Here is a 57,671-nt window from a genome sequence, read left to right as displayed (position 1 = left end):
GGCATTGGACTGATGTTATTCTTCTGGTTCCTGGGTGCCGAACCATTGGTTGGCATTGGCGGATTGGTAGCTTGCCTTGGTGCCGGACAGATGTTTATGGTGCGATATAATTACAACAACAAGTTTGGATGCCGTAAGTTTGACGATGACGAATTGAACAAATTGTAGTAGGTAAGGCTTGTAAACAAATAAAAAAACTGCAAAATTCTACCTGCACAGCTGTAGCAAAACAGTTTGTTGCTGCGTCTTTATAATAAAACGAACAAAAGATTAATGATGAAGGAAACTGACGATCTCTCTCTTGTCTCTGAGGTGACTGTATCTCACAACCGTGCGGCATTCGACCGCCTTGTTGTGAGATACCAGTCGCCTATAAGACGTTTCTTCCTGCATCAGACATTAGGAGACGAGCAGCTTAGCGACGATCTTGCACAGGATACCTTCATCAAAGCATACGTCAATATAAGTAAGTATCGTGCTCAGGCGGCATTCTCAACATGGCTTTATCGCATAGCTTACAATGTGTTGTACGATTATCACCGACGGCAAAAGCCTACCGACGACATAGATACATCAGAAGCCGCACGACGCAATGCCGATCATACCGACGCTAATGTAAAGCTTGATGTATACGATGCCTTGCGTAGATTGGGCGATAAGGAGCGAACATGCGTAACGTTGCAGTTGGTCGACGGCTATCCAATAGATAAGATTTCCGAGATAACCGGAATGGCGGTGGGTACCGTAAAGTCGCATCTGTTTCGTGGAAAAGAAAAGCTTACAACCTTTCTTCGTAGCAACGGCTATGGCAAGTAAATGTGTGGCTGTCTATCAAATACGTTCTTAAAAAACAAACTTATGAACAACGATAAGAATTTAAATAGTAATAATGGTACTGTCGACGAGGAACTGTTGCGTGGTTTCTTCGCCGACAGTGTGCGTATGCATATAGCCGATGGCGGTTTCACTAATAAGGTTATGCAGAGATTGCCAGATGAGATGCCAGCTCGTCAGATACTTATCTATCACATATGGTCGGCTGCATGTGCTGTCGTGTGTGTTGTGGCATTCTTTCTTGTGGGTGGTGTAGATATTATAAAAGGTTATCTTAGTGGCTTAGGCTCAAATATTGCTAGTCTGTTTTCTCGTGCCGATATCGATTATATAGCTTCTCACCTAAACCATTCTGCCTCTCTCTTCAGCTCCCACTTAAGTATCGACGCCATAATATCAGGCATACAGGCATCAGGCACCAACCTGATAATGGCTGTAATAACAGTTGTAGTGTTGTGCAGCTTGGCTGTATGGGATGTGGTACAGAGCGATTCCTTGTCGTAATATTATTCCAGTAGTTTGTCTTATTTAGGCACTACTGGAATCTCTGGTATTATGCAGTCTTCAGCCATAACAGCCTTATTCTCCATAAACATGACATAATAGATAGGCATATACATAATGCCACGTTCTTCGTACACATTCTGTTCGTTGCTCAATACTATGGCACGGCTTATATGATAGTCGGGTGTGGCTATGAAACGGTCAAGTGCACTATGTACCTTGTAGTCTTTACCCGATTTTACTTCTATAGGTAGCACTGTAAGGTTATCGTAGTCGTCGATAAGGAAATCTACCTCACCACGTTGTTTATTGTCGTAATAGTGTAGTTGGAATCCGTGGGCATGTAGTTCTTGAGCAACTACCGTCTCGTACACAGAACCTAAATTTATGCTAAGCATATCGCCAAGTACGGCATTGATATTTGTACCGTATAGAAGATTTGTCAACAGACCAACATCGCTTAGATACAATTTCAACAGATTCTTGCTTTCCGATTCCAGCAAAGGAAACTTAGGGTTACTAATGGCACGCACTTGCAATGCCACACCCGAATTGGTGAGATACTCAAACTCCTCAACGTAGTCGCTAAACTGCTTGTGTCCGTTTTTACCCTCAATGTTCTTTATAATTATACGCTTCTTCTTGTTCTCCATATTCGAAGGTATCAAGTCGTAGATGTTGCGTATAACCAATTTCTTCTCTTCATCATATTGCGATGCGTCAATTCTATATAGTGAATGTATGTTGCGCTGAATGTTGCGTACCTGAGTTATGTTTCGGTTTTCCAGAAACTTGTTTATTGCATCAGGCATACCGCCTACCAACAAGTACAACTTGAACTGTTGAAGCATATAGTTATGCATTGAGTCGTTCAGAGGCTCGCGTTTCTTATAACAATCTCTAACACCGTCAATAGTCTTCTGTCCACATCCCATAGCAAGCAGATACTCTTCAAAGTCTAATGGATACATCTGTTCGATTGTTATGCTTCCGATAGGTACCGATGGAGTTTGGGCAAGTGCCACCCCAAGTTCAGAGCCACTTGCTATATAGCGATATTTGCCGTCCTCGTTTAGGAATTTAAGCATAGTCATCAAATGTGGATAACTCTGTATCTCGTCAAGAAAAACAAGAGTGTCGTCCTTGCTTCCGAGTTTGTTGCCAGCTATAGCACCTAGTTGAAGGTAGAAGTCTTCCTTGCTTCTTACCGACTGAAAAATGCCTTGTCCTTCTTTATCTGCCTTCAAGTTTATCTCCACAAAGTTATTAAACAATTGGGTACCAACATACCTTATTATATATGACTTTCCTATCTGTCTTGCTCCATTGACAAGCAGAATCTTGCGAGGCTCATTCTTAAGAAATTCCTCTAAACGATTTGCAAACTTTCTATATAACATAAGCCAAAACTCTTTCTGTTTGATTATCTGTTTGTTACGAATGCAAATGTAGTAAAAAAAGAGGGAAATTGCAAGCTCTTCAGGAATTATTCCGTGTTTTTAGGTACTGTTTTCAGGAATTATTCCGTGCTTTTAGGTGGTGTTTTCAGGAATTATTCCGTGTTTTTGGGTGTTGTTATTAAGGAATAATAAAGATTGTCTTGGCTATGTCTTCAAGTAATATATAATACTTTTGATATAGCATAAACATATATTGTGGAAGCTAAAATCCAAGAGTCTTTTGCCTCCCAATAATTATTCCACGTAAAAGTCGAAGTCTTCGTTCTTCTTGCCATTTTCGTTAGAGGATGAAGACTTTTTTGTAGTCTCGTTATTCGACTTCTTCAAGTTGCCGTCCTTGTCAAACATGCCGTATGTAGTGCGTAGAACGATGAATTCAGTACGGCGGTTTAGCTGGTTGCATATATCTTGCTTGTCCTTGTCAAGCTTCTTGATAAATTCTTCGGTCAGCACATCGTTCTCCTTTAGCCAGTTATACTTCTCTGTAAGTTTCTTGCGTATGGTCTTAGGTTTCTCCTTGCCATAGCCAACGGGCGAAAGTCTATCGCGTGATATGCCCTTATTAGAAAGGTATTCAACAACCGACTCGGCACGGCGTTGCGACAGAAGCTTATTGTATTCAGCCGAGCCCTTATAGTCGCAATGCGACGACAATTCGATGGTTACGTTAGGATTTTCGTTCAGAAGCTTTACCAGTTCGTCGAGCGAAGCCTGCGATTCTGGGCGCAATGTAGCCTTGTCGAAGTCGTAGAATATATTGTCTATCAGCACAGGGGCTGTAATCGAAGCCAATGGGAATTGCAGAACGTGCTCGTTAGAGTCGTCGGGATGACCTATGCTAAGTTCTTCCTTATGGTTAAGGAATCCCTTGCAAGTGGCGAGGAATATATAGTCGGTGCCCGGTTTCAGTACCTTCTCGAATGAGCCATCGCCTTTTACGCTCAGTTTCTCGTTAGTTCCGTCTGAGCCTACAAGGTAGACAAGAGCCGATGGGAGCTCGTATCCATCTTGCTCGTACACCCAACCCTTTACGCTCTGTATAATCTCCGGATTCTCAAAACTGTATATATGGTCCCATCCTCGACCGTCATTTCGGCTCGATGAAAAAAAGCCACGGTTGTGCACACCCTCGAATGTCATGCCAAAGTCGTCGCCTTGCGAGTTGAGTGGATAACCAGGATGTTCGAGATGATACTTGCCATCCTTGCCAACAGAGGCAATAAATATGTCAAGTCCACCCATGCCAGGATGTCCATCGCTTGAGAAATAAAGGTCGCCGTTAGGTCTAAATGTAGGGAACATCTCGTTGCCAGGAGTATTGATAGGAGCACCAAGATTCTCCACACCTCCTAATCCGGCAGGTGTTATGCGAGCTCGCCATATGTCCATACCGCCCATACCGCCAGGCATATCGCTAACAAAGTATAGCCACATTCCATCTGGCGACACGGCAGGATGTGCATAACTCGACAGCGTATCTCCTGTAATCTTAAGCTCTGAAGGCTTTCCCCATGCCGCGTTAGCACGGGCTGATGTAACAATTTGTGCATAACGTGGATACGAAGGATCGCTGGTGCACTGGGTAAGATACATAGTATGCTGGTCGGGCGACAATGCGCATGCACCCTCATCATAATCAGTATTCAGTCCGCCAGTAACCGCCTCTGGTTTTGACCAATTGCCTTTATCATCCTTCTCCGACATAAATATATCGGCAGGTTTAGCACCGGTTATTCCACTAAGTTCATTGCCTTGTGCGTCGTTGCGTGTTGATGTAAAGTATAGTGTCTCATATTGGTCGCCGGCAAGAACAGGCGAGTAGTCATCGCGTCGAGAGTTGAATACATCCATACGCTTAACCTTATATCTTGAGCCCTGCTTTTTCCATTCAGGAGCCTTTTGTGCGGCAATAAGTCCGTTTTGAGCCAAGGTCTTTGCAGTGTTGGCATCAAGTGTATTGGTATTGCCTTTCTTTGTAGGGGTGGGGTAGTCACCGGCATTAATGGAGTCGAGCACAATAGCAAACTGTTCGCCAGCCTGCTTGTACGATCCATTTCTAAGCAATTGGCGGGCATAGCTCAGGCGGTCGGCAGCCGTTGCTCTGCCATATCTAATGGCATTGGCATAAGCAGCCTGGGCCTTCTGTGTGGAATTGATGCGCTCGTTGCAGTAGGCTATCTTCAAGGCAATGTCGCCTCGTTTAGCCTTCTCCTTAGTTGATGTCTTGGTGTATGCCTGCTTAAACTGCGTTGCTGCGTCGTAGTATTCGCCTATTGCAAGATACTTCTCGCCCTTCTTCAGGTTCTTGTCGGCACCACAGCCCAGCAGTGTTGCCATTGTAATGAGGAGCAACAACAGAGATATCGATGTATGCGTAAAATGCTTCATTCTATAGTGTATGTTTTTATTGAATAACGCAATAAAGCCCAGTTTATTTGATATTATTGCTTGTTTTGATTAAAAAATGCCCCTTTTTAAATGATAATAGTCAATTCGTTCGTATACTATTATATAATTTTGCAACAGAAATAAAAACCTAAAAACAATTGAATATAATAATGTATAAGAAATTCTTAAGAACACTATTGGTAGCTGCTACCATGTTCTCGGCAGTTGCAACGACAAACGCACGCAACAAATACCTTTTTGTTTATTTCACAGGCAATGCTCCTCAACAAGAGCAGATATCGTATGCCGTAAGTGATGACGGATTCAACTATACTCCGCTTAACGAAGGCAAGCCTGTAGTGTCGTCCGACTCAATTGCTCTTACTGGTTGTGTTCGCGACCCTCATATCCTACGCACAAAGACAGGCGAATATCTTATGGTTGTAACCGACATGCGTTCGTCGCTTGGATGGTCGAGCAATCGTGGTATTGTGCTGCTTAAGTCGCGCGACTTGATACATTGGCAGCATCATACCGTAAACTTTCCCGATAAGTATGCCGGTAAGAACTTTGCCAACGTGACACGTGTATGGGCACCGCAGACTATATACGACGAGAAGGCTGGCAAGTATATGGTATATTTCTCGCTGCTTACCAACGATGGTACTATTCCTTACGACCGTGTGTATTGGGCATATGCCAATGCAGATTTCTCTGATCTTGAGGGAGAACCGCAGGTGTTGTTCGATTTCCATGCTCCGGCTATCGATACAGATATTGTTCAGGACAAGAATGGCGAGTATCATCTATTCTTCAAGACCGAACAAGAGGGAGCGCATAAAGGTATACGCCAATATGTATTCCGCGACCTTCACGACACAGCATCATGGACATTGCTCGACGGATTCTGTGAGCAGACAAAAGACAATGTTGAGGGGGCAGGCGTATTTCCGCTTATTGGTGGAGGATGGTGTCTTATGTACGACTGCTATATGTCAGGCCATTATCAGTTCACACGTTCCGAGGATTTGCGCACATTTCATTGGGTGGCAGATACCAAGACCTCGGGTGCCTTCACTCCGCGTCATGGCACTGTGATACAGATTACACCAAAGGAATACAAGAGATTGATTAAGCACTTCTAAATATTAGCTATGGCGTTATCGCCATAGCTTTTTTTGTTTTAACAAATCACTAACTTAGTTTAAGTAAATAGTAAATTTATTTCTGAAAAAAAAATTTTTTTCTTAACTTTGTCATAGCTAAGCCTAAGAACAAGTTATGATTAAGAACCGAAGATATTTTATTGTATTCATTATGATGGTTGTGGCGGTATTGTTTGCTACAGCCAATAACCGTATATTCAACTATGACATAAAGCAGGGACTGCCCGACAATACCGTAAATTGTATTGCACAGGACAAACGCGGGTTTATATGGACCGGAACATCCAAAGGTCTGGCACAGTTTTACGGAATGTTCTTCACGATGTTTCGCCACAGCAACAACGACACAACAAGCATATCAAACAACAATGTGCACAGCCTTTTGGCTGCTGAGCATGGACTGTATATAGCCACCGACTATGGTGTAAACTATTACAGCTATATGGACAGCAAGTTTCATCGCTGCAAGATAAAGGCAAAGCATAAGACGGGCAACTCGTTTATATCCTTGGTAGAGACATCAGGGGGCGTTTTCGTATTCGATGATTTGGGCAGACTGTACCGTTCGGCTGATAATAAAACACAGTTTAACAGCATACCCACAAGTGCTCCAGTGCTTGCCATCGCCACAAGTGGCAATCGTCTGTTTGTGGTTATGAACGGATGCGTGGCTATGTATACAGCCGATGGCAGCAAGATGTTGTCAAGCATAGCCTTATCAACCAATACGTCTACCTCGTATAACGCAAGCTACAGCCACAATATTAATAGGCTGTATGTAGGTAGAGGTGTGGGCGGACCTGCTCATGTATTTGCATTGAATGGTAATAAATTACAATTGGTAGACGAATATGTGCCAATGTCGCTGAAGGCTGTATGCGACTATGGCGAAGGTGTAGCGTTTGCTACTGACGGATATGGTGTGGTTGTGCGTCGCAATGGTGTTGACCAACATATAAACGAGAAGAATGACCATATATGTGGCGATGCCGTATACTCGCTGTTTGTAGACCGTGGTGGCAATATGTGGATAGGTACATACCGCAATGGGTTGACATTGTATGGAGCAAGAAGAGCCTTGTTTGCCACGCTTAGCGAAAAGGCAAAAACCTTGCCTTACGACCTTGTAACGGCAGTGGCATCGCAAGGCGACAATATATATATAGGTATGGATGGAGGTGGAATGGGTGTATATTCGATAAGTAAAAAAAGCTTGACCGCCTATACATCAGCCAACAGTAGCATGTGGGGCGACAACATTGTGTCGATGACATCCGATCAGCATACGGTGTGGATGGCTGTGTACAATCATGGACTTACGGCATACGATATCGCCACACGCAAGTTCAGCAACTATACCTTGCCATTGATTAGCAAGCGTGGCGACGTGATATGGACTATTGCAGACGATGGCAACGGCAATCTGTGGATTGGCGGACGCGACCTATTTGTATTCAACAAGCTTACGCACCAGTTTCGTGCTGTGCCCCAGTTTACAGGGGCATTATGCCAGACACTATGTCATCGTGATGGTTATATATGGTTGGGCAACGACAATGGCGTATACAAGATAGACATACGCACGCTGCGCACGGTTAAGCACTACAGTACATCCAGTACAGACATTACTTTGCCAAGCAATATGGTGCGCTATATATATGCCGACAGCAAAGGTAAAGTGTGGGTTTCGTTCAGATACGAGGCTCCATGCTGTATAGACGAAAACAAGGGTAAGGTATATACCGACCTTATCGAGCATGGGTTGAGCAGCATAATGATTACGGGCATCGTGGAGTCGCGTCATGGCTATATGGTGTTCTCTACAAATAATGGTCTTTACTACTACTTCCATGAGAACAACGCATTTATGCGTTGCGACCTCGACAACTCAGTGCCAATGGCATACAATTATGGCGCATGCTGTGCCGACGCACAACATTATTATTTTGGCTCGATAGAGGGATTGGTAATGGCTGATGATATACCTCTTATTACAAATTCGCTTTATAGGGATGTGAGTCTGGGTAGGCTGAATGTAACTGATGGACGCACTATAAACCTTGGAAGCAAAAGTGAGGGCGAGGTTAAGCTTGAATGTAATGAGAATTATTTCACCATAAACTTTTCTGTTCCCGAATATAATGCCCCGCGTGCAATACACTTCTCCTATTATCTTAAAGGAATGGAGAATACCTGGAACGAGATAACCGACCGCCGTATGGCAAGCTACACCAATGTGCCTCCAGGTAGTTATGAGTTTCTTGTACGTGCAACCGACCTTTCAGGTAGTTGGACCAATATATCAACGCTTAAGATAACGGTGCTTCCGCCATGGTATCTAACGTGGTGGGCCAAGACGTTGTGGCTACTTATTATAATAGGTGTGGTATATGCAGGCTTCCGCCTGTACATGCGAGTTATAAATATGCGTCACCGTATGGAGATTGCCGAGGTGGAGAAGGAGAGTCTGCGCAAGCTCGACGATGCCAAGATGACATTCTTTACCAGCATAACACACGAGCTTCGCACACCTGTCTTCCTTATTGCCGCACAGCTTGAGGAGTTTATAGGCCGCAAGCAGTCGATAGTGAACATACCTTCGGCTTATCTAATTGCTATGCATCGTAGTGCAATGAAAATAAACAAACTTATAAGTCAGGCTATCGACTTCCGCAAGATAGATAAAGGCAAGCTTAATGTTAAGCTCCAGAAAATAGACGTGGTTAAGTTTGTTGGCGAGCTTGCCGACGACTATGACGACCTGCTCGACCAAAAGCATATCGACTTTACTACGGTAATGCCCAAGCATACCGTAATGTTGTCTATGGACGGCGAGAAGATAGAGATGTGCCTAAACAACCTTATATCCAACGCTTTTAAGTATACCAATAACGGTGGACATGTAGTGCTGACTGTTACCGATATGGCAGACCGTGTGGTTTTCTCGGTTAAGGACGACGGTATAGGCATTGTGCCTGAAGCTCGCAAGGAGATATTCCAAAACTTCTTCCGTACAAGTCGTGGTCAGGCAAAAAGCAAGGGCGATGGCATTGGACTGGCTTTTGTGCAGTATCTTGTTGAGTTACATGGTGGCGAGATGCAGCTGGAGAGCGAGGTGAACAAGGGTTCAAACTTCTCTTTCTATATACCTAAGGCTACTGCCGACAAAACTACTGTAGAAGACAAGCCTTTGGTTAAAACAGAGGCTGATAATGTAGTGTATGATTCGGAGGCAGAAAAGCAGTCAAATGATATAAAAATATTGGAAGAGGCAGGACAAGAACCAGAGCCAATACCAGGAACAGCTCCGTTGAAAGCAAATCCTACAGCAACACATAGCATATTGCTTATCGACGACGAGCGTGAGACAGTGGCTCTGCTTGAACGCAACCTTATAAGCGACTATCGTGTGCTTAAGGCTTACGACGGAGCTGAGGGACTGCGTGTGGCTGCAAACTCGTTGCCCGATATCATTGTGTGCGATATGATGATGCCGCACCTTGACGGCTTGGAGTTCTTGCGTGCCTTGCGTAATGACAAGAAGCTTAAGCATATAAAGGTAATAATATTCACTGGACAAACATCAGAGGAGGAGCGAATAGCTGCATACGATGCTGGAGCCGATGCCTTTATTACCAAACCTGTTTCGCTTAAACTCCTGCGTGTGCGTATTGAACGGCTTATAGCCGAGAGCGATAATGCATCGTTAACTGCCGATATATCCAACAGCAAGCGCACATACACCAAGGAGGAGCAGATATTCTTGCTGCGTTGCCGCGAGATAATAGACGACAACTTGTCTAATCCCAACTTCAATATCGACTTTCTTGCCGAGAAACTTGCCATGAGTCATTCTACGTTATACAAGAAGTTGAAGCAGATGACGGGCATGTCGCTCATCGAATTTGTAAACGACTATAAGATATATAAGGCAGTACAAGCCTTTAAGGAAGGACAGACCAATGTGGTTAAAGTGGCAGAGATGTGCGGCTTTGGCGATATAAAGAACTTCCGCAATGTGTTTAAGCGTAAGATGCAGATGTCGCCTAAGCAGTTTGTGCAGAACTTGTAGGCTTTCTGCTTATAGGTTCTCTGCTTGCTGTATCTCTGTTTGCGGTTCGGATTGCTTGCGGTGTAGTTCCCACAGAACTCACGGAAAAACACAGAAGCCTAACGGGCTTAAGCTTTTCGAATCCACAGAATGGCCTACGCTTCGCGAGGCAAGAATCCACAGAAATGAAGGGTATATTTAGAATGATAAAAGGTATTTATAGTAAGAGGTACAGTTCGGAGACGAGGGCACTGAAAAAGTCCCTTGCGATATATTTATCAATTATAATCTGCACATAATTTGGCTATGTGCAGATTTTTTTGTACCTTTAAGGAATAAAATCCAAGGTACTTATGCTGTCACAACAACAACTTCCACTCAGTGAATATAGCTCACTTTATGATATAGTCGTCCCCCAGGACAACCTTCTCCGCCGTATTAATAACCTGATAGACTTCAGCTTTGTCTATCAGGAACTGGTCAATAAATATTGTCCTGATAACGGCCGTACAGCTGAATCGCCCATTCGTATGTTCAAATATCTTCTATTGAAGACAATATACGATATATCTGACGTGGATGTTGTAGAGCGTTCCCGTTATGACATGTCGTTTAAGTATTTTCTTGATATGACTCCTGAGGAAGGCGTTATCAATCCAAGCAGTCTTTGTAAGTTTCGCAGATTACGCCTGAAAGACACGGATCTTATGAACCTGCTTATCAAAAAAACTGTAGAGATAGCAATAGAGAAAGGAATCATCACATCAAAGACTATTATTGTAGATTCGACTCATACAAAAGCCAGGTCAAATCCGTATTCACCAGTTGAGATACTGAAACTCCGTTCGAAGCAACTCCGCAAGGCGCTTTATGCCATGGATGATAATATAAAGGAAACACTTCCGGCTAAGAATGAAGACGATGACCTTGTTCATGAGTTGGATTATACCAAGGACCTTCTAAATCATATCACCTCGGATTCCTGCCTTTCGGAAGTGCCCGCAGTAAAACAGCGACTAAATATGCTAAAGGAGACGCTTGCGGACATAGAAGACCACTATACAACCTCAAAGGATACAGACGCACGTGTTGGGCATAAGACAGAAGACACGTCGTTCTTCGGTTACAAGACTCACATCGCAATGAGTGATGAGCGTATCATAACTGCTGCCACAGTCACATCTGGCGAGAAGGGTGACGGGCCTCAGTTGGAAGAGCTTGTTGAGCAAAGCAGAAAGAACGGAATGGAGGTTGACACGGTTGTTGGTGATACCGCATATTCTGGCTGCAAGAACCTCAAACTGGCAGAAGATGAAGAGAGGGGATTTCGTTTGGTGTCCAAATTACATCCGTCTATTAGTAGTGGATTTAGAAAGAGTGAAGACAATTTTGATTACAACAAGGATGCAGGCATGTTTGTTTGTCCTGCTGGCCATATGGCAATCAGAAAAGTAATAATGGGAAAGAATAGGAACTGGAATCAATCCATGACTTATTTCTTTGATGTGGATAAATGCAAGACTTGCTCACGAAGAAACGGATGCTACAAGGATGGAGCTAAAAGCAAGACCTATAGTGTACCTATCAAGAAAGGAGAACATAAAAGACAACTGGAGTTTCAGAAGACACAAGAATTTAAAGAAATAGCCCGCCAGAGATACAAGATAGAGGCAAAAAATTCGGAGTTAAAACAGGTATACGGCTATGATAAGGCATTGTCGTATGGGCTAGATTGTATGCAAATGCAAGGTGCAATGACAATATTTGCCGTAAATATCAAAAGAATATTGAGACTAAGCTAAGAATAATTAGAAGAATTATACACTTGTGACATAAGTGCCCTACATCCTCTATAAGGCTGTATATTAGACCATATCAAAGCAAATTAAAAGCAGATTGCAAAACCGACATAATGTTTAATGCAATCTGCTTTTTTATTTAAAAGAGTGGAATAAAGTCTTAAAGGGCTAACTTTTTCAGTGCCCTCTTCGGAGACCGTACCTCCTACTATATGTAATCTTTAATCTCTATATGCAGCAATACATAGTTATATATTGCAAGCAATCATATCTGCTTTCTATGTTAAAATCCAAATGTTTTGACCATTATTTTCATTTTAAGCTGAGATTTTATATTCTGGGGTATAAAGCTGGCGGTTTCTGGCCATGGCAGTGACCAAATGCACGAGTTTGTTCTTCACATTGTTCAGTGCAACCTGCTTCTTCTTTCCACGTTCCACGAGACGCATATAGTACCTTGCAATAACAGGATTGAAGTTCACGGCAGCCAGTGCAGCCTGCGTCAGCATGGACTTTATCTGACGGTTCGCCATATAGTGCACACGAGGATCTGAATGCACGCTGGTGCCCGAATCCTTGCCGAATGGGGCTATGCCGTAGTAGCAGGCAATCTTCCTTGAATCGTAGTTGAAACGACGGAAGTTGTCGGTGTATACCATCAGACAGACAGCATTCTGCGTTCCTATACCAGGCACCGAGGTCACGATGGTGAACACCTCGGTGAGTTCCTCGTCTGACTTGATGAGCTCGGCGATTCGCTTGTCTATTTTCTCTACTTCCTTGTTGAGTTCAGACACGATATGCCTTCCGCTCTGCGAGATCATTGTCTTGACAGGAGACTTCTCCATTGTGAGTTTCTTCTCGCCTCTGCGCACTTGAAAGCTGCATCTGTGTCTTATAACCATCTGACGATACAGAAACAGTTCGCGCAGTTGTGCAAGTGACTCGCTAAGTGGCTCGTACATAATGGCTCTGTCGTAATTCCTCATTGCGTATTCGGCAATCATCGAGGCGTCGGCGCGGTCCGACTTCAATCGTCTGAGACCTGATGCATCCTTGATGCTCTTGGCATTCTCAAGCCACATGTCGTAGCCTTTACCATAGAGAAAGTTGCACAGTCCCTTGCTGTAGTCGCCCGTATTCTCTCCACAGAAGAGCCACAGGGAAGAGTCGATGCCGTAGGAATTCTGCTCCACCCACTTGACCAGTTGCTTGTAGCCAGACACAGTTGTCTTGAACTCGTTAAACATTCGTGCAGCTGTTTCTGTCAGTCCATCTGCAAAAATGATAGCCACATCAACTTTTTCTTTCGAAAAATCAACTCCAATAAATAAATTCTTCATATCTTTGTACGATTTTAGTTATGTAGAATTGGTCAATAGTTGTATGGACTAACACTCTAACAAGGCTCAGAGCCGATAACTTTCTATCTGGTCTTTGCAACTATGTCGATGAGGTCCGAAACAGAACATAGTCTTCAGACTTGTGCGATCTTTGGTTTACCTCTTCGACAGACCGATTCTACCTTTTTACAACAAAGGTACGAAACTGTCTTTAGCAATCATAGTTTTACCTTGATTATTTAGCCTAATTGCTTTCTTCTGCAAACTTAGAGTGCCTTCTGTCGTATGACGCGCAGCGTCTATACGCTCTGTGGATTCGAAAAAAATAGTCCGTTAGGCTTCTGTGTTTTTCCGTGAGTTCTGTGGGAACTATAAGTTAAGGAGCCATAAGTTGAGGAACTATAAGTTAAGGGCTGAGAGTTGCTATAAGTTGAGAAACTATTAGTAAAGAAACTATAATTAGGTATAAGCCATACGATATTAAGGGTGTTTTTCGTTTTTCTTCATTTTTTCACATAAAACGAGAAACACCCCTTTTATTAATAAAAAACACCCCTATTCTCCTTTCTCCTTATTGTAATTTTGCATCAGAAACCGAAACAAAGGCCTAAAGCAAGAATTAAAATAACAATAACTTAAAACCAAACATTATGACAATTAAATTAAACTTTATCCGTACAGCCATGCTTGTGGCTGTAGCTCCCGTGATAGGTTTTGCATTACAGTCGTGTAGCGATGACGATGATTTTCCTACAGTGGACGGTCAGGCGCCGACAATTACTATGGCTACAAACCATATCCAGGCTGAGCCTGGACGTTCGTTCAACATTGAAGGCAAGGCAAAAGATGCCGATGGTATCAAGTCTATACGCCTTAAGAGCGAAGGTATGTTGTTAGACAAGACTATAGATTTGCTTAAAATCTATGGCGACTCGTTGATACACGATTACGACCTATCTTATGTTTACACGCCAGCTGCCGACTGGACAGACGATTCAAACTTCCCGTTGGAAGTAACGGTAGAGGATGTAGGTGGACGCACAACAACAGCTACAGTTCAGGTATCAGGCGATGGCGACTTTACTTATCCTTCGTTTACAGCAGCTCCTTCGCAGGAACTAACAGTATTGGTACAGAATCCTAAACTCTCGCTCAATGTAACTGTAGCCGACAACAAGAAACTCCAAAGCTTGGTGGTAGACATTCCGGGATTGAACATAAAGGACTCTGTTCTTATAAGCGGAACCGAATACCAATTTAAGAAGGCATACGACATGCCGGCAACCAAGGCTTCTTATATGATGTCTATGCGATTGTATGATGCTTTTGGCAACGTGAGCTCTGCAAACAGCGTTATCAACGTAAGCGAGCTGCCCGACTTCCAGAAGATGTATCTTGCCGATGTAGAGACAGCTGCCGAACTGACAAGCGACTTATATGGTGTGCCAATGCTTATAGAGCATACCGGCGAGTATCAGTATAAGGCCAAATACTATAACAAGAAAGCAAGCACCGGCGTGCGCTTTGTTCCGCAGACCACCGATTTTGAACCTATATGCTTTGGTATTGACGAGAATACAGGTCTGCTTACAAGCAACCCAAGCGAGGCAAAGCCTATAGTTCTTGACAAGGTAGGCTACTACGAGATAACATTCAACACCGTAACGGGTGACTATGATGTTAAGGAGTATACGCCAACAACTGCCAAGATGGTAGTAGATGGATCGCAGACAAAGGATTATAATGACGGAGCTGGTCCACAACCGTACACAGTATGTCTTGCAGGAGAAGGTCTGCCTGACACACCTAACTGGACCACAAATCCTAATAACAAGGCGTTCATTCTTAAACAAGATAAGCAGAACCCATACCGACTCTATCGCGAGATGAAGCTTAATGCAGGCGACAAGGTTAGCTATACTATCAGCATAACCCATATTTGGGGTTGGTGGCCAGAGCCATATTGGCGTTTCGATGGTTCGGAAGGCAATGAGAAGAACGTATATAACGGTGGCGACAATATGAAGAGCGTTGAGGTTAAGAAATCGGGTACATACCTCATGGAGTTTGACTATAGCCTCTTGCGTTCGCGCATCGTCTTTGTGAAATAAACTGATTAATGAACAATTAAGATATTATCCAAATGAATAAGAAATATATATTAGCATCCTTGGCTGCTACTGTTGCTCTTACTGCCAATGCGCAGAACATTAAGGTGAAAGGCACTGTAGTAGACAGCAACAACGAGCCTATAATTGGCGCATACGTTAAGATTAAGGGTTCGACAAAAGGTGTTGTCACCGATATTGACGGCAACTATACTATCGATGCCGACAAGAATGCCACACTTGTTGTGAGCTACGTTGGTATGGCAAACCAGGACGTGAATGTAGGAAACCGCAACCAGATAAATATTGTATTGAAAGAAAACGCCAACGACCTTAACGAGGTTGTGGTTATCGGTTACGGCCAGGTTAAGAAGAGCGACCTCACCAGCTCAATATCTGCCATTAAGGGTGATAAACTGGAGAAGCTTTCTACCGGTAACGTTATGAATGCCCTTCAGGGTCAGGTTAATGGTGTTCAGGTAAGTGGTGCCGGTGGCCCTGGTTCTTCGCCACGAGTTATCATACGTGGTGTAACAACTGTCAACGGCTCTGATCCTCTATATGTTGTAGATGGAATGCCGGTTGGTAACAACATCAACTTCCTTAACCAGAACGACATTGAAAGCATGCAGGTGCTTAAGGACGCGTCGGCTTCGGCTATTTATGGTACACGAGCATCTAATGGTGTTGTGCTCATCACCACAAAGAAGGGCAAGAAGGGTGAGGCTAAGTTTAATGCTTCGGCAACTGTAGGTTTGCAGACTCTTGCCAAGCAGAAGATGGCAGGCTCGAAGGAATATAAGCAGGTGTTTGATGCACGTTATGCTAACGACGGAAATGTTTCGCCGTTTAAGGGCACTGACGAGGTATATACTGATTGGTGGAAGGAATGTCTTAACGATGTAGCTGTACAGCAGAATTACGACCTCTCGTTCTCTGGCGGTACCGACAAGCTTATCTATTCGGGTAGCATTGGCTATTACAAGCAAGACTCTCAGTACAAGGTGGGTCAGTGGCAGAAGCTCTCTGCACGATTCTCTACAGAGTACAACTTCAATAAGATTGTAAAGGCAGGTATCGACTTTACACCTCGTTACGAGCAGTGGAATGATACACCTGATCTTATGGGAGCCATCATGGCTATGGACCCTACAACACCAGTTATGCTCGACAAGAGCGAGTGGACAAGTAATCCATACAACAATTATGCCCGTTCGCACAACAACGAGGAGCATAACCCAGTGGCTAACATGAACCGTATGGATTCAGGTGCAAGCGAATATGGATTGCTCGCCACACCGTTTATCAGTCTTACACCTATCAAGGGTCTTACCATTCGCTCACAGTTTGGTATGAACGCCCGCTTCCGTCGTACAGATAAGTTCAACGTAAACTTCTTCATCGACAACCTCGAGAAGAACGACAACAACAACGCTACACGTAAGATGGAGAATTGGGTGGATTGGAACTGGACCAACACCGTGAACTATATGAACACCTTCGCCAAGAAGCACAATGTAAATCTCATGGGTGGTTACACTATGGAGCGTTTCCAGGACTACTGGGCTGAGGCTTATTCGGAGAACATTCCTAATAACGACCCAACATTGCGCTATCCAAGTTCGGGCACAAAGAACCCTAAAGCCACTGGTACCGACACCTTTACATCGCTTATATCTTACCTTGGTCGTGTGATGTACAACTATGACGAGAAGTATTACCTCACAGCTACAGTACGTGTCGATGGTTCGTCTAAATTCTCTAAGGATAATAAGTGGGCTACATTCCCATCTGTTTCGGCTGCTTATCGCTTGACAGGCGAGGAGTTTATGAAGAACCAGAAGATTTTCGATGATATCAAGATACGTGCAGGTTGGGGTAAGGTAGGTAATCAGAACATTGACAATTCGGCTTATCTCAGTTCTATCGGTACAACAGACTACGTATTTGGATCAACACCTATACGTGATATCGGTTCTACAGTTTCGGGTATCGGTAACTCCAACCTTAAGTGGGAGACCGTAGAAGACTGGAACGTAGGTCTTGACCTTGCTCTGCTTAATAGTCGCTTGAAGATTACTGCCGACTACTTCCACAAGACATCTCACGACATGCTTATGAAGAAAGACAACCTCCTTATACTTGGTTATCCGATGTGGAACGGACAGATGTGGGAGAATGTAGGTGAGATGAAGGCTACAGGATGGGAGCTCGGTATCAACTGGAACGACCATATATCCGACTTTACTTATGGTGTAGGTCTTAACCTTTCGCAGGTAAAGAACAAGGCAATCAAGCTTAACGGCGACTATATATGGACTGGTGGATTCTCTGGTGATTGGATTGTACGCAATGCAGCAGGTGAGTCGCTCAGCCAGTTCTGGGGTTATCAGACAGACGGAATATTCCAAAACGAGACAGAAGTTAAGTCGTATACTAACGAGCACGGTACACCTCTTCAGCCCAATGCACAGCCTGGCGACCTTCGATTTGTTGACCGCAACAACGATGGCGTGATTGATTCGAATGATAAGAAGTGCATCGGCAATCCGTTCCCTGATTTGATGATGGGTGTCAACCTAAATGCCGCATACAAAGGATTTGACCTCGTGGCCAACTTCTACGGCACAATTGGCAACGACATCTACAACCTAAACAAGGGACGCTACTCAGGTGCAGGCGGTCAGAATGTATATGCAGGAACATACAATAAGACATGGCGTGAGGACAATAAGGGAGCAGAATTCCCACGTCTTTCTGCCAACGACTCTAACATGAACTACAAGCGCGTAAGCGACTTCTTCGTAGAGGATGGTTCTTACTTCCGTTGCAAACTGCTACAGATTGGCTATACATTGCCTAAGCAGTGGTTCAACAACAAGCTCAACCTGCGTTTGTCGTTCTCAGCACAGAATCTCTTCACCATTACTGGCTACTCAGGTGCCGACCCAGAGACTGCCTCTATGGGTAAGAGTGTTACAGAGGCTGGTATCGACTACAGTGGATATCCTAACCCACGCACATTCCTCTTTGGTGTGAACATGAGCTTCTAAGTAATATATATATAATGTGTAACAATAAAACAAGCATATAAATTATGAAAAAATATATTATTGGTTTGACAATGATGTCGGCTCTATCTATGGGCTTGACCTCATGCTCGGATTTTCTTGACGAACCAATCCGTGGTCAGCAAGATATGAGCAACTATTTCACTACTGAAGAGGAGTGCGCCAAGCAGATAACTGGCTGTTACAATCTCCTTGACTGTCGTGGATGGTGGCAGATTTACAAGTTCTACAACCTATGTAACATTACTACCGACGACTGCTGGATGGGCAACACCACTCAGGATCCAGGCGAGTATCGTGTGGCTTGTATGTTCACTGGCAATACTCTCGAACTTGGTACTGCTTGCCAGAACTTCTGGCAGTACCGTTATAAGGGTATCACACAGTGTAACATCGCCATCGACAAGATTCAGCAGATACAGTTCAAGGATGAAAAATATAAGAAGCGTCTTATTGCTGAGGCTAAGTTCTTGCGTGGTTTCTATTATCTTGACCTTGTTAAGAACTTCGGTGGTGTGCCAATCATGCTGTCGTTGAAGATGCCGTCAGAGGTACAGGGCATAGAGCGTGCTTCAAAAGAAGAGACATATGCTCAGATAGAACAAGACTTGAAGGAGGCTATTCCAGACCTTCCTACACGTGCTGAGCAGGAAGCCAGCCAGGTAGGTCATGCTACAAGTGGTGCAGCCAAGGGTTTCCTTGCCAAGGCTTATCTCTATGAAGGCAAGTATGAGGAAGCAGAGAAGATTCTGCAGGAACTCTGCTGTCGTGGCTCTTATGCAGGTCAGACTCCAGAGTATAAGCTGATGGACGACTTTGGCAAAGTGTGGAACATCGACTATAACAATAATGAAGAGAGCCTCTTTGAGATTCAGACACTTGACGATACACAGTATGATCTTGGCGAACACTATTCGGTAGTGGTTGGCTCACGTGATGACTCAGGTTGGGCTTGGGGTTTGCCTACAAGCGACCTTGAGAACGCATTCAAGAATGCTGGCGATAATATTCGCCTTAAGTATACCATCCTTCACGATGGTCAGACCGATGTACCTGGCGATCCGACATGGAATGAGGACAATCCTTATGTTATTTCGGCAAGCAAGCACAAGTCTGGACGTTGTAATATGAAGCTCTTCATCCCAGTTGGAAAGCGTCCAAGTCCATACGACGCCGTTCACAACCCGCTTAACATCCGCTTGTTGCGTTATGCAGAGGTGCTACTTATGTATGCTGAGGTAGAGAACCAGCTTGGTCATGACAGCGAGGCACAGTGGGCATTAAACGAAGTTCGCGGCCGTGTACATCTATCACCTATAACATCTACTGGTAAGGACCTTCGCGATGCTATCCGTACAGAGCGTCGTTTGGAACTTGCTCTTGAAGGCACTCGTCTTGACGACCTTCGCCGTTGGAAGATGGATGATGGCAAGACTATGATGGAGCATGTGTTTGGTCCTAACGGAACATTCGTTAAGTATAATATGGAGACATCTACCGACCCATATGAGACAACAAACCAGTTGGAGAACAGCAATGAGGGCATTAACTTCCAGGCTCCACGCGACCTGCTCTTTGCTATCCCTAACTCGGAGATAACAATGTCGAATGGATCGATAAAGCAGAACCCTGGATATAATTAATTGTGAAAGTTGGTTTTAGTTGAGAATTGAGAGTTGAAAGTTGAGAGTTGAAAGTTGAGAATTGAGAGTTGAGAGTTATGATTACCGTCCATGCTATATTATTATATATATTATTAGCAGCAATTACATATCATGACTCTCAACTTTCAACTCTCAACTTTCAACTAAAACCAACTCTCAACTCTCAATTTTCAACTAAACCAACTCTAACTTACAATAAATTTACGATGGCCAAATCTCTTCTACTCTCAATAACATCTCTATTGGCACTGGCTGCCAACACCTCAGCACAATCTACTTACCAGGTAACTATATCACCCAACACCACATACCAAACCATCGAGGACTTCGGCGCAAGCGATTGTTGGACAGCCGACTTTGTGGGCAAATACTTCAGTGATGCCGAGAAGGAGAAATCGGCACGTTGGCTCTTTAGTCGCGAGTTCGACATCAATGGCAATCCCAAAGGCATAGGTCTGTCTATGTGGCGCATCAACCTTGGAGCTGGAAGTGCAGAACAAAGCAACGGCAGCGGAATAGATGATATCACACGCCGTGGCTATTGTTATCTTGATGCAAAAGGCACGTACGACTGGACCAAATCCTCAGGTCAGCAATACTTTATGCAGCAGGCAAAGAAGTATGGTGTTGACCATTATCTGCTCTTCAGCAACTCTGCTCCAGTGCAGTTTACCAAGAACGGCAAGGCTTTTGCCAATGCCGGAGAACAAGGTTGCAACCTTAGCGACAACCATTATGGCGACTTTGCCACTTTTCTTACGACAACAACCAAGCACTTCATTGACGAAGGCTACAACATAACACTCATATCACCAGTCAACGAACCACAGTATGACTGGACAAATGGTCAGGAGGGTTCGCCATGGACCAACGAATGCATAAGCCGATTGGCGCGCGAACTTGACGCTTCAATAGCCAAGCAAGGTATCGGCTCAAAAATACTTTTACCTGAGGCTTGCCAATGGAAAGCTCTATATATGGATGCTACGGAGAAACGAGCCAATAACCAAATTGAGGCATTCTTCAATCCTGCCAATACAAATAGCTACATTGGTGACCTTAAGAGTGTGCAGCGTGCGGTGGCAGGACACAGCTATTGGACATTCGGAACAAATGACGACTTACAGAATATACGAAAGGCAGTAGCTGACAAAGCAGCAAAGTATGACCTCGATGTATATCAAACCGAATGGAGTATGCTCGACAAGGAGCCGTCAACATCGGCAGGTTTCCCTGCAAGCTACGACGCTGCATCGTATATGGACATAGCCCTTTATATGGGCAAACTGATACATTGTGATCTTACATATGGCAATATGGCTGCATGGAGCTATTGGACAACCTTTGCACAGGAGAAATGGGGACAGAAGAATAGATTCTATCTGCTTAGGCTTAATGCAAAGGGCGATACAGGCAACGAGAGCTACGGCGAAATAGTAAACGGAGGTACCGTTACCGACAATGTTAATCTTTGGGTTCTTGGTAATTACAGTCGTTTTATCCGTCCTGGATATCGTCGTATAGGTCATACCACCAATCAGTCGGAGAGCCTTAACAAGCTTATGGGTTCGGCATATATATCGCCAGACGGCAAGCGAATTGTGGTGGTATATGTCAATATGGGTGCGGCTACTGGCGTAAACCTAAATGTCGACGGACATATTGCTGCCAAGGAGATTAACCTCTACCGCACATCAGAGACCGAAAATCTCAAGCACATTGCCGAGACATATACTTTGGGACAGCGCATATTGATTCCGAAGAAGAGTGTTAGCACTTTTGTCATCGACTTTGATGATGCAGAAACGGGCATTGAAGGCATACATGCAGACAAGGCGGATGATGCTAATAATAATGTATACACACTTGACGGACAATTGGTACGTACAGAAGTGCAGTCGATTGAAGGTTTAAACAGCGGCGTGTATATAAGGAATGGTAATAAAATATTAATTAAACGATAATATATATGTTAAAAATAGGTTTTCACGGCATTTCGCTTGCATTGATGCTTTCTGCATCGGTGCAAGCTTCTGCCCAAACACGTTACACAGTACTTCCTTCATCTCCAGAACAGCATATACAGCATTTCGGTGCAAGTGATGCATGGAGCATGCAGTTTATAGGTCTTTGGCCAGAGAAACAGCAACAGCAGGTGGCCGACTGGCTCTTTTCTTCAGAGAATGATGCTCAAGGAAAGCCAAAAGGTATAGGATTGTCTATATGGCGATTTAACCTTGGAGCAGGAAGTGCCGAGCAAGGCGATAAGGCACAGATTAATTATGGTACCCGAACAGAGTGTTTTCTCAATGCCGACGGTACATACGACTGGTCAAAGCAAGCAGGACAGCGCCGCTTTCTTAAGCTTGCCAAGGAACGTGGCGTTCCTTATATCTTGGCTTTCTGCAATTCAGCACCAGTCTATTTTACCAAGAATGGACTGGCAACCAATACCGGACGCGGTGGCACAATAAATCTTCGTGACGATTGTTACGATGATTTTGCCCGCTTTATGGCTACATCCATTAAGGGTATCGAGCAGCACGACGGTGTGCATATCGACTATATCAGTCCGTGTAATGAGCCTGATGGACATTGGAACTGGCTTGGTCCTAAGCAGGAAGGCTCTCCCGCTACTAATCGTGAGGTGGCTCATGTAGCACGTGAGTTGGGTAAGGCTCTTTCTAAGCAGAAGTTGAAGACGGAGATTCTTGTCAACGAATCGAGCGATTATCGCTGTATGCTTGGCACACATGAAGCCGACTGGCAGCGTGGATATGAGATAAAGGCATTGTTCTCTAAGGATAGCACCGATACCTATGTAGGCAATGTAAAGAATCTGCCCAGACTCATTGGTGGCCACAGCTATTGGACAACTACGCCACTCGACTATATGCGCCAGTGTCGTATGCAGATACGTGAGGCATGCAAAGAACAAGGCATAAAGTTTTGGCAAACAGAGATCTGTATTATGGGCAATGACGAAGAGATTGGTGGAGGTGGTGGTTACGACTTTTCTATGAAGACTGCCCTCTATGTAGCTCGTGTTATTCACCACGACCTTTGTTTTGCTAATGCCGAGAGTTGGAGTTGGTGGCGTGCCGCAGGTGGCGATTATCGCGACGGCTTGTTGCGTGTATATAGCAACGATCAATGGAAGTCAGGTTATGCTGTTGACTCAAAGTTGCTTTGGACCCTTGGCAATTACAGCCGTTTTGTGCGTCCAGGTGCACAGCGTTTTGACATAAAGACTACTGGAGAGGATGGCAAAGAGATAGCTGAAGGATTCAACGATCCTAAGGGAGTAATGTGCTCAGCCTATCGTAACAGCAATGGCAAGTGGGCTATTGTAGCCATTAACTATTCGGAGGACGTAAAGCCGGTGAAGTTTGATATAGACGGACAGGCTTCCAAGACATGGAAGATGTATCGCACAAGCGACATATCGGCTGAGAGCTTGTTGCCAGTCGGTACAACTGAAGGAACAACAAGTTTGGCTCCACGAAGTATCACTACATTAGTTGAGGAATAATCAGTATACATTTAAGGCTCATTCCTAATCGTCTTAATAGTGATGGGTATGAGGCTTTAATTGGGTATGAGGCTTTAATATTGTACAACGATTGGTTCATTATATGCAGCTTATATGCTCATTAATGAATTATGTACCTTTTTTGTTGATTATTTAACCTTATTATTAATATAAGGTGATAACTTTGCACTAACTAAAAACTCAAATCAATAATAAATACATGAAACAGACATCCAAGATATTCTTGAGTCTCGCTCTTATGTCGTCGTTGACGACTGGTGCGTTAGCTGCCACATCTATGAGCTTGGCTCCACAGGTGGATAGTAAGAACACGTTTGCCACTGGCGACAAAACCTTCCTTCTTAACGGAAAACCCTTTGTTGTTAAGGCAGCAGAGATTCATTATCCACGTATTCCGCGTGAGTATTGGGAACATCGCATCAAGATGTGTAAGGCTTTAGGCATGAACACTATCTGCATCTACATATTCTGGAACCTGCATGAGCAGCGTGAGGGAGTATACGACTTTACTGGTCAGAATGATGTTGCCGAGTTCTGCCGATTGGCTAAAAAGAATGACATGTACGTAATTGTGCGTCCTGGACCATATGTATGTGCCGAATGGGAAATGGGTGGACTGCCTTGGTGGTTGCTTAAGAAAAAGGATATACGCCTGCGTGAACAAGACCCTTACTTTATGTCGTGCGTAGACCGATTCGAGAAGAATGTTGCCCAGCAACTTGCTCCGCTTACCATACAGCGTGGTGGACCAATCATTATGGTTCAGGTAGAGAACGAATATGGCAGCTATGGCGAGGATAAGGCATATATATCACAGATACGCGACACATTGCGCAAATATTGGGATACTCCAAATGCCAAGACCACTCTGTTCCAATGCGACTGGAACTCAAACTTTGAGAAGAATGGTCTCGACGACCTTACATGGACTATGAACTTTGGTACGGGTGCAAAGATAGACGACCAATTCCGCCGTCTTCGTGAGCTACGCCCTAATGCACCGCTTATGTGTTCGGAGTTTTGGAGCGGATGGTTCGACAAGTGGGGTGCGCGTCATGAAACACGTCCTGCAAAGGATATGGTTGCAGGTATTGACGAGATGCTTTCGAAGGGCATATCTTTCTCGCTATATATGACTCATGGAGGCACTTCGTTTGGTCATTGGGCAGGAGCCAACTCGCCTGGTTTTGCTCCTGATGTTACGTCTTACGACTACGATGCTCCAATCAACGAGTATGGCGAGCCTACCGAGAAGTATTGGCTATTGCGCAAGACTCTTGAGAAATATACCGATAAGAAGCTTCCGGCTGTACCTAAAAAGGCTGCCGACATTATATCTATACCAAAGCTCAAGCTTCAGAACGTAGCACCTATATATATGGGTGTGGACAGCACTGCCGAGAGTCGTGACGTGCAGACTTTTGAGGAGATGAATATGGGCTACGGTTCAATGATATACAATACCAAGCTGCCCGAGATTGCCAACGGCTCTATGTTGCATATCAATGGTCACGACTTTGTGCAGGTATTTGTCAACGGCAATTATATAGGCAAGATAGACCGTGTAAAGAACGAGCGTTCGCTGCCTATGCCTGCCACAAAGAAGGGCGATAAGCTTACGCTCTTGGTAGAGGGCATGGGTCGTATCAATTTTGGTAGAGCCATAAAAGACTTCAAGGGTCTTGTTGAAGATGTAACCCTTACTGCCGATGTAGACGGCGATGAGCTTACTTGGAATCTTAAGAATTGGCGTATGCGCCGTATTGCCGACGACTATCAGACAGCCCGTCGTGCAATGACAACTCCACGTAATGATATTGCTCTTGCCGATAACACTCCGTCAAAGATTGGTTATTATAAGGCAACATTCAAGTTGAAAAAGATTGGCGACACCTTTATTAATATGGAGACATGGGGTAAAGGTCAGGTATATGTCAATGGTCATGCACTTGGACGTTTCTGGAGTATTGGTCCGCAACAGACACTATATTGTCCAGGATGTTGGCTAAAGAAAGGCGACAACGAGATTGTTGTACTTGATGTTGTTGGTCCGAAGGAAGCTGTAGTATGGGGACAGACAAAGCCCGAGCTCGATAAATTGCAGCTTGAGAAGTCGGCTAAGCATAATAACATTGGCGACAAGCCTGACCTAAACTCGGCTACACCCGTGGCAAAGGGTGATATGAAGAGTGGCAATGGATGGCAGACTATTAAATTTGACAATTTAGCAAAAGGCAGATATGTAGCCATAGAGTGTCAGAACACTCATGATGGTAAGCCCGTTGCTATTGCCGAGTTATATCTGCAAGGCAAGGATGGCAAGCGTCTTTCTCGCGACCAGTGGGAGGTAAAGTATGCCAACTCAGAGAATCTTCAGGGCAATCATACTGGTGACAAGGCTTTCGACCTTCAAGAGTCTACTTACTGGCAGACTGAGAAGGATGCCACAGCACCACATTTGCTTGTCATCGATCTTGGTGAAGAACAGATTATAACAGCTCTTGAGTATCTGCCACGTATGGAACAGGGCGCTCCTGGCAGCGTCAAGGGATACAGAGTCTTTGTGTATTAAGCTTGTAGATTGGTTATAGTTCTGGTACCTGTTTATAGTTTCCAAGGAACTCATAGATGTCACAGAAGCCTACGGGTTAAGCTTTTCGAATCCACAGAATGGCCTACGCTTCGCGAGGCAAGAATCCACAGAAATGATTGCTTGCATCACCGAAGGCTATCATTTCTGTGTAGTCTGTCGTATGATGCGTAGCATCTATACGCTCTGTGGATTCGAGAAAAACAATTCCGTAGGCTTCTGTGGCATCTGTGAGTTCTGTGGGAACTACAAGTAAATGAACTACAAGCAAATGAACCATAAAAACAAGAGGGGCTGTCGCCATCCTTAATCTAATATAGTACTTTTGCAGTATAATAAACCCAATAACTCTATAAATCGAATGAACAATTCTTTACGTAATTTGCTTGCCGCTTTGCTACTTGCAACTGTCTCAACAGGTGCTTTTGCCGAGCAAAACAAGGTAATGTCGCCTGATGGTCGACTTGTAGTTAATGTTGAGGACCATGCAGGTTGTCTATATTACGACGTTACATATGATGGCAAGCAGATGATGCAGCCTTCGTTGTTAGGCGTAGTTGCCAATGTTGGCGACTTTAGTCAAAACCTTGTATATAAGTCGGTAGATAACCGTAAGGTAGAGAACAACTACACTATGCGCTCTACCAAGGCATCGCTTGTACATTATAAAGCCAATGAGATGAGCGTTACTTACATCAACGACAAGAAGTTGCCCGTTATTGTAAAGTTTCGTGTATCTGATAATGACATTGCCTTCAGATACGAATTTGGCGAGGTTAACGACCGCACACACATCCTTATAGATCAGGAGAAGACAGCCTTCCGTCTTCCTTCACAAACCACAACATTCCTCTCTCCACAATCAGACCCTATGATTGGATGGAAACATTCTAAGCCGAGTTACGAGGAAGAGTACACTCCTGATGCTCCATTGACAGCCAAGTCTAAATATGGTAAGGGTTACACCTTCCCTTGTCTCTTCCATGTAGGTAATGATGGTTGGGTACTTGTAAGCGAGACTGGCACACATGGCAACTATCCTGGTTGCCGACTCTCTGACTATTCTGCCGATAAGGGTTATACAGTTGAGTTTCCTATGCAAGGCGAATGCGATGGCCGTGGTGCCTCTAATGCAGCCTTTGCTCTGCCTGGAGCTACACCTTGGCGCACCATTACTGTTGGATCATCGCTTAAGCCAATAGTGGAAACAACAGTAAGCTATGATGTTGTGGAGCCTTTGTACGAGGCTTCGGAGCAATATAAGCCGGGTAGATATACCTGGAGCTGGCTCATCTGGCAAGACAATTCAGCCAACTACGACGATCAGAAGCAGATGGTTGATCTTGCAGCTACAATGGGCTACGAGTATGTATTGGTAGACGGACTATGGGACCAGCAGACTGGACGTGAGCGTATAGCCGAGCTCAGCCGTTATGCTCAGTCTAAGGGTGTTAGCCTAATGTTGTGGTACAACAGCAATGGTACGGCTAACGAGGCTCCGCAGACTCCACGCAACTGTATGAACACGGTAATTGCTCGTAAAAAGGAGATGAAGTGGATGCAGTCGATAGGTGTCAAGGGCATTAAGGTTGACTTCTTTGGTGGCGACAAGCAGCATGTTATGCAGTTGTACGAGGATATCCTTAGCGATGCCAACGATTATGGTTTGCAGGTTATCTTCCATGGATGCACTTTGCCACGTGGTTGGGAGCGCATGTTCCCTAATTATGTATCAAGCGAGGCTGTGCTTGCTTCGGAGAATGTATTCTTCCAGGAGCATCATGCCAAGCAGGAAGGTTTCGAACTTACCATGCATCCATTCTGCCGCAATACTGTAGCCGCAATGGACTGGGGTGGCACTATTATGAACCGCTATATGTCGCGCGACAACAAGAGCCGTCATCGTCGTTATACATCAGATGTATTCGAGATGGCTGCTGCTATTGTCAATCAGGCAAGCATACAGTGTATTGCCATGTATCCAAATAACCTTTCTGAGTTGCCACAGCACGAGATAGACTTCCTTAAGAGTGTACCGACAACATGGGATGAGACTCGTTTCGTAGATGGTTATCCTGGCAAATACGCTGTTGTAGCACGTCGTCATGGCGACAAGTGGTATGTTGCAGCGCTTAATGGCACCAACAAACCTCTATCTCTTAACCTCTCTTTGCCTATGCTTGCGGGTAAGCAGGTGACTTATCACTACGAGACTGCCGATAAGAAGAGCCTTTGGCCTAAGTCGAACGTTAAGACTACTAAAGTAGGAAAAGATGGTAAGCTGAAGATTGTTATGCAGCCAATGGGTGGCAACATTGTGTTAGGCGAGGCTTAAACAATAATAATATACACGGCAATAAACATAAAAAATGGGTGTTCTGCTTCATGCGAGCACCCAATTTTTTTTAATACCTACAGTTGTAGACCGTCTGGTGCAACAAGCCATAAACCAAGTACTGACTCCCATCTATGAGAACCAATTCTGCAAGACAAGCTACGGCTTCCGTCCGATAAGAGGATGCCATGACGCACTACGAGGAGCGCAGAGGATAATCAACGAAGGCTACATATATGTAGTAGACCTTGACCTTGAACGCTTCTTCGATACCGTGAGTCATAGCAAACTCGAATGGTATCCAAAATGGGAACCGCCGTATGCGGAACCGCACGTACGGTGGTGTGAGAGGTCGGAAAACTAAAGTAGGAAGAAAACTGCTTCGTTTTCCTCCTACTCGATTCAATTATTCAATAATTATACATTCAGCCGATGGCTGTTTATCATTTATTTCTTAAGTTCCTTGTAGCGAACAAGAGCCTCAAGATAATAGTAGTCGGCATAGTTGAGCGGAGTGTCAATCTCTGAGTCATTAGGCAGCGAGCCTGTAGAATGCATCAACACGAAGCCCATGTTTTCGCCTGGCTTGGCAAGATAACTTTCGCTTGAGAGCGAGCGCAGAATCTTTTCGGCATAGTCGCTATACTTCTTGCCGTCAGGAGCATAAGAGCATAGCTCAAGGAAAGCCGAAGCTGTTACGGCAGCAGCAGAGGCGTCGCGAGGAGTCTCATCTGTGACAGGAGCGTCATAATCCCAATAAGGAATGCAATCCTCAGTCTTGACACGACTCATAATCATATTGGCTACATTGATAGCTTGGTCAAGGAACTTCTTGTCTTTAGACTCGCGGTAGCAACGAGTATATCCATATACAGCCCAAGCCTGACCGCGTGCCCAAGCCGAAGCATCGTTCTTGCCTTGGTGTGTACACTGCTCTTCTACTGTGCCGTCGTTGTTGTAGCTAACAACATGGAATGAAGTGAAGTCCTTGCGGAAGTGATGCTTCATTGTTGTTTCGGCGTGCTTGATAGCTATGTCATAATACTTCTTGTTGCCAGTAAGATGCCAAGCATTGAACAGAAGGTCGAGGTTCATCATGTTGTCGATGATAACAGGGAAGTTCCAGCGACCAAAGTCCCATGAGCGGATACAACCGATACGCTCGTCGAAACGTGAGCACAGGTTGTTGGCTGTACTTACAAGGATAGGCTGGATAGTGTCGTTTGGAGCAAGACGCAAAGCGTTACCAAACGAGCAGTTAACCATAAAGCCGATATCGTGAGTGCGTTTGAAGTCGCGCAGTGGAGCAAGCATATTTGTGTAGCTTGCGGCATACTTGCGCAAATCCTCATTGCCAGTAAGCTCATAAGCATACCATAAAGAACCAGGGAAGAAACCGCTAGTCCAGTCGTAGATGTTGATGGTGTGCATCTTGTTTACGAGCGAGTCGGTAGGCAGAACCAATGAGTCGGCAAAAGTCTTGCGGTCTCTTTCGGTTTGACGTTCAACAAAGTCGAGCGGATAAACTGTCCAAATAGAGCGTGGAAGCACGCCAGTGCCGTCCATCTTCTCGGCTGTTGCGAGCAATTGCTGTGATGCCACGTCTACCGAGTGGTCCATCCAGTTTTCTGTCTTGTCGTTTTTGCAGCTAATGCAGGCCATAGCCATAAGAGCTGAAGCGATGAGGCTGTTCTTGATGTTCATGTTACGTTGTTTTGTAGTTATGTTTTTTGGGATTTTAAGTATGGCGGAAGTGTGTCTTCCGCCTTTTATTGTTTTATAGATTCCACTCAAGTAGTTTCTTTGTACCATTTATTTCAACCTCTACCTTCATAGCCTTGTCGCTTGCGCTGACAATCTTGGCATAAGCCTTAACCGAGCCAACCTCCTTTTCAGGGAAGATAACGGTAACGAAGCGTACAGTCTGAGCGTCCTTCTTATCTGTAGAGAACACGAAGTTAGGACGTGCTGTCTTCTTGCGGTAAGCCAGTGAGTAGAAGCCTTTTTGCTGGGTGAGGTCGAGCTTCTGCGAGCCGAAACACTGAATCATAACGTTGCTGCCTGGCTTGTAGTTGGTACGGATGATGCCGTTGGCTGCATCCATATTGGTATCACCGTCGGTAAGCAAGTAGTGCAGATTGAGTTTGCCAGTAGCGTCGCCCGATGCCTCGTCAACAAATACAAAGTATTTCTGGTCAACGAAGAACACTGTACGGCGGTGCTTAAGCTGCTTGTAGCTCTGGTTCTTTTACGTTTGCAAAATTACATTAAATAAACAATGTAGTACCTTAAAAACGTTTTATTAAATATTAATTGTGTTCAAATGCTAAGTTTGTACGCACTTAGAAGTGGTTTGAATATATTTGATATAGGGGTATTAAATAAAAGTAGTACTTTTGCACCAGAACTTTTTGATAGTGCTAATTATTCAAACCGAAATTTAAATACTAATTGCTACACTGTATGACAAACAGGTTTTTTGCATTTGGCTGTTGCACACTGTTGCCTTTGGCAGCTATGTCACAGCAACGTCCCAACATTATATATATAATGAGTGACCAACAAGCAGCTACTGACATGAGCTGTGCAGGCAATAACGACGTTAAGACCCCTAATATGGACCGTCTTGCCGAGCGTGGAATGCGTTTCACCAATGCCTATTGCACATTGCCATTGAGTGGACCGTCACGTGCTGCTATGTGGACTGGATACATGCCTTCGGTTATAGGTATGGAAGAGAATGAGACACCACTGCCCGACTCAATAGCCGTTCGCACACTTGGCACTCTTATTGAGAACTCGGGCTACGACTGTGCACTTGCAGGCAAGTGGCATGTAAATACCAACTCGCTGCCAAGCGAGCATGCCTTTGGTTTCAAGAATATTCATCAGTTTATGGACAACGGACTCTCTGAGAGCGTTATCAATTATCTGCGCAACCGCGACAGCAAAAAGCCGTTCTTCCTTGTAGCTTCTTTCAATAACCCACACGGAATATGCGAGTATGCACGTCGACAGAATGTGCCATATGGTGATGTAGACCTAAACCCCGAACTTGCCGACTGTCCTCAACTACCAGCTAATTTTGCGGTAAGTCCATACGATGCCTCTACACTTCAATTTGAGAAGAAGCGCAACCAACGCCTATATCCTTCTTACGATTATACTCCTGACGATTGGCGCCGATATCTATATGGATACTATCGTCTTACCGAGACAGTTGATGCGCAGATAGGTCAGATTCTCGAAGAGATGGACCGTCAAGACCTTTGGAAGAATACTATTGTCATCTTCTCTTCCGACCACGGCGACGGTGCGGCACAGCACCAGTGGAACCAGAAGACAGTGTTGTACGAAAGTGTAGCCAACATTCCTTTTATCGTTTGCATGCCAAAGGGCAAGAATGCCGGAAAGGTTATGCCACAGCTCATAAGCAACGGTCTCGACCTAATGCCAACAGTTTGCGATTTTGCTGGCGTTGAGATACCAAAGCATTGCACTGGCAAGAGCATACGCAAGGTGCTTGAGTCGGGTAAGGAAGATACTCCGCTTCGCGACTATGTAGTTACCGAGACTGTATTTGCCCAGACAGCTGGCACAATAGGTTGGATGGTTCGCACAAAAGACTTTAAATACGTATTGTACGATTCGGGCAGAAACCGCGAACAACTATTTGATATGAACAACGATCGTGGCGAGATGCGCAACCTTGCAGTAGAGCGTCGATATCACGACATATTGGTTGAACATCGCCGTATGCTGAGCGAGTGGATGGATCAGAATCCGTCAAAGCTCACTCGTCTAAAAGCCAAGTACATTCCACGCAATTAAGAGCTAATACTCACGATACAACCACCCCTCGCTCTCCTTATGCTGGCATCACAGCCAGCAAAGGCAGGCGATTATGGGTTCAACTACATAACCAAAGGCGGACGCATTATCCTCAAGGATTCTACAATGATGCACGAGATGAGACAGACCCCAAGTTATTATAATAAAAATGAGGGTGTGTCAAATTTGACACACCCTCATTTTTTGTTGTACACGTATAGTTACACGTTTGTTATACGTGCCGTATTTCCCTTTTCCTTATATTTCAGCACCGAATCAAGTAGCGTTATTGCGCTCTCTTCCATCTGTGCTGTAAGGTGGTCTATTTTAGATAATATATAGTTGTAGAACAGTTGTAGTATCAGCGCCACGATAATGCCAAAGATAGTGGTAATGAGTGCCACCTTCATACCTGCTGCCACAATAGTTGGATTGATGTCACCTGCCAACTGTATCTGTTCGAATGCCATAACCATACCAATCACTGTTCCAAGGAATCCCAATGACGGAGCCATAGCAATGAACAGCGTAATCCACGAACAACCACGCTCCATATTGGCAGCCTGTACTGAACCATAGGCTGCTACCGAACGTTCAATGTCTTCTATAGGTGTGGATATGCGTAACAATCCTTGATAGCATATCGACGCTACTGGTCCACGTGTGTCGCGACATAGTGTCTTTGCCCCTTCAATATCGCCCTCGGCAATCTTGGCGTCAACAGAAGCCATAAAGCGTTTTGCGTTAATCTCCGACAGACTAAGGTATATAATACGTTCGATACAGAACGACAGTCCAAACACCAAGGCAATGGCAACAAGCGACATAAACGAGGCATTGCCTTCGATAAACTTAGTCTTTAGTACTTGATGAAAGCCACCGCCATCATCAGGCATAAGTTCGGTCATCTCTATTGGGGTGTCGTCGGCAGTTGCGAGTTGGGCAGCCGAAGCTGTTGTACAGAACATTGTGCTTGCTGCAAAAGCCATGGCAAGCATAGCTGTGGCAATAGTTCTATTCTTCAATGTTTTCATAATGATGGTTCTTGTTTTGCTGTTATATGTGTCTTTTATTCTCGGCACAGTGCAAAATTACTTATTATTTCCTAATTAACGTAGGTTTTTAGCACCTTTATGTGTACTTTTGCATATATTCATCATAATAACGTAAATCACTTAAACAACAAAAGTCTATGAGGAAACTTTTGACATCGGTGTTTATGGCACTATCGTTGTCGGGCGTTGCAGCGCAACCGGCTCAACACTATCAGCCTACCAAGGAGAATCTTGAGGCTCGCAGCCATTTTCAAGACTCTAAGTTTGGCATATTCCTTCATTGGGGACTCTACTCTATGTTGGCAACTGGCGAGTGGACTATGACCAACAAGGATCTTAACTATAAGGAGTATGCCAAACTTGCCGGAGGCTTCTATCCCTCGCGTTTTAATGCAAAAGAGTGGGTGTCGGCTATTAAGGCATCGGGTGCCAAGTATATCTGCTTTACCACACGTCACCACGAGGGGTTCTCAATGTTTCATACCAAATGGTCCAACTACAATATTGTAGACGCCACACCCTTCAAACGCGACATTGTTAAGGAACTTGCAGATGAGTGTCATCGACAGGGCATCGACATCCATTTTTACTATTCGCATATCGACTGGCAACGTGAGGATGCACCATTAGGACGTACCGGACTTGGTACGGGTCGTCCAAAGGAAGCACAAAACTGGGATTCTTACTATAAGTTTATGAACAACCAGCTAACCGAACTTCTTACCAATTACGGTCGAGTAGGTGCTATTTGGTTTGACGGATGGTGGGATCAGGACATTAATCCTTCGTTCGATTGGCGTCTGCCCGAGCAGTATAAGCTTATACACAGTTTGCAGCCTGCCTGTCTTATTGGCAACAACCATCATCAAACACCGTTTGAGGGTGAGGACTTTCAAATGTTCGAGCGCGACCTTCCTGGCGAGAACTCTGCAGGATTGTCGGGGCAACAGATATCACAGTTGCCTCTTGAGACTTGCGAGACTATGAATGGCATGTGGGGATATAAGATTACAGACCAAAACTATAAGTCGCCAAAGACCCTTATACACTATCTTGTAAAGGCTGCCGGACGCAATGCAAACCTGCTTATGAACATTGGTCCGCAACCAGATGGCTGTTTGCCAGAGGTGGCAATTGAACGTCTTAAGAAGGTAGGCGAATGGATGAACATTTATGGAGAGACTATCTATGGCACACGTGGAGGTATCATTCAGCCACACGACTGGGGCGTAACCACACAGAAGCAGAATCGTCTTTTTGTTCACATCCTTAATCTTAAGGACAAGGCTCTGTACCTGCCTACCGGCAATACACGCATAAAGAAGGCAGTAGACTTTGTATCGCGCAAACAGGTACGTATGCAGAAGTGCGATGGTGGAGTAGTGATCTATCTCGACCAAGTGCCTACAGATGTCGACAAAGTTGTTGAGTTGGAGATGGCAAAGTAGAAAATACACATCATTAATATAACGTGAGTTCGACGGATTAGAATAACGTTAATTTCGTCGAACTCACGTCAATATATATTACTTTGCCAAGTATATTGTATTACTTTGCTAAGTATATTGTATTACTTTGTCAAGTATATTGTATTACTTTGCCAAGTATATTGTATTACTTTGCCAAGTATATTAACTGCCCCTGAAAACATAGAAAAACACATACGATGAGAATTATACAATACTTGCTGAACAAGAATAGTTGTCTATGCTATGTGCTGTTTCTGACATTAAAGGAAAGTATACACTATTGGGCTATTTTCTGAATCTCTTTGCCACAGCCGAATAGCCGCAGCGTTGGCACAATGGCTCAACAGCTGTGTGGTTGGTAAAACCATTGTATAGAGCTGTGGCACGTGTAGAGGCGAGTATATGCTCCAAGCTCTGTTCAAACAGATTACCAAGGTTAATGTCGCCATTATGGTCGAGACAACAAGGCACTACTGTTCCGTCTACCAATACTCCTATCTGGTTGCGTAGTGCATGGCAGAACATTTCCTCCTCGTTGTAAGTGTCGTGTTGAAGGTCAGGCCATTCAAACATATTGTCGTTCTCGATGTATAGATAGTCGGCAAGTTTCCATCCATCGTATCTCTTAACCCAAGGTTGAGGCACATGGTTGGCTATAAGCTCAAGTATGTTGTCGTTCATACTGTTGTGTCCGCCCTCGTTCCATAGGCGCAGCACAATGACGCAACCTCTATGTGCAGCCTCCTTAGCAAAAGTCATCACCTCGTCTATATATTCTTGTAGGTTAGCCTTGCCGTTGCCCTCGTGCGAGTGCAACGAAATCTGTAGCTTGTGGGGTAGGGCATCAAGCATATCCGTGCGCTTGTTCAGCAGTGTGCCATTGGTAGTAAGCACAGGCACAAATTCCTTTTGCCTTGCCATAAGTACAAACTGCGGCAACTGAGGATGAAGGAAAGGCTCGCCCATAAGGTGGAAGTAAAGAAACTTTACTTCTCCTTTCAGTCGGTTGGTCAGGGTATCAAATTCCTCCAACGTCAGCGTATGCTTCTCCCTTGTGGTTTTAGGACAAAACACACAATTTAGGTTGCACACATTCGTTATTTCAAGATAGCATCTGGTTATCATACATCACTTTTTACGCACCACCTTCTTTACAACCTTCTTCGGTTTCTTTTCCATTCCCGGAAGATCTTTCAATATAGTGGCTTTTATAATTCTTACATCCTCAAGTGGACGGTCTTTTTCATCACGTTCCACACGTTGAATGCGGTCTACAACATCCATCCCTTCAAGCACTTCGCCAAATACCGTATATCCGCCATCAAGATGTGGCGTGCCGCCAATATTGGTATATGTCTCCAGCATTTCGTCTGTCATCTGTATGCTGTCGCCAAAGAGTTTATGCAGATTGTCGCGTCCACGTTGCAGTCCCTTCTCGTCCTGCTTCTTGCCATATACTATATAGAACTGCGAACTGCTTGATTCTCGTTTCGGATTAACATCATCAGGCTCGCGTGCAGCCGCAAGCGCTCCTCTTTTATGGTATATTTGTGGCAGACGTATCTCGGCTGGAATATTATAGTCGAGCGAGTGGTCGCCAAGCATCGCCCCTTTAGGAGCATTCTTGCTGTAAGGGTCGCCTGCCTGAATCATAAAGTCGGGTATAACACGATGAAACAACAGCGAGTCGTAGAAATGGTGTTCTCTTATCAGTTTAAGAAAGTTGTCACGATGTAATGGTGTCTCATTATACAGCGCCACTCGTATCTTGCCCATTGTGGTTTCAATAAGCACCTCCGGTCGTCCCGTATTCTTAGCTGTCTGTGCGCTAACAGCGATGCCTATCACAAATAGCGAAATGATAAGTAATATCTTCTTCATGTATCGTATGTTTTAAATTTTTGTATCTTACCAAGATAATGATCTATGTTGGTTGCCGCCGATTATCTTGTATTTTGTTGCGGTACAAATGTACGATAAAAAAACGGAAAAAACAAATCCTAATACTCATTACATGTGTTGCTTTTGTTGTTCAATATACTCCTTAACAATCATGCCAAACTCCTTTTTGAAGCATTGTGAGAAGTAGCGTGGTGTTGAGAATCCCACACGATAAGCCAGTTCGTTTATGCGAATATCTGGCTGTTGTCTTAGTATTCGGCAAGCCTCCTTCATACGTATAGAGTTTATGAAGCCCGTGATGTTTTGTCCAGTAGTTGCTCTCAGTTTGTTATAGAGCGACGACGAACTGATGCAAAGGTCGGCCGCCAATTGTTCTCTGCCATAATCGCTATCCGTAATATGCTCCATAATCTTGGCTATGACATTCTCTACGAATATTTTTTCCGGACTACTATAGTGTTGTTCCTCAACATTGAAGTCGGTTTGTTGCTGGAAGCGCTGACGTATACGTTCGCGGTTCTTTATTATGCTCATAATGCGCAGACGCAAATCCTCAAGGTTGAAAGGCTTTGTTAGGTAAGCGTCGGCACCAACACGGAATCCCTCGTTGCGGTCGTCGTTCTGCGTTTTAGCTGTAAGCATTATAACAGGCAATTGGGCAAAGTCCTCGCTTTGTTTTATCCAGCGTGTCAGTTCAATGCCATCCATAACAGGCATCATAACGTCTGTCACCACAATGTCCAACGCTACCTTTTCTATTATGCGTTGGGCTCGTTCGCCGTTTGTAGCTGTCTGTACCTTAAAGTATGGCGACAGCAACGACGACATAAGCAGCAAAAGTTCGGTGTTGTCTTCTACCAATAGAATCGAGTATTCCTTGTCGCTATCGTATGTTGATTCGTCTGCATTGTTATGTATAGCCGTATCAGTTGTAATTGTGGATGTAGCATCTGTAGTAACATTATTTGTTGCAGCCACAGCCTGTACAGCCTGTGGCGACATAGATGTTGGTGCCACATTGATGTCTGCCGAAGCCATTACAATCTCGTCCTCAGTATAGCTGTTGCGGTCTACTGGTAGAGTGATGGTAAACTTGGTGCCTTTGCCCACCTCGCTTTCGCATTCTATGGTGCCATGATGCAGACGCACAAGGTCGCGAACCAATGACAGTCCTATGCCAGTACCCATTGTATTCATGCGTCGATAGTCGCCATCGAGGAATCGAGAGTAGAGGTGTCGCATCTTATCCTTGGATATACCAATGCCTGTATCGGCAACGGTTATAACAGCTTTTTGGTCTTTTATGTCAACACCTACACTAACGCTGCCACCCTCGTTAGAGTATTTCACAGCGTTAGACAGCAGATTATATAGTATCTTTTCAATCTTGTCGCCATCAAACCATGCCTTAATACCAAGGCAATTGACGTTCTGATTGAACGTAAGTTGGTTTTGGCTGAATATAGGCATGATGCTCTGGCAAGTTTCTTGGCAGAAATCTCCTAACTGTCCCTCGCTAACCTTAAGTTGCAGCTTGCCTGCCTGTGCCTTGCGCACCTCAAGTATCTGGCGCAACATACGTGTAAGGCGGCTAATGTTATTGTGTATTAAAGATGTGCGGTTGCGCAGTTCGGGATGCTCATTCTCAATACTGTCTGCTGAAGCCGATATAACCGTAAGTGGTGTAAGCAACTCGTGCGTGATGTTGGTGAATATTACAGCCATCTGCAATCGGTTCTTTGTGCGCAGACGGTCGCGATACCATTGCATAGCGGCGTATATACCACATATCAGCAAGCATATATATATAATGAATGCCCAAGTAGAAGCATACCATGGTGGCAACACTTTTATGTCGATAGAGTAGGGTAGCTCGACCCAACGTCCGTTGCTGTCGGCTGCTTTAAGGTGCAACTTGTATTTGCCAGCTGGAATATTCTCGAACGAAGCCTTTCGTACATTGGCATCCACATAATGCTTTTCGTGGTCGTAGCCCTCAAGGAAGTAGGCATACTTGCATAGATTGCTGTTGATATAACTAAGTATGGCAAACTCCACGGCAAACTTGCCCACCGATGCAGGTATAGTTATGTTGCGTATGTATTGCGGCATAGCTTCGCCTATGCGGCGCTGCATTGTAGAGTCGAGCTCGGCATAACGCTTGCCGTCTATGATGATGTCGGTCACTATGATATTGCCAACAGGTATCCTCTCACCGTTCCTTGCCTCGGCTGTATTAACGCTTATTACGTTTCGACCAGATCCAAAGTATAGGTTGCTACCCATTTGGAAGCACGAACTTGGCATAAATACCATATCGCCCAAACCATTCTCCGAGGTATAGATGTATTGTACCTGTCCCTCCTTGTCAAACCACAGGCATATAAGTGCATCATCTGCTGTAAGCCACAGACGATGTTGCGGGTCTTCCATTATCGAGAATATGCGGTCAAAGTCCCAGTGCAGCTCTTTATTCATATTGTCAAACTGGTTCTTCTCCTTGTTCAGGCGGAATAGGCCACCACTGTTTGATGTAGCCCAAATGTTTCTCTTAGAGTCTTCGTATATGTATATGGCATCATTAACGGCATAGTTGTGGTTCTTTGGGTTGAAGTATTCCTTGTGCAAAGAAGTGGGTTTAGCAAAGTTTCCGCTTAGTCGCAAGATACCCTTGTTCTCTGTAGTCACCCATATATTGCCGTTCTTATCTTCGCTGATGTTCACTACGTCAAGGTCTTCGCTCAGTCCGTATGCCTTGCCTTGCGGTGTAACCCAGCTTAGATGATGTCTTTCGCCCACAAACATAATGCCCGTACGTGTGCGGTGCAGAGCCTTCACAAAGTTGTCTTTCACAAATTGGCAGTTGCTGTTGTTGTAGATAGTGGTCTTTCCGTCCTTTATCACCAACACGCCATAGCTGTTGTTTGCCAACCATATGCCGCCATCTTGAGCTTCGGCTATCGAAGATATGTGTGTTATAAGTGCAGAGTATTGCACAGAGGCAAGAGCAGGAATCTCGTTGTTGACAAGTGTTCGGTGTGTGTCTATATTATATAGAGCAATTCCAGCTGGTGCCAATGATAGCCAGAAGTTGTGTCCGTCTTTGCTGTATATTGACTTTACACGATTTGCAACAGCGACATCGGGTATAACCTGCATCTTGTCGAAAATAGTAGGCTGGGTGTTTATGTGGAATATACCGTTGTTGAATGTCTGTGCCCATATATTACCTTCTCCGTCGGTGCAGATATCGTTTACGTTGCGTATGGCGTAGCTCTTGTCGCTGTCTCCTATGTTGTTGTAGTAGGTAAAGCCTTTTTCGATATTCTTCTCGTCGAGCACACCAATGCCATATCGTGAGCATGTCCATATGGAATGTGTCACGGGGTCATGTATAATGCGGTAGTTTATGCCGGTTGCTTTATCGCCGTGGAATAAATCGATATACCCAGGATTCTTGAAGTTTTTAGGATTCGCAAGATATTTAATTCCCCCCCCCAAGTATTTATCCACAATCTGCCATGCGGGTCGAGCATAAGCATATAGGTATAGTCACCCGAAGGTAGGTCGTATTTGTACATCACACGGCGCGAACGGTCCATACGATACAGACTCTTTGACCATGTACCGATGTATAAATTGCCATTGTTGTCTTCTGTAAACGATTTTGCGTTGATGTATGGCATAGGCTTACGTTTTCCGTCAGTCTCTACCATAGTGGTATTAGTGTGGTTGTAATACTTAAATATATTGGTCTGATGGCTGTAGCTGTATATGCCATCATCGGTACCAATCCACAGTGTTCCATCGTGCGAAGTGTATAGTGCATATATTTCGCGCGACCGTTCGCCCTTAAGATGATATGTTGTAAAGTGTCCCGTTTGCTTGTTCATGCACACCAGTCCGTTGCGTGTTCCTATCCACATACAGTTGTTCTTGTCTTCTGCCATAGACAGTACAGCGTTGTTGGGTAGGATGTTAGGTGTATTGGCATCGCTGCGATAGGATGTAAAGCGATAGCCGTCGTACGACTTTATGCCCGAGTTGGTGCCCATCCACAAAAGTCCATGACTATCAATAAGTATACACTTTTGCTCTACCGAAGCAGGTGGATTGATGGTATTAAGCACACGAATATTATAAGGAGCTGCATTCGCAGAAATATTAAATGCGTGCAAAATGCCTAATATAATAAGGTGTATAAGTATGGCTAATTTTTTAAGTTTCATGTTAAATAGGTTTTATTTATGTTGCAAAGTTACGAAAAAAAACTTTGTTTACGTTAATCGTTATGTACGTAAATCGCTAAAATAGGTATGCTATTAGTGATTTTCCACCATCTTAATGATATTGTCTACGTAAATAATGCTAATTGTACATATTGGATATTAAACTTTTATAATTTTGCAGCAGTCAATCGGACAATGTAACTGAACCGAATAAAAATAAAATAAAATAAGTAGTAACTAAATAACCAAATCATTTATGGAACAAACGTTCTTATTGACAGCTGCGCGGAAAGCAATGCTTGTTGCGTTCTTTGCAACAGTTCCCGCCTTTAGCCTGCCTTCTTTGGCAGACACTGTTAAGTCAGTAAACATCCAGCAGCAAGCTGGTAAAGTAAAGGGTCAGGTGTTCGACTCGAATGGCGAACCCGTTATTGGCGCTTCTGTCAAGATTGCAGGACAGAAGAACAGTGGTGCCATTACTGATATCGATGGCAACTTTGTTATCGCTGCTCAGAATGGTCAGTCTCTCGAAATTTCTTATATTGGTTTTAAGCCTAAGACTGTTAAGGTTAATGGCTCTACACTCAGCGTAAAGCTTGAGGACGACTCACAGCTTCTTAACGACGTTGTGGTTGTAGGTTATGGTACAATGCGTAAGAAAGACCTTACTGGTGCTGTAGTACAGATTGACGCAAAGAAGTTTGCCGACCAGAACCCTGGTTCTGTTCAGGACTTGTTGCGTGGTACTCCAGGTCTTCAGATTGGTATGGATACATCTGCCAAGGGTAGTGGTGCTTCCATCCAGTTGCGTGGTCAGAACTCATTGTATACATCAGCCTCTCACAACTCTCCATTGATTATTCTCGACGGTATGCAGTTTGGTGGTGAGCTTTCGGAGATTAATCCTGAAGACATTGCACAGATTGACGTATTGAAGGATGCCTCTTCGGCTGCCATCTATGGTGCCAAGGCTGCCAGTGGTGTAATTATCATCACTACAAAGAAAGGTAAGTCGGGCAAACCAACCATCAACGTCAGCGCCAACTTGTCTGCCAACACCAAGGCTCAATACCGCAAGGTTTTCTCTGCCTCTGATTATATGAGATATCGTGAGGACTGGTTCAAGGCCACAACTTATGGATACGACGAGAATGGCAAGTGGGGTTATTATAGCAAGGACAGCAATATTCCTGCCGGCTATTATGATAATGTAGAGAATGCTCAGAAGTTCTATGGTATTACACCTGAGCAGTGGGCCACAATGGGCTCTAAGACATTGGGTGCCGATGAGAGTATGCTTTCTCTTTATGCACGTCGTATGGGATTGGACGAGGCAGCTAATGTTATGAACAACTTCCTTGCCGGCAAGAGCTACAATTGGGAGGACGCTACATTCCGCACAGGCTTCAACCAGGACTATAACGCCAGCATCTCTGGTGCATCAGATAAGGTGAACTATTACCTCAGCTTTGGCTATTTGCAGAATCAGGGCGCCATTCAGGGTGATGACTACCGTACATACCGTTCTAACATGAAGATCAATGCCAAGATTACTGATTGGCTTGAGGTAGGTGCCAACGTCAACTTCCAGGATCGTTCGGATGAGTCAAGTCCAGTGCCAATGGGTGGCAACTATTGGGATGCCAACCAGTTGCGCGAGTCGCCTTATTCTTCACGTTACGACGAGAATGGCAACGAAATGCAGTATCCACGTAGTGGCAACCCAACCAATGGTGGCTACAACTACCACTTCGATCAGCAGTATATCGACTTGGAGAAGGGTCAGACAATATTGAACACTATCTTCAACGCCAAGCTGACATTGCCGTTCGGCTTTACCTATTCATTCAATATTGCTCCACGTTTCCAGTGGCATTTCGACCGCTATTTGATGTCAGCCGAACTTCCTAACAGCGACCCTGCAACACGTGGTGCCAACCGTAAGTCGTCAAAGAACTTCGACTATACTCTCAATAACACCCTTACATGGGACCGCACCTTCAACAAGGACCATCACTTTACCGTGACATTGGTACAGGAGGCTGAGGAGTATCGTTATTGGAGCGACAACATCGAGGCACGCAATATCACGCCTACAGATGTTTTGGGTTTCCACTATCTGTCAGGTGCCAATAAGTCGCAGAGTAGCTTCTGGACAAGCGATACCCACTCTACAGCAGCAGCCTACTTAGGTCGTCTGTTCTATGGATACAAGGATCGTTATATGTTCACGGGTACAGTACGTCGCGACGGCTATTCAGCATTTGGATCTAATAATCCATGGGCTACATTCTGGTCGGTAGGTGGTAGCTGGGTATTCTCTGAGGAGGATTTCCTGCGTCAGCCTTGGCTCGATTATGGCAAGCTCAGAGTATCTTACGGTACCAATGGTAACCGTTCGTTGGCTGATACCTACCTTGCTCTGTCTAACCTCTCTGATGGTGGCAAGATGGCATACTACAAGTATGGTACAACAAGCCAGACTATCCTCAACGCCCTCTCAATAAGCCGCCTTGCCAATCCTAACCTTGAATGGGAGAAGACATCTGCCATCAACATAGGTCTCGACTTTGCTGTTCTTGGTCAGCGTCTGTCAGGTAGCATCGAGTGGTACAACAAGACCACAAAGGATATGATTATGGCACAGCGTCTGCCTAACTTCACTGGTTTTGGTAGCATAACAACCAACTTGGGTGAGGTTACCAACCAGGGTTTCGAAATCACATTGAACTCTAAGAACATCGAGCTTCCTAACTTCAAGTGGGGTACATCGGCAGGTTTCTCTTACAACAAGAACCGCATCAAGCACCTCTACTACGATTACGACGAGAATGGCAACGAGCGCAGCGATACATCCAACGGATGGCACATCAACAAGCCTATCGGCGAGATATGGTATTGGCAGGTAGACGGTATATGGCAGGCTGATGAGGCTGCCGAGGCTGCTAAGGTAAACCAGAAGCCTGGCGACCCTAAGGTTAGAAACAACTATACCGAGGACGACAAGATTAACGCCGACGGCTCACGCACACCAGTATACAACGACAAGGATAGAGTGTACCTTGGTACAACCAATCCTCCTATCTACTGGAACTTGCGCAACGACTTCACCTTCTTCAAGAACCTCACATTCTCGTTCTCTATGTACTCGTACATGGGACACAAGAGCTTGAGCGGCAACTACTTGAACGGCGACAACTCTGGTTCAATGTTCACCAACACTTGCAACACATATGCAAAGAGCTATTGGACACCAGACAACCCAACAAACAAGTATGCACGTCTTAATGCCGTAGGTCCTTCAGGATGTACAGGTGTGCAGAAGCTCTACAACCGCAGCTTTGTACGTCTCGACAACATCAGCCTTGGCTACACCATTCCTCAGGAACTTACACGCAAGCTTGGTGTCGAGAAGGTACACGTCACAGCTGGTGTAAACAATGTATGCACATTCGACAGCTGGGAGTATGGCGATCCAGAGACAGGTGGTTACGCCAACCGTCAGTTCATGTTCGGTCTTAATGTAACACTCTAAAAGATGTAACACTTTTAATGTAAAAAAGATGTAACACTCTAAAAAAAGTTCAATCAAAATGAAAAAGAATATAAGCAAATTATATACGGGTGGTCTGTTCATAGCCTTGGCAACTTCGATGATTTCGTGCGGTGACGACTTCTTGAAGCAAGACCCTCTTTCGTTCTACGAGCCAGGTACTACATACAGTACAGAGGCTGGTCTGCAGGCTGCGCTTACACAGTGCGACAAGCAGCTCAAGACATACATCATCGACAACAACTGGAACAACATTGGTCTGGCTACCAACTATCTTATGTCTGATGTTGGCATGTACGCCAAGACCGACATGGGTGGCGGCTTCCAGGATAACTTCGACGCCAAGCTTACCCCTACATCGGGTATGGCAGGCGGTGGCGACGGCAACTATATGCAGCGCTTCTGGGACCAGGGCTTTGCCATGGTTAAGTATGCCAACTCTGTGCTCTCTTATGTAGACAAGGTTCAGGGTCTTGCCGACAATGTGCGCGATGCCTATAAGGGACGTGCCTACTTCCATCGCTCTTACGCCTACTACAACCTTACACTCCAGTTTGGCGACATTCCTTTGATTACAAAGCTTATGACTGTGCCAAAGCAGAACTACAAGTCTACAAGCAAGACAGCCATCTTCGAGATGCTTCAGAACGACCTTGAGTTTGCCGTAAAGTATGTGCCAGCTCAGGCCAATATGCAGTACGTAGGTCAGGTTAATCAGGAGGCTTGTATGGAGCTCCTTATCAAGGTGTATCTTGTAAACGGTCAGTACAAAAAGGCTGAAGACCTTGCTACCGACCTTATCAACAACCACGGCTTGCACCTTATGACTCAGCCATTCGGTACATGGCAGCCTTCTGGTTGCGAGACCACATGGAAGGTTACACGCAACGTAGTATGGGACTTGCACCGCACACCAAACGTATGCAATCCTGAGAACAAGGAGACCATCATGGCCATCATCAACTCTAACGACGAGGACCACCTCAACTACAACGTTATGCGTGCCATGTTTGCACATTGGAGCAACGGCGTAATCAAGGATCCTCATGGACTTGGAGGTCCTGGACAGTGTATAGCCCGTAATAATAAGAACTATAATGAGACTTTGGACTGGACACGTGCCATAGGTCGTGGCATTGCCCTTAACCGTACATCGTTCTTCTATAACAAGACTATCTGGAACCAGGACGGCGAGACCGACTGGCAAGACCTTCGCCATAACCGCGAGGTAGGCAACTGGCTTGAGATGGAAGACCTGAAGTACAACAACCCTAAGTCTGACTTCTATGGCAAGAACTATCAGCTCTATGCTACCGAGGACTACGTGAAGGATGGCAAGACTATCGTTAAGAAGGGCGACATCCTCTGTGGTGACACTATCCGCAGTTGGTATCCTACACCTCTTTACCAGTGCTACATTCTCGACGTTCCTAACGAGAACAACATGGGTGCCAACCAGTTCCATGGTGCTTCGGGCAAGGGATGTAATGGTGATATGTATCTCTTCCGTCTGGCCGAGACATATCTGCTCCGTGCCGAGGCTAAGTTCTATCAGGGCAATGCTACAGGTGCAGCCGATGACGTTAACGAGATTCGTAAGCGTGCCAACGCCAAGAAGATGTACACTACAGTATCTATAGGCGACATTATGGCAGAGCGTGCTCGCGAGCTTTATCTTGAGGAGTTCCGTCAGGCCGAAATGGTTCGTGTGTCATGGTGTCTTGCCAAGAGTGGCATGCCAGACGAGTGGGGCGAGACATACAGCCTTGACAATTGGGACAAGCAAGAGGGTACCGACCTCAATGGCGGTAGCTACTGGTTCAAGCGTTGCACACGTTACAATGTGTTCAACCAGCCTTACGGCAAGGGAACATCTGGTCCGCAGAACTTCGAGTATAAGATAAACAAGCACAATATGTTCTGGCCTGTACCCAACTCGGCTATCACAGCCAACAACAAGGCTCAGCTCCGTCAGAACTTCGGCTACGATGGCTACGATGCCAATGTGCCAATGTTCACCGATTGGAAGGAAGCTGTTGCTGATGAGGATTCGGCTAACTAAAGGTTGCTTTATCCTTACTCTAATGTAGTGACATTAGATAATACAAATAATAAACGAGCCAAGGGTTATTCTTGATAATCCTTGGCTCGTTTATTGTTTGTAGTTCCTTTGTTTGTAGTTCCTTTGTTTGTAGTTCCCACAGAATTCACAGAATACACAGAAGCCTACGGGGTTAAGTTTTTTGGAATCCACAGAATGGCCTACGCTTCGCGAGGCAAGAATCCACAGAAATGAAGGGGATATTAGCAATCAATTCTGTGCACACCATTTTCTCCCCCTTTAGTAAGCCTCTCTATACTTGTTCTCGTCCTTATCCTCAAGCATAGACAGATAGCTCTGATAACGCGATGCGGCGATATAGTGTTCTTCCACAGCCTTTAGTACAGCGCAACCCGGTTCGTGTGTATGTGTGCAGTTGTTGAATCGGCAGTCCTTAGAGAAGTGAAAGATATCCTTAAAGTAGCTTGTCAGCTCTTCGGGCTCGATGTCGAAAGTTCCAAACCCCTTAATGCCCGGAGTGTCGATAAGGTAGCCGCCCTCTGGCAACAGAAGCATCTCGCTGAAGGTAGTGGTGTGCATGCCAGTGTTGTGGGCATCGGATATAGACGAAGTGCGCAGGTTGGCACCTGGCAGTATATAGTTGATGAATGTCGACTTGCCCACACCGCTGTTTCCGCTCAGCAGCGTAATCTTGTCTTTAAGCAAAGGCTTGATAGCATCCATGCCGTATCCGGTAGTGGCCGACACAGCCACGCACTTGTAGCCAATAGTTTCGTATAGCTTCATCATCATGTCTTGGTAGTGGCTCTCCTCCTCAGACAGTAGGTCGGTCTTGTTGAACACCAATACCGTAGGCACGCTATACGCCTCGGCCGTAGCAAGGAAGCGGTCTATAAAGATGGTGCTTGTCTGCGGATAGTTAACCGTAACTATAAGGAAAGCCTGATCTACATTGGCAGCAATGATGTGGCTTTGCTTGCTAAGGTTCTGCGATTTGCGTATTATGTAGTTGCGTCGGTCGCAGATGGCGGTAATAAATGCTGTTCCCTCCTGATTGCGCACAATCTCCACGATGTCGCCCACAGCCACCGGGTTGGTGCTGCGAATGCCTTTAAGTCGGAAGTTGCCCTTAATCTTGCAGTCTACAGTCTGGTTGTCGTCCGTCCGTACGGTGTACCAGCTGCCAGTGTTCTTTATTACTAATCCAGTCATTATTTAAAAGTAAAAAAGTAAAAGAGTAAAAAAGTAAAAGGGTATAAGGAGTAAAAAAGCTGTTTAAAAGTAAAAGGGTAAAGGAGTAAAAAAAGTAAAAAGCATGGCTTAAAAGTATAAGAGCTGTTTAAAAGTAAAAGAGTAAAAAAGTAAAAAAGTAAAAAAGAGCAGTTTACTTTCAAGCCACGCTTTTTACTTTTTTACTCTTTTACTTTTTTACTCCTTTACCTTTTTACTTTTAAACAGCTCTTTTTACTTTTTTACTTTTTTACCTTTTTACTTTTATTAGACTGTCATAATTTCCTTCTGCTTAGCAGCGAGAAGATCGTCAACCTTCTTGACAAACTTGTCGTGAATCTTCTGCAACTCGTTCTCGGCATCCTTCTCAAGGTCCTCAGACAGTCCGTCCTTGATAGCCTTCTTCAGCTTGTCCTTAGTTTCCTGACGCGCGTTGCGAATCTCCACCTTAGTGCGTTCGCCAATCTTGTTGCATTGCTTAACAAGTTCCTTGCGGCGTTCCTCGGTAGGCTGTGGAATGCCCAGACGGATAATCTCGCCGTTGTTCTCTGGTGTAATACCTACATCGCTGTCCATAATAGCCTTTTCAATCTCACGAATCTGCTTTTTGTCGAAAGGACGGATAGCGATAGTACGAGGGTCGGGCACTGTGACATTTGCCACCTGGTTAAGCGGAACCATAGAGCCCCATGAGCTAACCTTCACTCCATCGAGTATTGCTACGTTGGCGCGTCCGGCACGGATGCGGGCAAGCTGCTCCTCCAAGTACATGGCACCCATCTCCATGCGCTCCTCAGCACCACCTAATGTTTCTTTTACGTCTATCATAATTATTGTAGTATTAGTTTTATATTTTGTATAACTTCTGATATTTGCATATTACTTTGCAAATTTACAGAAAATACTTGATAATACTATATCTTTTAAGCAGAAAAAACAGGTTCTTCCGATATTTTGAGTGATACAAACTGGGGTTTATCGTGGAGGTTGGCATCTTGATGTTCGTATAATGGACGTATAATTTATAGCTCGTATAATGGACGTATAATTTATAGCTCGTATAATTAACGTATAATTTTACTTGTAGTTCTTTTGTATGCAGTTCCCACAGAATGCACAGACCACACAGAATCCTACGGGCTTAAGCTTTTCGAATCCACAGAATGGCCTACGCTTCGCGATGCAAGAATCCACAGAAATGATTGCTTGCGCCGCCATAGGCGGCGAACCATGCTTAACCTCAACGACACTATACAAGCAATCAATTCTGCTTTCTATGTTAAAATCCAAATGTTTTGACCATTATTTTCATTTTAAGCTGAGATTTTATATTCTGGGGTATAAAGCTGGCGGTTTCTGGCCATGGCAGTGACCAAATGCACGAGTTTGTTCTTCACATTGNATTCTGCTTTCTATGTTAAAATCCAAATGTTTTGACCATTATTTTCATTTTAAGCTGAGATTTTATATTCTGGGGTATAAAGCTGGCGGTTTCTGGCCATGGCAGTGACCAAATGCACGAGTTTGTTCTTCACATTGTTCAGTGCAACCTGCTTCTTCTTTCCACGTTCCACGAGACGCATATAGTACCTTGCAATAACAGGATTGAAGTTCACGGCAGCCAGTGCAGCCTGCGTCAGCATGGACTTTATCTGACGGTTCGCCATATAGTGCACACGAGGATCTGAATGCACGCTGGTGCCCGAATCCTTGCCGAATGGGGCTATGCCGTAGTAGCAGGCAATCTTCCTTGAATCGTAGTTGAAACGACGGAAGTTGTCGGTGTATACCATCAGACAGACAGCATTCTGCGTTCCTATACCAGGCACCGAGGTCACGATGGTGAACACCTCGGTGAGTTCCTCGTCTGACTTGATGAGCTCGGCGATTCGCTTGTCTATTTTCTCTACTTCCTTGTTGAGTTCAGACACGATATGCCTTCCGCTCTGCGAGATCATTGTCTTGACAGGAGACTTCTCCATTGTGAGTTTCTTCTCGCCTCTGCGCACTTGAAAGCTGCATCTGTGTCTTATAACCATCTGACGATACAGAAACAGTTCGCGCAGTTGTGCAAGTGACTCGCTAAGTGGCTCGTACATAATGGCTCTGTCGTAATTCCTCATTGCGTATTCGGCAATCATCGAGGCGTCGGCGCGGTCCGACTTCAATCGTCTGAGACCTGATGCATCCTTGATGCTCTTGGCATTCTCAAGCCACATGTCGTAGCCTTTACCATAGAGAAAGTTGCACAGTCCCTTGCTGTAGTCGCCCGTATTCTCTCCACAGAAGAGCCACAGGGAAGAGTCGATGCCGTAGGAATTCTGCTCCACCCATTTGACCAGTTGCTTGTAGCCAGACACAGTTGTCTTGAACTCGTTGAACATTCGTGCAGCTGTTTCTGTCAGTCCATCTGCAAAAATGATAGCCACATCAACTTTTTCTTTCGAAAAATCAACTCCAATAAATAAATTCTTCATATCTTTGTACGATTTTAATTATGTAGAATTGGTCAATAGTTGTATGGACTAACACTCTAACAAGGCTCAGAGCCGATAACTTTCTATCTGGTCTTTGCAACTATGTCGATGAGGTCCGAAACAGAACATAGTCTTCAGACTTGTGCGATCTTTGGTTTACCTCTTCGACAGACCGATTCTACCTTTTTACAACAAAGGTACGAAACTGTCTTTAGCAATCATAGTTTTACCTTGATTATTTAGCCTAATTGCTTTCTTCTGCAAACTTAGAGTGTGGTCTGTGCGTTCTGTGGGAACTACAAGCAAAGGAGATACAAGTACAAGAGCCTCTCCCCGATAAACTGCAATTTATACTTCTATCACTCCAAATTCCGGATGAACCTTATTGAATACAGATACTGCTGATTATACTGAAATACTGGCTCAAAGCGAAGCATCAGTTTAATCAGAATAATCCGTATTCGTTTATTATTGAATATTGATTCTGCTGATTATACTGAAATACTGGCTCAAGGCGAAGCATCAGTTTAATCAGATAAATCTGTTTTCGTTTATTATTGAATACAGATTCTGCTGATTATACTGAGATACTGGCTCAAGGCGAAGCATCAGTTTAATCAGATAAATCTGTATTTATTTTTTGAATACGGATTTTTCTGATTTTACTGAAATACTGGCTTAAAGCGAAGTATCAGTTTAATCAGAATAATCCGTATTCATTTATTATTGAATACAGATTCTGCTGATTATACTGAAATACAGGCTTAAAGCGAAGTATCAGTTTAATCAGAATAATCCGTATTCATTTATTATTGAATACAGATTCTGCTGATTTTACTGAAATACTGGCTCAAAAGCGAAGCATCAGTTTAATCAGATAAATCCGTATTCATTTATTATTTTAAAGTGCGAAGCGATAGCCTGCGCTTATGCTGAACACGCGGTTCTTGGGTCCCTTGATGCCGTCAATCTGCTGCACTGGGGTCAATCCGAAGTGGTAGCGTGCGTCTATTATTACGTTAGCGAACTCGTAGCTCAAGCCAACGGGGATGGAGAAGCACACGCTCTTCATCGTGTTGTCCAGCTTCTGGCTTGTCTCCTCGGGCTGTGTTGGGGCAAACTCGCCCTCGTTGTTCTTAGTATATTCCGTAGTGGTATATTTTAGTTTGCCCGACAATGCAATGCCCATCTGCACGCCAGCCTTAAGTGCCAAGCCCGGAGCAATGTATGCATTAAGCGTCAGGGGGAGGTTGATATAGTTGAGCTGAGTGGACAGGTCGCTGTATCCTGTACCACTGGTGCTTGTGCCCGAAGCTGCGTTGTTCTGCACCATTCCGTTCTTGTAGTTGCATCCATGCTGCGCATAGTAGGCGCCCAATGTAGCCGAGAAGTTAGGCGCAAATTGGTAGTCTACGTCCACACCGCCCATAAACGTTGTGCGGTAGCGAGCCTCGAGTGGAATGTTGGTTGTGCCGCCCATTACAAAGATGTCGTCGGGTAGGGTAGACATGTTTAGTGCCACTCTCGGTATGATGGATATTGTGCCAGCCTCGGGTTGCTGAGCTATTGCCGTAGCAGATGTGGCAAGAGCGGCAAGCGATAGAAACAGTCGGTTCTTCATATATTCCTATAATTTATATAATGTTTTATATTATAACGTATTGAATGGCATAATATTGTATGCTTGTAGGCATATATAATCTCTGTTCGGTGTCACCGAACGTCCATTCCGTGTCACGGAACAGAGATTTTAAATAATATAAAAGGAGCTTTGATATAAATTTAGACTTTAAACAAAAAAAATGTGTCCTCGTACCTCCCGGTTCAAGGACACATCCATGTTAGTATATTTTGTTGACAAGAAATTAGTCTTTGTTGCTGCGCTTGCGTGCAAGATGGTCGAGTGTAATCTTGCGCATACGTATGCTCTTAGGTGTAACCTCAACAAGCTCGTCGCCCTTGATATACTCCAAGCACTCCTCAAGGCTCATAACCACCTTAGGTATAACGCGTGCCTTCTCGTCTGATCCGCTGGCGCGCACGTTGGTAAGCTGTTTAGCCTTGGTAACGTTGATAACGAGGTCGTTGTCGTGAACGTGCTCGCCTACCACCTGTCCGCCATATACTTCTTCGCCCGGATCGATAAAGAACTTGCCGCGATCCTGAAGCTTGTCTATAGAGTAGGCATAGGCAGTACCCGTCTCCATAGCTATCATCGAACCGTTCATACGGCGTACTATCTCGCCCTTGAATGGCTGATACTCCTTGAAGCGATGCGCCATGATAGCCTCGCCCTGGCTTGCTGTAAGCACATTGGTACGCAGACCAATAATGCCGCGCGAAGGAATGTCGAACTCGATGTCTACACGGTCGCCCAGTGTCTGCATAGATGTCATCTCGCCCTTACGACGTGTCACCATATCAATCATCTTGCTCGAGAACTCCTCGGGAACGTTGATTGTAAGCTCCTCGATAGGCTCACACTTCTGTCCGTCAATCTCCTTGTATATAACCTGAGGCTGACCTACCTGAAGCTCGTAGCCCTCGCGGCGCATGGTCTCGATAAGCACCGAGAGGTGGAGCACGCCACGTCCGCTAACAATCCACTTGTCGGTGGTGTCCTCGAATGGGCGCACACGCAGGGCAAGATTCTTCTCAAGCTCCTTCTGCAGACGGTCGTTGATGTGGCGTGATGTAACAAACTTGCCCTCCTTGCCAAAGAAAGGCGAGTCGTTGATGGTGAAGAGCATGCTCATGGTAGGCTCGTCGATGGCGATAGGAGGTAGTGGCTCTGGGTTCTCAAAGTCGCATATAGTGTCGCCAATCTCGAAGTTCTCCAGACCCACAACAGCGCAGATGTCGCCAGAGTGAACCTCGTCTACCTTCTTCTGACCCATACCCTCGAACACGTGCACCTCCTTAATCTTGGTCTTCTCCAGTTTGCCGTCGCGGTGGGAAATGGTTACGTTCATGCCCTCCTTTATAGAGCCACGGTGAACACGGCCAACGGCTATGCGGCCTGTATAGCTTGAGTAGTCGAGCGATGTAATAAGCATCTGCGGTGTGCCCTCAATTACGGTAGGAGCAGGGATAATCTCAACAATCTTGTCGAGCAGATAGTCGATGTTGTCGGTAGGGTGCTTATAGTCCTCGGCCATCCATCCGTTCTTGGCAGAGCCATAAACAACGGGGAAGTCGAGCTGGTCCTCGGTGGCGTTGAGCGAGAACATAAGGTCGAACACCATCTCGTACACCTCCTCAGGACGGCAGTTAGGCTTGTCTACCTTGTTTACTACAACAATAGGCTTAAGTCCCAGCTGCAGAGCCTTCTGCAATACAAATCGTGTCTGCGGCATAGGACCCTCGAAGGCGTCTACCAGCAGAATGCAGCCGTCTGCCATATTAAGCACACGCTCCACCTCGCCGCCAAAGTCGGAGTGTCCCGGGGTGTCAATAATATTGATTTTAGTGCCTTTCCAGTTGATAGAAACGTTCTTGGAAAGGATGGTTATTCCTCGTTCGCGCTCCAGGTCATTGGCATCCAACACCTGGCCACTGTTATCCTGGCCGTCGCGGAAAAGCTTTCCCGCCAACATCATCTTGTCCACAAGTGTGGTCTTGCCATGGTCTACGTGAGCTATTATGGCAATGTTTCTAATGTCTTGCATCTATATATACCTTATAATAAAAAAACTTTCTGCAAAGTTAATAACTTTTGTTCGAATAGAGAAACGATGTGGCGGAAATTTATTATTCAGCACTTGGCAAGGGGGATTTGGATGGGAGGTAAAGAGGGAGAGGAGAAGAATCTTTACATATTGGTGCTTTTCGTTATTATTAGGCATTTTATTTATAAAAAAACAGAAAGTATATAACAATTAATAGGTATTTTGTATGGTTGTGTGTAAGAAAGGCAGTACTTCTCTTTGAATTGTTCATGCAAAATATATACATTTGCAGAGAGTTATCATTATTATATAATTATTAATAAAAGTTTTTTTATCATGAGAAAAAAGTACCCTTTGTCTTATTTGGGGACAGTTGCCCTTTTGTCGCTGTCTGCAATCGGTGGTGCTAATGCTCAAGTGAGCAACTACATTAAGCTTCCCGATTCTTATCAGGTGGAAAAAGAACGCTTGACTCCGAAACAGCTTCAGGAGCGATTAGCAGAGGCCAAAGCCAAGCATCCATTGCGTTACATGCGCGTGTTGCCATCATCGGCTGTAGCCAAGCATGATGGTTTGACACGTATCAACGGCAAGGCGAGCACGACACAGCAGTCTGCCCAGGGCATTAGCAACACTATTATGCGTGTGGCATCCGAGGATGGTAGAAAGCTTTGGGGCAATGTGCTCTTCGACAATACATGGGCGAGCGTTAGTTCCGACTATTATGCTTATGGCTGGTACGAGTTTATGGCTAAGAAGCCTGTAAAGGTAAACCAGATTTTTACCGACGACTTCTTCCGTGCAACTGGTAGTGGAGCGTGGATTGGCAACAATCTCTACTTCATTATGTATCAGAATTTCTGGGGTATCGACATGATATACTATTATAAGTATAACACGGATACTTGGACGCAGCTTGTAGAACAGTCGACCAAAGATTATTCGCTTATTGCCAACGAAACTGCTGTGGCTCCCGACGGCGAGACAGTATACGGCGACTATCTTAACGCAGATGGTACCGGCAACGAACTATGCAAGGTTAACTATGAGACGTTAAAGCGTACCAAGATAGGCGATTTGCGCCAGGCATATGTGGCAATGGGCATGACCAAGGAGGGTGTGCTCTATGGTGTGGCTACCGACGGCAATCTATATAAGATAGATACCACAACAGCCGAGGAGACTCTTATTGGCTCAACAGGCAAGCAACTTAAGTTGAGCGATGGCAGCTTTTACTATCAGAGTGGAGAGATAGACCAGAAGACCAATACATTCTATTGGGCATGTGTAGATGCAAATAAGCAGTCTACTCTTTATACTGTAGATCTTGCCGATGCAAGTCTTTCGCTTGTGGGCGATTTTGAAGGACAGAACATGATAACCATGCTTTCTATCCCTAAACCCGCAGCAGAGGATGGCGCTCCTGCAAGTGCCGAGAACCTGACATTCGATTTTAAGAATGGTTCGCTTACGGGTGATGTTTGCTTCACTATACCTACTAAGACATTTGCTGGCGGCGAACTAACGGGCGACATATCTTATACTATTACCGATGGCACCAATACACTTGCCGAGGGTAAGGCAGCTCCTGGAGCCGAGGTGCGCCAAAGCGTTACGCTGAAAGACAATGGTACAGTTAACTTTATAGTTGCACTTGCTAATGAGGTAGGTACGAGTCCGCGACTCCTTGGCAGCAAGTATGTGGGTATGGACAAACCAAAGTCGGCCGGTGATGTTAAGTCAACCCTCGATGATGCTACTGGTAAGGTTACCGTAACATGGACGGCTCCAACCGAAGGCTTATACGGAGGCTATATGGGCGACATTACATATAATATTGTGAGATACCCAGATGGAAAACTGTTGAAAGAAAACTACACAGGTACATCCTATTCGGAGACTCTTCCTGCCGATGTGGAGAAGAGAGTCTATGGATACGGTATTACTCCGGTGAACGGCTCAATGAAGGGCGACGAGAGCGTAAGCAATTATGTGGCTTTCGGTAAGGCTATTACCCCTCCTTTCTATAGCGGATTTGATGATGCTTCGGAGATGGCTCTGTACAACATTATAGATGGTAACGGAGATGGTGTAACATGGGCATGGGATGAACCTAACTGGAGTAATGATAAAGACGCAAGTGCCACTACCGCACGCTCGGAAAAGGGCGCAGCCGACGAATGGCTCATTACACCTGCACTTAAGGTTAAGGCAGGTTATGTGTACAATGTATCATTCCGTGTAAAGTGCTACTCTAAGTATTATCCGCAAAAGTTGGAGGTTAAGTATGGCTCAAGCGCAACCGCTTCTGGCATGACCGAGACCTTGTTGCCAGCTGAGACATTGACTACTTCCGAATATCTTGTTCGCAAGGCTACACTTGCTCCTACAAAGGATGGCGAGATGTTTATAGGTTTCCACGATATTAGCGAGAAGGGTCAGCAGGCTTTGAAGATTGACGATATCAGTATAGGCGAGGGCATATCGCTAAGTGCTCCTGACAGTGTAAGCGAGCTAAGTGTGTCGGCAGGCGCAAAGGGTGCTCTTCAGGCTACACTTTCGTTCAAGGCTCCAGACAAGACCTTTAACGGTGGCAAATTGGACAAGATAACCAAGTTCCTTATTCGCCGTACGGGTAAAGTTGTTGCCGAGGCACCTGCAGCAGAGCCAGGTTCGGTAGTTACATTCACCGACAATACTGCTGTAAATGGTATCAATATCTATAGTGTTGCAGCTGTAAACGAGTCGGGTTCTGGATTCTACTGCACACCTAAGGCTGTATATGTAGGCAAGACAGCACCATCTGTACCCGAAAATCGTCGTACAGCCGAGCATCCAGACAAGGTTACATTCTCTTGGGAAGAGCCTACTGTTGGCTTGTACGATGGATATGTAGACCCGTCAGGCGTGACATACGTTATAGCAGAGCGCAGCGGTTCCGACTATTATCCAACATACGATGCAGTAGACTCGGTTAAGGCAAAGACAACAATAGACATTCCGATGGTTACTAATACCGGCAACCAGAGCCTTAAGACTCTCTTCATATCAGCAAAGAACGAGTATGGACAGAGCTCGTACAAGGCTATGCCGTCTATTATGCTTGGCAAGCCATACGCGATACCATTCGCTGAGAGTGTGTCGCAGAACCTTCTGCATGGTCGTTTGTGGACAACATACGGCACGGGTAAGTCAGACTTCTGGACAATAGACGATAATTATCCCGACTGTGTAGACAACGATGGTGGTGCCTTCCACATGATTTCGGAGGCAAACGACGATTGGGCTTATCTTGGAACAGGCAAGATAGCACTTGCTGGTGCAGCCGA

The 57,671-nt window shown here is 44.9% G+C and carries 33 protein-coding genes and 2 pseudogenes (2 of these 35 only partly in view); 19 read left to right on the top strand and 16 right to left on the bottom strand.

The features are described 5' to 3' along the window. From C9991_RS15180 to C9991_RS15170, 3 genes are all read left to right on the top strand, one after another. Nucleotides 1-168: the final stretch of a DUF6249 domain-containing protein gene (locus tag C9991_RS15180; RefSeq protein ID WP_106813317.1), read on the top strand. Its footprint begins 555 nt before the window's first position; the window shows 168 of its 723 coding nt (coding positions 556-723); its start codon lies beyond the left edge, outside the window; the stop codon is at nt 166-168. A 108-nt stretch (nt 169-276) separates the two neighbouring features. Continuing rightward, nucleotides 277-816: an RNA polymerase sigma factor gene (locus tag C9991_RS15175; RefSeq protein WP_106813382.1), complete on the top strand. Its 540-nt coding sequence runs from the start codon at nt 277-279 to the stop codon at nt 814-816. 42 nt (nt 817-858) lie between these two features. After that, the gene (locus C9991_RS15170) at nt 859-1,338 is read left to right on the top strand and encodes a DUF5056 domain-containing protein (RefSeq protein ID WP_157949506.1); all 480 of its coding nucleotides are present in this window, start codon (nt 859-861) and stop codon (nt 1,336-1,338) included. 20 nt (nt 1,339-1,358) lie between these two features. On the opposite strand, the gene C9991_RS15165 is transcribed toward C9991_RS15170, so the two are convergent. Beyond that, on the bottom strand, nt 1,359-2,738 hold the full coding sequence (locus tag C9991_RS15165; RefSeq protein WP_106813315.1) for an ATP-binding protein: 1,380 nt from the start codon (nt 2,736-2,738) through the stop codon (nt 1,359-1,361). Between the two features lie 294 nt (nt 2,739-3,032). Then, nucleotides 3,033-5,186 carry a PorE family type IX secretion system protein gene (porE, locus tag C9991_RS15160; protein ID WP_106813314.1) on the bottom strand — a complete coding sequence of 718 codons (2,154 nt, stop codon included), beginning with the start codon at nt 5,184-5,186 and terminating at the stop codon, nt 3,033-3,035. Nucleotides 5,187-5,356: 170 nt separating this feature from the next. Between porE and C9991_RS15155 the strand changes: the two genes are divergently transcribed. From C9991_RS15155 to C9991_RS15145, 3 genes are all read left to right on the top strand, one after another. Then, nucleotides 5,357-6,331 (top strand): glycoside hydrolase family 43 protein, encoded by a 975-nt coding sequence (locus C9991_RS15155; RefSeq protein ID WP_106813381.1) that lies wholly within the window; start codon nt 5,357-5,359, stop codon nt 6,329-6,331. A 136-nt stretch (nt 6,332-6,467) separates the two neighbouring features. Then, nucleotides 6,468-10,424: a hybrid sensor histidine kinase/response regulator transcription factor gene (locus tag C9991_RS15150; RefSeq protein ID WP_106813313.1), complete on the top strand. Its 3,957-nt coding sequence runs from the start codon at nt 6,468-6,470 to the stop codon at nt 10,422-10,424. 332 nt (nt 10,425-10,756) lie between these two features. Next, nucleotides 10,757-12,205, top strand: coding sequence for an IS1182 family transposase (locus tag C9991_RS15145; protein WP_106810833.1), 1,449 nt, complete (start codon nt 10,757-10,759; stop codon nt 12,203-12,205). 314 nt (nt 12,206-12,519) lie between these two features. Here C9991_RS15145 and C9991_RS15140 read toward each other — a convergent pair whose 3' ends face one another. Continuing rightward, nucleotides 12,520-13,545, bottom strand: a complete 1,026-nt coding sequence (locus C9991_RS15140) for an IS110 family RNA-guided transposase (RefSeq protein ID WP_106810849.1) — start codon at nt 13,543-13,545, stop codon at nt 12,520-12,522. A 650-nt stretch (nt 13,546-14,195) separates the two neighbouring features. Between C9991_RS15140 and C9991_RS15135 the strand changes: the two genes are divergently transcribed. The 6 genes from C9991_RS15135 to C9991_RS15110 all read left to right on the top strand — a co-directional run bounded on the left by C9991_RS15135 (nt 14,196) and on the right by C9991_RS15110 (nt 26,513). Next, complete coding sequence (locus C9991_RS15135; RefSeq protein ID WP_232823364.1) at nt 14,196-15,656, top strand: hypothetical protein; 1,461 nt, start codon at nt 14,196-14,198, stop codon at nt 15,654-15,656. A 32-nt stretch (nt 15,657-15,688) separates the two neighbouring features. Continuing rightward, nucleotides 15,689-18,706 carry a SusC/RagA family TonB-linked outer membrane protein gene (locus C9991_RS15130; protein ID WP_106813312.1) on the top strand — a complete coding sequence of 1,006 codons (3,018 nt, stop codon included), beginning with the start codon at nt 15,689-15,691 and terminating at the stop codon, nt 18,704-18,706. A 44-nt stretch (nt 18,707-18,750) separates the two neighbouring features. Further along, entirely contained in the window at nt 18,751-20,367 is a 1,617-nt protein-coding gene (locus tag C9991_RS15125; protein ID WP_106813311.1) for a RagB/SusD family nutrient uptake outer membrane protein, read from the top strand. Between the two features lie 227 nt (nt 20,368-20,594). After that, nucleotides 20,595-22,352 (top strand): glycoside hydrolase, encoded by a 1,758-nt coding sequence (locus C9991_RS15120; protein WP_106813310.1) that lies wholly within the window; start codon nt 20,595-20,597, stop codon nt 22,350-22,352. A gap of 5 nt (nt 22,353-22,357) precedes the next feature. Continuing rightward, nucleotides 22,358-23,920, top strand: a complete 1,563-nt coding sequence (locus C9991_RS15115) for a glycoside hydrolase (protein ID WP_106813309.1) — start codon at nt 22,358-22,360, stop codon at nt 23,918-23,920. 220 nt (nt 23,921-24,140) lie between these two features. Beyond that, entirely contained in the window at nt 24,141-26,513 is a 2,373-nt protein-coding gene (locus tag C9991_RS15110; RefSeq protein WP_106813308.1) for a beta-galactosidase, read from the top strand. Between the two features lie 103 nt (nt 26,514-26,616). Here C9991_RS15110 and C9991_RS15105 read toward each other — a convergent pair whose 3' ends face one another. Further along, a complete protein-coding gene (locus tag C9991_RS15105) occupies nt 26,617-26,835 on the bottom strand; it encodes a hypothetical protein (RefSeq protein ID WP_106813307.1) in 219 nt (72 codons plus the stop codon). Between the two features lie 57 nt (nt 26,836-26,892). On the opposite strand from C9991_RS15105, the gene C9991_RS15100 reads away from it, so the two are divergent. After that, nucleotides 26,893-28,866, top strand: a complete 1,974-nt coding sequence (locus tag C9991_RS15100; protein WP_106813306.1) for a glycoside hydrolase family 97 protein — start codon at nt 26,893-26,895, stop codon at nt 28,864-28,866. A gap of 73 nt (nt 28,867-28,939) precedes the next feature. Continuing rightward, a pseudogene (locus C9991_RS15095) lies at nt 28,940-29,158 on the top strand (reverse transcriptase domain-containing protein); the annotation flags it as partial. A 155-nt stretch (nt 29,159-29,313) separates the two neighbouring features. Here the strand turns inward: C9991_RS15095 and C9991_RS15090 are convergent. Beyond that, nucleotides 29,314-30,570, bottom strand: a complete 1,257-nt coding sequence (locus C9991_RS15090) for a DUF4995 domain-containing protein (RefSeq protein ID WP_106813305.1) — start codon at nt 30,568-30,570, stop codon at nt 29,314-29,316. Between the two features lie 73 nt (nt 30,571-30,643). After that, a pseudogene (locus C9991_RS15085) lies at nt 30,644-31,096 on the bottom strand (heparinase II/III domain-containing protein); the annotation flags it as partial. A gap of 233 nt (nt 31,097-31,329) precedes the next feature. Here C9991_RS15085 and C9991_RS15080 point away from each other — a divergent pair. After that, a complete protein-coding gene (locus C9991_RS15080) occupies nt 31,330-32,697 on the top strand; it encodes a sulfatase family protein (RefSeq protein WP_106813303.1) in 1,368 nt (455 codons plus the stop codon). Nucleotides 32,698-32,918: 221 nt separating this feature from the next. Here C9991_RS15080 and C9991_RS15075 read toward each other — a convergent pair whose 3' ends face one another. Then, nucleotides 32,919-33,695 carry a MotA/TolQ/ExbB proton channel family protein gene (locus C9991_RS15075; RefSeq protein ID WP_374220301.1) on the bottom strand — a complete coding sequence of 259 codons (777 nt, stop codon included), beginning with the start codon at nt 33,693-33,695 and terminating at the stop codon, nt 32,919-32,921. A gap of 221 nt (nt 33,696-33,916) precedes the next feature. Between C9991_RS15075 and C9991_RS15070 the strand changes: the two genes are divergently transcribed. Further along, nucleotides 33,917-35,200: an alpha-L-fucosidase gene (locus tag C9991_RS15070; RefSeq protein ID WP_374228309.1), complete on the top strand. Its 1,284-nt coding sequence runs from the start codon at nt 33,917-33,919 to the stop codon at nt 35,198-35,200. A gap of 306 nt (nt 35,201-35,506) precedes the next feature. Here the strand turns inward: C9991_RS15070 and C9991_RS15065 are convergent, their stop codons facing one another. The 4 genes from C9991_RS15065 to C9991_RS15050 all read right to left on the bottom strand — a co-directional run bounded on the left by C9991_RS15065 (nt 35,507) and on the right by C9991_RS15050 (nt 41,352). Continuing rightward, nucleotides 35,507-36,346 carry a radical SAM/SPASM domain-containing protein gene (locus C9991_RS15065; protein ID WP_106813301.1) on the bottom strand — a complete coding sequence of 280 codons (840 nt, stop codon included), beginning with the start codon at nt 36,344-36,346 and terminating at the stop codon, nt 35,507-35,509. A 3-nt stretch (nt 36,347-36,349) separates the two neighbouring features. Continuing rightward, nucleotides 36,350-37,102, bottom strand: a complete 753-nt coding sequence (locus C9991_RS15060; protein ID WP_106813300.1) for a peptidylprolyl isomerase — start codon at nt 37,100-37,102, stop codon at nt 36,350-36,352. A gap of 129 nt (nt 37,103-37,231) precedes the next feature. After that, a complete protein-coding gene (locus C9991_RS15055) occupies nt 37,232-40,507 on the bottom strand; it encodes a hybrid sensor histidine kinase/response regulator transcription factor (protein WP_106813299.1) in 3,276 nt (1,091 codons plus the stop codon). Between the two features lie 23 nt (nt 40,508-40,530). Next, nucleotides 40,531-41,352: a ligand-binding sensor domain-containing protein gene (locus C9991_RS15050; protein WP_106813298.1), complete on the bottom strand. Its 822-nt coding sequence runs from the start codon at nt 41,350-41,352 to the stop codon at nt 40,531-40,533. Nucleotides 41,353-41,608: 256 nt separating this feature from the next. Between C9991_RS15050 and C9991_RS15045 the strand changes: the two genes are divergently transcribed. Further along, nucleotides 41,609-44,887 carry a SusC/RagA family TonB-linked outer membrane protein gene (locus C9991_RS15045; protein ID WP_106813297.1) on the top strand — a complete coding sequence of 1,093 codons (3,279 nt, stop codon included), beginning with the start codon at nt 41,609-41,611 and terminating at the stop codon, nt 44,885-44,887. A 58-nt stretch (nt 44,888-44,945) separates the two neighbouring features. After that, nucleotides 44,946-46,967, top strand: a complete 2,022-nt coding sequence (locus tag C9991_RS15040) for a RagB/SusD family nutrient uptake outer membrane protein (RefSeq protein WP_106813296.1) — start codon at nt 44,946-44,948, stop codon at nt 46,965-46,967. Nucleotides 46,968-47,246: 279 nt separating this feature from the next. Here the strand turns inward: C9991_RS15040 and rsgA are convergent, their stop codons facing one another. From rsgA to typA, 5 genes are all read right to left on the bottom strand, one after another. Then, the gene (gene rsgA / locus C9991_RS15035; RefSeq protein ID WP_106813295.1) at nt 47,247-48,179 is read right to left on the bottom strand and encodes a ribosome small subunit-dependent GTPase A; all 933 of its coding nucleotides are present in this window, start codon (nt 48,177-48,179) and stop codon (nt 47,247-47,249) included. A gap of 285 nt (nt 48,180-48,464) precedes the next feature. Next, nucleotides 48,465-49,025: a ribosome recycling factor gene (gene frr / locus C9991_RS15030; RefSeq protein ID WP_106813294.1), complete on the bottom strand. Its 561-nt coding sequence runs from the start codon at nt 49,023-49,025 to the stop codon at nt 48,465-48,467. 623 nt (nt 49,026-49,648) lie between these two features. Then, nucleotides 49,649-50,674, bottom strand: coding sequence for an IS110 family RNA-guided transposase (locus tag C9991_RS15020; RefSeq protein WP_106810849.1), 1,026 nt, complete (start codon nt 50,672-50,674; stop codon nt 49,649-49,651). A 901-nt stretch (nt 50,675-51,575) separates the two neighbouring features. Further along, nucleotides 51,576-52,295: a porin family protein gene (locus C9991_RS15015; protein WP_106813293.1), complete on the bottom strand. Its 720-nt coding sequence runs from the start codon at nt 52,293-52,295 to the stop codon at nt 51,576-51,578. Nucleotides 52,296-52,539: 244 nt separating this feature from the next. After that, nucleotides 52,540-54,342, bottom strand: coding sequence for a translational GTPase TypA (gene typA / locus C9991_RS15010; RefSeq protein WP_106813292.1), 1,803 nt, complete (start codon nt 54,340-54,342; stop codon nt 52,540-52,542). A 336-nt stretch (nt 54,343-54,678) separates the two neighbouring features. Between typA and C9991_RS15005 the strand changes: the two genes are divergently transcribed. After that, a protein-coding gene (locus C9991_RS15005) for a choice-of-anchor J domain-containing protein (protein WP_106813291.1) crosses the window boundary here: on the top strand, nt 54,679-57,671 show its 5' portion. It continues 1,570 nt past the right edge of the window; the window shows 2,993 of its 4,563 coding nt (coding positions 1-2,993); the start codon lies at nt 54,679-54,681; its stop codon lies off the right edge, out of view.

This window comes from Prevotella merdae (genome assembly GCF_900290275.1).
Taxonomy (GTDB): Bacteria; Bacteroidota; Bacteroidia; order Bacteroidales; family Bacteroidaceae; genus Prevotella; species Prevotella merdae.
Note: the sequence above shows the minus strand (reverse complement) of the source record. Positions and strands in the feature narration are given on the sequence as shown.

What these genes read in the sequence shown, in the direction of transcription:
- rsgA (WP_106813295.1), bottom strand. Translation starts at nt 48,179, where the DNA reads ATGACTGGATTAGTAATAAAGAACACTGGCAGCTGGTACACCGTACGG.
- C9991_RS15175 (WP_106813382.1), top strand. Translation starts at nt 277, where the DNA reads ATGAAGGAAACTGACGATCTCTCTCTTGTCTCTGAGGTGACTGTATCT.
- C9991_RS15145 (WP_106810833.1), top strand. Translation starts at nt 10,757, where the DNA reads ATGCTGTCACAACAACAACTTCCACTCAGTGAATATAGCTCACTTTAT.
- C9991_RS15015 (WP_106813293.1), bottom strand. Translation starts at nt 52,295, where the DNA reads ATGAAGAACCGACTGTTTCTATCGCTTGCCGCTCTTGCCACATCTGCT.
- C9991_RS15065 (WP_106813301.1), bottom strand. Translation starts at nt 36,346, where the DNA reads ATGATAACCAGATGCTATCTTGAAATAACGAATGTGTGCAACCTAAAT.
- C9991_RS15165 (WP_106813315.1), bottom strand. Translation starts at nt 2,738, where the DNA reads ATGTTATATAGAAAGTTTGCAAATCGTTTAGAGGAATTTCTTAAGAAT.
- C9991_RS15060 (WP_106813300.1), bottom strand. Translation starts at nt 37,102, where the DNA reads ATGAAGAAGATATTACTTATCATTTCGCTATTTGTGATAGGCATCGCT.
- C9991_RS15070 (WP_374228309.1), top strand. Translation starts at nt 33,917, where the DNA reads ATGGCACTATCGTTGTCGGGCGTTGCAGCGCAACCGGCTCAACACTAT.
- C9991_RS15080 (WP_106813303.1), top strand. Translation starts at nt 31,330, where the DNA reads ATGACAAACAGGTTTTTTGCATTTGGCTGTTGCACACTGTTGCCTTTG.
- frr (WP_106813294.1), bottom strand. Translation starts at nt 49,025, where the DNA reads ATGATAGACGTAAAAGAAACATTAGGTGGTGCTGAGGAGCGCATGGAG.
- C9991_RS15100 (WP_106813306.1), top strand. Translation starts at nt 26,893, where the DNA reads ATGAACAATTCTTTACGTAATTTGCTTGCCGCTTTGCTACTTGCAACT.
- C9991_RS15135 (WP_232823364.1), top strand. Translation starts at nt 14,196, where the DNA reads ATGACAATTAAATTAAACTTTATCCGTACAGCCATGCTTGTGGCTGTA.
- porE (WP_106813314.1), bottom strand. Translation starts at nt 5,186, where the DNA reads ATGAAGCATTTTACGCATACATCGATATCTCTGTTGTTGCTCCTCATT.
- C9991_RS15045 (WP_106813297.1), top strand. Translation starts at nt 41,609, where the DNA reads ATGGAACAAACGTTCTTATTGACAGCTGCGCGGAAAGCAATGCTTGTT.
- typA (WP_106813292.1), bottom strand. Translation starts at nt 54,342, where the DNA reads ATGCAAGACATTAGAAACATTGCCATAATAGCTCACGTAGACCATGGC.
- C9991_RS15115 (WP_106813309.1), top strand. Translation starts at nt 22,358, where the DNA reads ATGTTAAAAATAGGTTTTCACGGCATTTCGCTTGCATTGATGCTTTCT.
- C9991_RS15125 (WP_106813311.1), top strand. Translation starts at nt 18,751, where the DNA reads ATGAAAAAATATATTATTGGTTTGACAATGATGTCGGCTCTATCTATG.
- C9991_RS15090 (WP_106813305.1), bottom strand. Translation starts at nt 30,570, where the DNA reads ATGAACATCAAGAACAGCCTCATCGCTTCAGCTCTTATGGCTATGGCC.
- C9991_RS15110 (WP_106813308.1), top strand. Translation starts at nt 24,141, where the DNA reads ATGAAACAGACATCCAAGATATTCTTGAGTCTCGCTCTTATGTCGTCG.
- C9991_RS15130 (WP_106813312.1), top strand. Translation starts at nt 15,689, where the DNA reads ATGAATAAGAAATATATATTAGCATCCTTGGCTGCTACTGTTGCTCTT.
- C9991_RS15140 (WP_106810849.1), bottom strand. Translation starts at nt 13,545, where the DNA reads ATGAAGAATTTATTTATTGGAGTTGATTTTTCGAAAGAAAAAGTTGAT.
- C9991_RS15170 (WP_157949506.1), top strand. Translation starts at nt 859, where the DNA reads ATGAACAACGATAAGAATTTAAATAGTAATAATGGTACTGTCGACGAG.
- C9991_RS15040 (WP_106813296.1), top strand. Translation starts at nt 44,946, where the DNA reads ATGAAAAAGAATATAAGCAAATTATATACGGGTGGTCTGTTCATAGCC.
- C9991_RS15075 (WP_374220301.1), bottom strand. Translation starts at nt 33,695, where the DNA reads ATGCTTGCCATGGCTTTTGCAGCAAGCACAATGTTCTGTACAACAGCT.
- C9991_RS15155 (WP_106813381.1), top strand. Translation starts at nt 5,357, where the DNA reads ATGTATAAGAAATTCTTAAGAACACTATTGGTAGCTGCTACCATGTTC.
- C9991_RS15050 (WP_106813298.1), bottom strand. Translation starts at nt 41,352, where the DNA reads ATGAAACTTAAAAAATTAGCCATACTTATACACCTTATTATATTAGGC.
- C9991_RS15105 (WP_106813307.1), bottom strand. Translation starts at nt 26,835, where the DNA reads ATGGCGACAGCCCCTCTTGTTTTTATGGTTCATTTGCTTGTAGTTCAT.
- C9991_RS15020 (WP_106810849.1), bottom strand. Translation starts at nt 50,674, where the DNA reads ATGAAGAATTTATTTATTGGAGTTGATTTTTCGAAAGAAAAAGTTGAT.
- C9991_RS15150 (WP_106813313.1), top strand. Translation starts at nt 6,468, where the DNA reads ATGATTAAGAACCGAAGATATTTTATTGTATTCATTATGATGGTTGTG.
- C9991_RS15120 (WP_106813310.1), top strand. Translation starts at nt 20,595, where the DNA reads ATGGCCAAATCTCTTCTACTCTCAATAACATCTCTATTGGCACTGGCT.